At 65.6% G+C, this 54,073-nt stretch carries 59 protein-coding genes, 1 tRNA gene and 2 pseudogenes (2 of these 62 running past the window's edge); 27 read left to right on the top strand and 35 right to left on the bottom strand.

Annotated elements, in window-relative coordinates:
• The 4 genes from ftsH to QNJ30_20255 form a co-directional block, all read right to left on the bottom strand.
• Positions 1-147, bottom strand: the beginning of a protein-coding gene (gene ftsH, locus QNJ30_20270; GenBank protein ID MDJ0945809.1) for an ATP-dependent zinc metalloprotease FtsH. Its footprint begins 1,779 nt before the window's first position; 147 of the gene's 1,926 nt are visible here — the first part of the coding sequence; its start codon is at positions 145-147; its stop codon lies off the left edge, out of view.
• Positions 148-384: 237 nt separating this feature from the next.
• Positions 385-936, bottom strand: a complete 552-nt coding sequence (locus QNJ30_20265; protein MDJ0945808.1) for a carboxymuconolactone decarboxylase family protein — start codon at positions 934-936, stop codon at positions 385-387.
• A gap of 81 nt (positions 937-1,017) precedes the next feature.
• Complete coding sequence (locus QNJ30_20260) at positions 1,018-1,566, bottom strand: peroxiredoxin (protein MDJ0945807.1); 549 nt, start codon at positions 1,564-1,566, stop codon at positions 1,018-1,020.
• A 264-nt stretch (positions 1,567-1,830) separates the two neighbouring features.
• Entirely contained in the window at positions 1,831-2,046 is a 216-nt protein-coding gene (locus tag QNJ30_20255) for a DUF1127 domain-containing protein (GenBank protein MDJ0945806.1), read from the bottom strand.
• Between the two features lie 313 nt (positions 2,047-2,359).
• Here QNJ30_20255 and QNJ30_20250 point away from each other — a divergent pair, with 313 nt between their 5' ends.
• Complete coding sequence (locus QNJ30_20250) at positions 2,360-2,548, top strand: hypothetical protein (protein MDJ0945805.1); 189 nt, start codon at positions 2,360-2,362, stop codon at positions 2,546-2,548.
• A 656-nt stretch (positions 2,549-3,204) separates the two neighbouring features.
• Here the strand turns inward: QNJ30_20250 and QNJ30_20245 are convergent.
• From QNJ30_20245 to QNJ30_20225, 5 genes are all read right to left on the bottom strand, one after another.
• A complete protein-coding gene (locus QNJ30_20245; GenBank protein MDJ0945804.1) occupies positions 3,205-3,990 on the bottom strand; it encodes a DNA-formamidopyrimidine glycosylase family protein in 786 nt (261 codons plus the stop codon).
• Positions 3,991-4,150: 160 nt separating this feature from the next.
• Complete coding sequence (locus QNJ30_20240; GenBank protein ID MDJ0945803.1) at positions 4,151-5,614, bottom strand: UdgX family uracil-DNA binding protein; 1,464 nt, start codon at positions 5,612-5,614, stop codon at positions 4,151-4,153.
• Positions 5,611-6,846, bottom strand: coding sequence for a putative DNA modification/repair radical SAM protein (locus QNJ30_20235; protein ID MDJ0945802.1), 1,236 nt, complete (start codon positions 6,844-6,846; stop codon positions 5,611-5,613). The genes QNJ30_20240 and QNJ30_20235 overlap by 4 nt, the downstream gene beginning before the upstream one ends.
• 228 nt (positions 6,847-7,074) lie before the next feature.
• The gene (locus QNJ30_20230; GenBank protein MDJ0945801.1) at positions 7,075-7,398 is read right to left on the bottom strand and encodes a hypothetical protein; all 324 of its coding nucleotides are present in this window, start codon (positions 7,396-7,398) and stop codon (positions 7,075-7,077) included.
• Positions 7,399-7,473: 75 nt separating this feature from the next.
• A complete protein-coding gene (locus QNJ30_20225) occupies positions 7,474-7,749 on the bottom strand; it encodes a hypothetical protein (GenBank protein MDJ0945800.1) in 276 nt (91 codons plus the stop codon).
• Positions 7,750-8,229: 480 nt separating this feature from the next.
• Here QNJ30_20225 and QNJ30_20220 point away from each other — a divergent pair, with 480 nt between their 5' ends.
• Positions 8,230-9,615 carry an alpha/beta fold hydrolase gene (locus tag QNJ30_20220; GenBank protein MDJ0945799.1) on the top strand — a complete coding sequence of 462 codons (1,386 nt, stop codon included), beginning with the start codon at positions 8,230-8,232 and terminating at the stop codon, positions 9,613-9,615.
• Positions 9,616-9,825: 210 nt separating this feature from the next.
• Here QNJ30_20220 and QNJ30_20215 read toward each other — a convergent pair whose 3' ends face one another.
• The 3 genes from QNJ30_20215 to QNJ30_20205 all read right to left on the bottom strand — a co-directional run bounded on the left by QNJ30_20215 (position 9,826) and on the right by QNJ30_20205 (position 11,582).
• On the bottom strand, positions 9,826-10,248 hold the full coding sequence (locus QNJ30_20215; protein MDJ0945798.1) for a hypothetical protein: 423 nt from the start codon (positions 10,246-10,248) through the stop codon (positions 9,826-9,828).
• 93 nt (positions 10,249-10,341) lie between these two features.
• A complete protein-coding gene (locus tag QNJ30_20210) occupies positions 10,342-11,007 on the bottom strand; it encodes a ChrR family anti-sigma-E factor (GenBank protein MDJ0945797.1) in 666 nt (221 codons plus the stop codon).
• Positions 11,007-11,582 (bottom strand): sigma-70 family RNA polymerase sigma factor, encoded by a 576-nt coding sequence (locus QNJ30_20205; GenBank protein ID MDJ0945796.1) that lies wholly within the window; start codon positions 11,580-11,582, stop codon positions 11,007-11,009. Before QNJ30_20205 ends, QNJ30_20210 begins: the two co-directional genes overlap by 1 nt.
• A 537-nt stretch (positions 11,583-12,119) precedes the next feature.
• On the opposite strand from QNJ30_20205, the gene QNJ30_20200 reads away from it, so the two are divergent.
• Positions 12,120-12,428, top strand: a complete 309-nt coding sequence (locus QNJ30_20200) for a hypothetical protein (GenBank protein ID MDJ0945795.1) — start codon at positions 12,120-12,122, stop codon at positions 12,426-12,428.
• A gap of 213 nt (positions 12,429-12,641) precedes the next feature.
• Positions 12,642-13,217 (top strand): annotated as a pseudogene (locus QNJ30_20195) (LysE family translocator).
• A gap of 793 nt (positions 13,218-14,010) precedes the next feature.
• Here QNJ30_20195 and QNJ30_20190 read toward each other — a convergent pair.
• The gene (locus tag QNJ30_20190; protein MDJ0945794.1) at positions 14,011-14,451 is read right to left on the bottom strand and encodes a DsrE family protein; all 441 of its coding nucleotides are present in this window, start codon (positions 14,449-14,451) and stop codon (positions 14,011-14,013) included.
• Positions 14,452-14,601: 150 nt separating this feature from the next.
• A complete protein-coding gene (locus tag QNJ30_20185) occupies positions 14,602-15,693 on the bottom strand; it encodes a YeeE/YedE family protein (GenBank protein MDJ0945793.1) in 1,092 nt (363 codons plus the stop codon).
• A gap of 392 nt (positions 15,694-16,085) precedes the next feature.
• On the opposite strand from QNJ30_20185, the gene QNJ30_20180 reads away from it, so the two are divergent.
• Positions 16,086-16,448, top strand: a complete 363-nt coding sequence (locus QNJ30_20180; protein MDJ0945792.1) for a metalloregulator ArsR/SmtB family transcription factor — start codon at positions 16,086-16,088, stop codon at positions 16,446-16,448.
• 57 nt (positions 16,449-16,505) lie between these two features.
• On the opposite strand, the gene QNJ30_20175 is transcribed toward QNJ30_20180, so the two are convergent.
• From QNJ30_20175 to QNJ30_20165, 3 genes are all read right to left on the bottom strand, one after another.
• Entirely contained in the window at positions 16,506-17,165 is a 660-nt protein-coding gene (locus QNJ30_20175; GenBank protein MDJ0945791.1) for a cytochrome c, read from the bottom strand.
• Complete coding sequence (gene soxC / locus QNJ30_20170) at positions 17,149-18,444, bottom strand: sulfite dehydrogenase (GenBank protein MDJ0945790.1); 1,296 nt, start codon at positions 18,442-18,444, stop codon at positions 17,149-17,151. The genes QNJ30_20175 and soxC overlap by 17 nt, the downstream gene beginning before the upstream one ends.
• Before the next feature lie 164 nt (positions 18,445-18,608).
• On the bottom strand, positions 18,609-19,208 hold the full coding sequence (locus QNJ30_20165; GenBank protein ID MDJ0945789.1) for a thioredoxin family protein: 600 nt from the start codon (positions 19,206-19,208) through the stop codon (positions 18,609-18,611).
• 108 nt (positions 19,209-19,316) lie between these two features.
• On the opposite strand from QNJ30_20165, the gene QNJ30_20160 reads away from it, so the two are divergent.
• The 3 genes from QNJ30_20160 to QNJ30_20150 are packed head-to-tail and all read left to right on the top strand — an operon-like array spanning position 19,317 to position 22,162.
• On the top strand, positions 19,317-20,942 hold the full coding sequence (locus QNJ30_20160) for a fused MFS/spermidine synthase (protein MDJ0945788.1): 1,626 nt from the start codon (positions 19,317-19,319) through the stop codon (positions 20,940-20,942).
• Positions 20,943-20,964: 22 nt separating this feature from the next.
• Positions 20,965-21,690: a hypothetical protein gene (locus QNJ30_20155; GenBank protein ID MDJ0945787.1), complete on the top strand. Its 726-nt coding sequence runs from the start codon at positions 20,965-20,967 to the stop codon at positions 21,688-21,690.
• A 10-nt stretch (positions 21,691-21,700) separates the two neighbouring features.
• A complete protein-coding gene (locus QNJ30_20150) occupies positions 21,701-22,162 on the top strand; it encodes a DsrE family protein (GenBank protein MDJ0945786.1) in 462 nt (153 codons plus the stop codon).
• A 10-nt stretch (positions 22,163-22,172) separates the two neighbouring features.
• On the opposite strand, the gene QNJ30_20145 is transcribed toward QNJ30_20150, so the two are convergent.
• The 6 genes from QNJ30_20145 to soxX form a co-directional block, all read right to left on the bottom strand.
• Positions 22,173-22,913: a cytochrome c biogenesis protein CcdA gene (locus QNJ30_20145; GenBank protein MDJ0945785.1), complete on the bottom strand. Its 741-nt coding sequence runs from the start codon at positions 22,911-22,913 to the stop codon at positions 22,173-22,175.
• Positions 22,910-24,595: a thiosulfohydrolase SoxB gene (soxB, locus tag QNJ30_20140; GenBank protein ID MDJ0945784.1), complete on the bottom strand. Its 1,686-nt coding sequence runs from the start codon at positions 24,593-24,595 to the stop codon at positions 22,910-22,912. The genes QNJ30_20145 and soxB overlap by 4 nt, the downstream gene beginning before the upstream one ends.
• A gap of 132 nt (positions 24,596-24,727) precedes the next feature.
• A complete protein-coding gene (soxA, locus tag QNJ30_20135) occupies positions 24,728-25,531 on the bottom strand; it encodes a sulfur oxidation c-type cytochrome SoxA (GenBank protein MDJ0945783.1) in 804 nt (267 codons plus the stop codon).
• A 19-nt stretch (positions 25,532-25,550) separates the two neighbouring features.
• Positions 25,551-25,880: a thiosulfate oxidation carrier complex protein SoxZ gene (soxZ, locus tag QNJ30_20130; GenBank protein ID MDJ0945782.1), complete on the bottom strand. Its 330-nt coding sequence runs from the start codon at positions 25,878-25,880 to the stop codon at positions 25,551-25,553.
• 29 nt (positions 25,881-25,909) lie between these two features.
• Complete coding sequence (gene soxY / locus QNJ30_20125; protein MDJ0945781.1) at positions 25,910-26,419, bottom strand: thiosulfate oxidation carrier protein SoxY; 510 nt, start codon at positions 26,417-26,419, stop codon at positions 25,910-25,912.
• A 61-nt stretch (positions 26,420-26,480) separates the two neighbouring features.
• Positions 26,481-26,945 carry a sulfur oxidation c-type cytochrome SoxX gene (gene soxX / locus QNJ30_20120; protein ID MDJ0945780.1) on the bottom strand — a complete coding sequence of 155 codons (465 nt, stop codon included), beginning with the start codon at positions 26,943-26,945 and terminating at the stop codon, positions 26,481-26,483.
• Between the two features lie 180 nt (positions 26,946-27,125).
• Between soxX and QNJ30_20115 the strand changes: the two genes are divergently transcribed.
• The 6 genes from QNJ30_20115 (at position 27,126) to QNJ30_20090 (ending at position 30,555) form a co-directional block, all read left to right on the top strand.
• Positions 27,126-27,479: a hypothetical protein gene (locus QNJ30_20115; GenBank protein MDJ0945779.1), complete on the top strand. Its 354-nt coding sequence runs from the start codon at positions 27,126-27,128 to the stop codon at positions 27,477-27,479.
• Positions 27,480-27,529: 50 nt separating this feature from the next.
• Positions 27,530-28,030 (top strand): heme-binding protein, encoded by a 501-nt coding sequence (locus tag QNJ30_20110; GenBank protein MDJ0945778.1) that lies wholly within the window; start codon positions 27,530-27,532, stop codon positions 28,028-28,030.
• A 49-nt stretch (positions 28,031-28,079) separates the two neighbouring features.
• Positions 28,080-28,397, top strand: a complete 318-nt coding sequence (locus QNJ30_20105; GenBank protein MDJ0945777.1) for a hypothetical protein — start codon at positions 28,080-28,082, stop codon at positions 28,395-28,397.
• Between the two features lie 22 nt (positions 28,398-28,419).
• Entirely contained in the window at positions 28,420-29,688 is a 1,269-nt protein-coding gene (locus QNJ30_20100) for an NAD(P)/FAD-dependent oxidoreductase (GenBank protein MDJ0945776.1), read from the top strand.
• A gap of 115 nt (positions 29,689-29,803) precedes the next feature.
• On the top strand, positions 29,804-30,085 hold the full coding sequence (locus tag QNJ30_20095; protein MDJ0945775.1) for a hypothetical protein: 282 nt from the start codon (positions 29,804-29,806) through the stop codon (positions 30,083-30,085).
• Between the two features lie 302 nt (positions 30,086-30,387).
• Positions 30,388-30,555, top strand: a complete 168-nt coding sequence (locus QNJ30_20090) for a hypothetical protein (protein MDJ0945774.1) — start codon at positions 30,388-30,390, stop codon at positions 30,553-30,555.
• 117 nt (positions 30,556-30,672) lie between these two features.
• On the opposite strand, the gene QNJ30_20085 is transcribed toward QNJ30_20090, so the two are convergent.
• From QNJ30_20085 to QNJ30_20065, 5 genes and pseudogenes are all read right to left on the bottom strand, one after another.
• Positions 30,673-30,762, bottom strand: a tRNA-Ser gene (locus QNJ30_20085).
• A gap of 63 nt (positions 30,763-30,825) precedes the next feature.
• Positions 30,826-31,128 (bottom strand): tyrosine-type recombinase/integrase, encoded by a 303-nt coding sequence (locus tag QNJ30_20080; GenBank protein MDJ0945773.1) that lies wholly within the window; start codon positions 31,126-31,128, stop codon positions 30,826-30,828.
• Positions 31,129-31,216: 88 nt separating this feature from the next.
• Positions 31,217-31,723: pseudogene (gene wrbA, locus QNJ30_20075) on the bottom strand (NAD(P)H:quinone oxidoreductase).
• 273 nt (positions 31,724-31,996) lie between these two features.
• Complete coding sequence (locus QNJ30_20070) at positions 31,997-34,213, bottom strand: molybdopterin-dependent oxidoreductase (protein ID MDJ0945772.1); 2,217 nt, start codon at positions 34,211-34,213, stop codon at positions 31,997-31,999.
• Between the two features lie 2 nt (positions 34,214-34,215).
• Positions 34,216-34,668, bottom strand: a complete 453-nt coding sequence (locus tag QNJ30_20065; protein MDJ0945771.1) for a (2Fe-2S)-binding protein — start codon at positions 34,666-34,668, stop codon at positions 34,216-34,218.
• An 840-nt stretch (positions 34,669-35,508) separates the two neighbouring features.
• Between QNJ30_20065 and QNJ30_20060 the strand changes: the two genes are divergently transcribed.
• From QNJ30_20060 to QNJ30_20010, 11 genes are all read left to right on the top strand, one after another.
• On the top strand, positions 35,509-35,703 hold the full coding sequence (locus tag QNJ30_20060) for a hypothetical protein (GenBank protein MDJ0945770.1): 195 nt from the start codon (positions 35,509-35,511) through the stop codon (positions 35,701-35,703).
• 391 nt (positions 35,704-36,094) lie between these two features.
• Positions 36,095-36,661, top strand: coding sequence for a GNAT family N-acetyltransferase (locus QNJ30_20055; GenBank protein ID MDJ0945769.1), 567 nt, complete (start codon positions 36,095-36,097; stop codon positions 36,659-36,661).
• 66 nt (positions 36,662-36,727) lie between these two features.
• On the top strand, positions 36,728-37,282 hold the full coding sequence (locus QNJ30_20050; GenBank protein ID MDJ0945768.1) for an isocitrate lyase/phosphoenolpyruvate mutase family protein: 555 nt from the start codon (positions 36,728-36,730) through the stop codon (positions 37,280-37,282).
• A gap of 239 nt (positions 37,283-37,521) precedes the next feature.
• Positions 37,522-38,472, top strand: a complete 951-nt coding sequence (locus QNJ30_20045) for a tripartite tricarboxylate transporter substrate binding protein (GenBank protein ID MDJ0945767.1) — start codon at positions 37,522-37,524, stop codon at positions 38,470-38,472.
• Between the two features lie 89 nt (positions 38,473-38,561).
• The gene (locus QNJ30_20040; protein MDJ0945766.1) at positions 38,562-39,092 is read left to right on the top strand and encodes a tripartite tricarboxylate transporter TctB family protein; all 531 of its coding nucleotides are present in this window, start codon (positions 38,562-38,564) and stop codon (positions 39,090-39,092) included.
• A gap of 9 nt (positions 39,093-39,101) precedes the next feature.
• Complete coding sequence (locus QNJ30_20035) at positions 39,102-40,610, top strand: tripartite tricarboxylate transporter permease (GenBank protein ID MDJ0945765.1); 1,509 nt, start codon at positions 39,102-39,104, stop codon at positions 40,608-40,610.
• A 23-nt stretch (positions 40,611-40,633) separates the two neighbouring features.
• Complete coding sequence (locus QNJ30_20030) at positions 40,634-41,377, top strand: SDR family oxidoreductase (protein ID MDJ0945764.1); 744 nt, start codon at positions 40,634-40,636, stop codon at positions 41,375-41,377.
• 24 nt (positions 41,378-41,401) lie between these two features.
• Entirely contained in the window at positions 41,402-42,766 is a 1,365-nt protein-coding gene (locus QNJ30_20025; GenBank protein MDJ0945763.1) for an MmgE/PrpD family protein, read from the top strand.
• 12 nt (positions 42,767-42,778) lie between these two features.
• Positions 42,779-43,972, top strand: coding sequence for a CoA transferase (locus QNJ30_20020; protein ID MDJ0945762.1), 1,194 nt, complete (start codon positions 42,779-42,781; stop codon positions 43,970-43,972).
• 18 nt (positions 43,973-43,990) lie between these two features.
• The gene (locus QNJ30_20015) at positions 43,991-44,794 is read left to right on the top strand and encodes an enoyl-CoA hydratase (GenBank protein MDJ0945761.1); all 804 of its coding nucleotides are present in this window, start codon (positions 43,991-43,993) and stop codon (positions 44,792-44,794) included.
• A gap of 6 nt (positions 44,795-44,800) precedes the next feature.
• Positions 44,801-45,535 carry a sulfite exporter TauE/SafE family protein gene (locus QNJ30_20010; protein MDJ0945760.1) on the top strand — a complete coding sequence of 245 codons (735 nt, stop codon included), beginning with the start codon at positions 44,801-44,803 and terminating at the stop codon, positions 45,533-45,535.
• 376 nt (positions 45,536-45,911) lie between these two features.
• Here the strand turns inward: QNJ30_20010 and QNJ30_20005 are convergent, their stop codons facing one another.
• The 3 genes from QNJ30_20005 to QNJ30_19995 form a co-directional block, all read right to left on the bottom strand.
• A complete protein-coding gene (locus QNJ30_20005) occupies positions 45,912-47,057 on the bottom strand; it encodes a Gfo/Idh/MocA family oxidoreductase (protein ID MDJ0945759.1) in 1,146 nt (381 codons plus the stop codon).
• A 125-nt stretch (positions 47,058-47,182) separates the two neighbouring features.
• Positions 47,183-47,710 (bottom strand): N-acetyltransferase, encoded by a 528-nt coding sequence (locus tag QNJ30_20000; GenBank protein MDJ0945758.1) that lies wholly within the window; start codon positions 47,708-47,710, stop codon positions 47,183-47,185.
• Positions 47,711-47,872: 162 nt separating this feature from the next.
• Positions 47,873-49,000 carry a Gfo/Idh/MocA family oxidoreductase gene (locus QNJ30_19995; GenBank protein ID MDJ0945757.1) on the bottom strand — a complete coding sequence of 376 codons (1,128 nt, stop codon included), beginning with the start codon at positions 48,998-49,000 and terminating at the stop codon, positions 47,873-47,875.
• A gap of 178 nt (positions 49,001-49,178) precedes the next feature.
• Here QNJ30_19995 and iolC point away from each other — a divergent pair, with 178 nt between their 5' ends.
• Together iolC and QNJ30_19985 are read left to right on the top strand one after the other, a co-directional pair.
• On the top strand, positions 49,179-50,186 hold the full coding sequence (gene iolC, locus QNJ30_19990; GenBank protein MDJ0945756.1) for a 5-dehydro-2-deoxygluconokinase: 1,008 nt from the start codon (positions 49,179-49,181) through the stop codon (positions 50,184-50,186).
• Positions 50,187-50,216: 30 nt separating this feature from the next.
• The gene (locus QNJ30_19985; GenBank protein MDJ0945755.1) at positions 50,217-51,053 is read left to right on the top strand and encodes a class II fructose-bisphosphate aldolase; all 837 of its coding nucleotides are present in this window, start codon (positions 50,217-50,219) and stop codon (positions 51,051-51,053) included.
• Here QNJ30_19985 and QNJ30_19980 read toward each other — a convergent pair.
• From QNJ30_19980 to QNJ30_19965, 4 genes are all read right to left on the bottom strand, one after another.
• A complete protein-coding gene (locus QNJ30_19980) occupies positions 51,050-51,790 on the bottom strand; it encodes an SDR family NAD(P)-dependent oxidoreductase (GenBank protein ID MDJ0945754.1) in 741 nt (246 codons plus the stop codon). The two genes, QNJ30_19985 and QNJ30_19980, sit on opposite strands and share 4 nt — an antisense overlap.
• Positions 51,791-51,838: 48 nt before the next feature.
• Positions 51,839-52,726, bottom strand: coding sequence for a MurR/RpiR family transcriptional regulator (locus QNJ30_19975; protein ID MDJ0945753.1), 888 nt, complete (start codon positions 52,724-52,726; stop codon positions 51,839-51,841).
• Positions 52,727-52,835: 109 nt separating this feature from the next.
• Positions 52,836-53,828 carry a sugar-binding protein gene (locus QNJ30_19970; protein MDJ0945752.1) on the bottom strand — a complete coding sequence of 331 codons (993 nt, stop codon included), beginning with the start codon at positions 53,826-53,828 and terminating at the stop codon, positions 52,836-52,838.
• A 50-nt stretch (positions 53,829-53,878) separates the two neighbouring features.
• Positions 53,879-54,073 carry the 3' end of an ABC transporter permease gene (locus tag QNJ30_19965; protein ID MDJ0945751.1) on the bottom strand. It continues 828 nt past the right edge of the window, so only the last 195 of its 1,023 coding nucleotides appear in the window; the start codon falls outside the window, past its right edge; the stop codon is at positions 53,879-53,881.

Raw genomic sequence — 54,073 nt, 5'->3', positions numbered from 1 at the left:
GACTTGGCCGGCCTCGACCTGCGCCAGGAAGTCGGAGTAGCTGACCTCGGTCAAGGTTTCCGCCGGCCCACCACGAAAGGCAAAAAGCGCCAAGGCCAGCAGGAGGCCAAGGATAATCCAGGTCTGAAACTTGTTGTCAGCTTTCATGGTTCCTTCGTCCTAGATCGAGCGGTGGTGGTACGGTCTGACCTTTGGTCAGTTTTTTGATACATTCCAATATACGCGTTAGCCCACGGAATAGACTTGTCTTCGAGACGCTTTATTCGAGCTTCCGTGACGACGTCAGGGCTTGCGCCAGGGATTCTACGCTGCCAATGCGCTGCCGCGGCCCCTCGAGCCGGACAGCCGACCCTGGCCGCGCTGTTCCATGGGCCAAGGTCTCGGCTAAGCGGCATCCGCCCGAGCCACAGGCGCCTGCGCCTCGGACTCCAGGACGACCGCGACGGCATGCGTAACCGAGGCCAAGCGGACCGCCGTCTGGATTGCCTCCTTGCCGACGCCAGCCTTGCGGAGCTCCTTTTCGTGCGCCTCGATACAGAGGCCGCAACCGTTGATCGCCGAGACGGCCAGGGACCACAGCTCGAAGTCCGACCTCTCGACGCCGGGGTTGGCGATCACGTTCATGCGCAAGCGCGCCGGCATGGTGTTGTACTCTCCGGACGTCGCGAGATGAACGAAGCGGTAATAAACGTTATTCATCGACATGATGGCGGCGGCGGCCCGGGACGCCGCGATCGCGTCGGCCGACAGATGTTGAGCGGCTTCCGACTCGATCGCCGCGAGGGTTTCGACGTTGCGCGACGCGATCGCCGAAGCGAGGAGGGTGCCCCAGAGTTGCTGCTCGGTAAGGACCTCCTCGCGCAGCAGGCTGGACAGGTTCAGCTTCAGATCCTTCGCATAGTCCGGCAGTCGGGCTCTCAGTGCTTCAATCGACATGTTCGTTGACCTTCATCTCTTGGTGATGGAAGACCGGCGCGAGGCGCAGGCCGACCGGGCCCACGCCTCCGACGCCTGAGGTCAGGCAGCCTGCAGGGTCTCACCGCCAACGGGGCGATTGCAGGGGCAGAGCTCGTCGGTCTGAAGCCCGTCGAGGATCCGCAAGGTGTCCGTGGGATTGCGACCCACATTCAAGTTGTTCACGGCGACGTGCTGAATCGTGTTGTGCGGATCCACCAAGAAGGTGGCGCGAAGGGCGACGCCCTCCTCGGATCGCACTCCAAGCGCATCGACCAGCGATCCCGTCGTATCTGCGAAGGACCAGTGGTTGAGACGGGCCAAGTCCGGATGGGCGCGGCGCCACGCCAGCTTGCAGAACTCGTTGTCGGTGCTGCCGCCCATCACGACACAGTCGCGCTCCTCGAACTCTTCCGTCAGCCGCGCGAACTCGGTGATTTCAGTGGGACAAACGAAAGTGAAGTCCTTCGGATAGAAGTAAATGACCTTCCACTTCCCTTCGAAGCTGTCCCTGGTAATGGTCTCGAAAGCGCTTCCGTCTCCCGGCTCCATCGCGCCCGGCTTCACGCCAACGACGGAAAACTCGGGCAGGCTGTCACCCACAGTGAGCATGCTAGATCTCCTTTGGTCCTGAAGGTTTGAGATTTTAATCTTTATTTATCAGTCTGTTAACTTATATATTATATTGATTTCAATGTGCGATTTGGGGCGGATGCCCTTGGGAATCAAGCTTTTGCTGAAGATTTTTTCCGGGTACCGAGGCTGCGCCGCTCTGGATGTCGCCAAGCGGCGCAGCAGGCTTCGGATCAGGCTCTTCGTGACGCTATCGGTGACAGGCACGAAGAGCCTGGTCAGCACGCTTTTCTGCGCGCGATGCTAGGCATGGGTCGTTTGCCTTCGCTGCACGTCGCCAGCGCAGTGCTGAGACACGGCCCAGATGTCGGCGCGGCTCACACCGATGTCGTAGAGGGTCTCATCGCTGAGGGCCATGAGTTCGTCGTAGGTCTTGCGGGCCCGCCGGTGGGCGGCCCAAGCCCTGAAAATCGTTCCTATACCGGAACGTCGAACCCGGCCCGCCACAAGTTCGCTCATCTGTCATAGCTCCTTGGCTTGCCTCGGTTGTTGCACTGCAATACGCCACGGGAGGCGCTTCGGACCATGTCCTGGATGCATGTTTGCGCCAGCCGGCAGGCATAGAAGGACGGATGGCAGACCGGACGGCGTGCCTCTCACTCGGCGGCCTGGAGATTGGTACACGCGCACAGCGCCTTCACTCATTTGCAGACTCGGCGAAGGTGGTGCGACGCGAGCCGCCGTCGGGCGCAGCGATGCGACCGTGACTTGCGATCGAAGCAATCGGGATTGGCGTCGCCTGCGTATGAAGTCATCAACAGAGGAGGTAATCATGGTCGAACGCGCAAACTTGATATCCTGGGCGGCGCGACTTCAGGTCCTTGCCGACAAGATCCTTTCGAAGAGGAACGTGACGCAGACAGACGTCGACTACGCGGCCGTTCTGCAGCGGCTCGCAGCCGAGGCTCTTGTTTCTTCGGGTCGGCAGCGTCCCACCGACGAAGTCTGGGCTCGGGTGTAGCGGGACCATCACGCGGGGCCTGCTGGCGCGGGACTTCGAGGCGGCGCGTCGCGCGAATTAGCAGGTGTGCCGGCTCTTGAGCACGCCCGCGGCGGCGGACGGGTCGGCGTGCCGAGTAAGGATCCGAAGACGGCCATCCCATGTGGAACGCGATGTCGGACCGCCGCGAAGACAAACAAGTCTCGATGTTTGAAATTACGGAACCCTCCGAGGAGTCCGAACTCCGAGCGGCTTGGCGGTCGCTCGTTGACGTTGCGCTTCCGGCCGCGGCATTGCGGCATGGATGGCCGATCACTGAAAATCACTGCTTCGCCCGCGTCCTATTGGACAACGCCGTCGGTCGTCCTTGGCGCGAGGTCGTCCCGCCTCCTGCGTGGCGGAACACGCCGTTAGAGACCCTGCACGAGGCGGTGGACCTGGGCCTCGCCCTGCTTACCGGCCAGGAGGACATCGACAGGCTCAACGCGGCGTCGCTTCGTCTGCGCGGCAAGCTGAGACCGAGTCGAGGTCAAGGCGGATGCCGACGAAAGCGGCAGGGAGCCCTCGAGCCTGGACGTGATGCTGACGAGAGCTGACCGGGCCGGCACGCTGGCCTTCGTCCAGCGGCGGAACCGCCCGATCGCACGGCCGGCAAGTCACGAACGTCATCATGATCGTCAGGTCTGCACAGGCTGACAGGCCTCGCAGACGTAGGCACGGCGCGCGTCGAGCTCGAAACGCCGTATCGGTCCCTTGCATTTCGGACAGGTCTGTTTGCCGAAGATGTTCACGCGCTCGCGGAACCGGCCACGCCCGGATGGCGGGTTGGCAACCGTTACAATCGAGTTTCGCCTGACGCCGATCTCGAGCAGCTCGACCGCGTCCCTCCAGATCCGCTCGAAGGCGATGCGATCGATTGCCCGCCCGGGCGTCTCGGGGTGAATGGCCTGCCGCCAGAGGATCTCGGTGCGGTAGATGTTGCCGATGCCGGCCATGACCGACTGATCCAGGATCAGGCGGCCAATCGATGCGCGGCTTCTGGAGATCCGACGGAAGGCACGTTCCGGATCGGCATCCGGCCGCAAGACGTCGGGTCCGAGGCGTTGCAGGCGTGATGCCACAGCCTGTTCGTCCAGAACCTCGCATATGTTCGGTCCGTTGACATCGACCACATGGGTCGTCCCTACGAGCCGCACCCGGACGGCGCCGCGCGGCTCGGTCAAGGGAAGCTTGCGTTTCCGGATCCGACCGAAAAGGCCAAGGTGGAGGTGGAGCGCTTCCTGCCCCTCAAAGCGATAGATCAGATGCTTGCCGTAGGCCTCGACGATGAGACAGCGCCGTCCGTCGAGGCGTGCGGCCCCTTCCGTGAAGCGGCCCTGAGGCGAAGAGACGGCGAGAACCTGGCCGCCGAGCAGACGGCATTGCTCCCGCGCGGCGCGGTGGATGGTGTGACCCTCAGGCACGGCACGTCACCTTTACCGACGAACCCGACGGCGAGACGGTTTCAAGTTTCAACGATCTGCAGAAGGATACGCGGCATCAAGGTGCCTCCGAAGATGCGCGGGTTCGCTTGAGGTCTTTTCTCTGGGGCCTGCTTGGAGATGGAGCCAAGGCGTGCACCGATCAAGCGCTCGCCACAGACCCCGCGAATGGCCTTCGGAGATAGGCGGCTGCGGCCAAGAGATCGCGTCGGAAGCTTTCCGTTGCCACAGCTTTCGATTCGCGGTCGGGCAGTCGAAGCAGGTAAGACGGATGGATGGTGAGGAGGACCGGCGTGCCGTCGTCGGCCCGCTCGATCCGGCCGCGGCGCTTGAGGATTTCCTGACCGCGCCCGGTCAGTGCCTCGGCCGCCGTCGCGCCCAAGGCGACGATGAGACGGGGCCGGACGAGTTTCCGCTCCAGGTCCAGCCACCATCTGCAATGAGAGATCTCGCCCGCGCTCGGCCGCTGATGTATCCGCTTCTTGCCGCGCGGCGTGAACTTGAAGTGCTTCACCGCATTCGTGACGAACACGCTCTCGCGTTCGATGCCGGCGGCCTGGCAGGCTTCGTCGAAGAGCCGTCCGGCTGGACCGACGAAGGGCCGGCCAGCAAGATCTTCGTAGTCCCCCGGCTGTTCGCCGACGAACATCAGATCCGCATCGGCCGGTCCCTCCCCCATGACGACCTGTGTGGCCTGGCGGTAGAGTGGACAGCGGGTGCAGGACTGTGCCGAGTGCCGCAAGGCGTCCCAGCTGTCCGCCGGCTCGATTGCGGGATCGCCGGGCGAGGGCCGCGCCTTGATCCTGACGGCGCGCCGTGGCGGCAGTGTCGGCGCGGCCGTCCGCATCGCCACCGCACGCGCTTCTGCCAGCGCGATCAGTTCGGGAATCAGCCGGGCTTCGGGCAGATTGCCCCAGTATTTCTTCGGCATCTCGCTTTGCATCGCCTTCACCTTCAGCCGCGACGGGTTGAAGATGTTCCGAAAATAGGTCGACCAGAGTTCTTCGGCCGCGTCCTCGGGCAGCGGCGGCCTCTGTCGACCTGAATCAAACCTCAGTTCGCCATCCTCGAAGACTGCGGTCCGGTCGGGCGTGACGATGCACCAGTCCATGTCGGCAAAGCGCCGCGCGAAGAAGGGCGCTGTCGGCTCGACCGTGTGATGCGAGGGCTCGAACCAGGCCGCAAAGCTGCGGCGCAGGGCATCCGCCGCGCCGATTTCCCGGAACCGGACGAAGGCCTTCATTTTGTGCTGGCAGCGGCGGACCGACCTTTCCATCACGCGAAGCTGCGACAGGCCCGGATGGCCCCGGTCGGCCATGACGACCGAGCGGTCCTTCACCTCCCAAAGCAGGGCGTAGAGACGGGCGAAGCGTTCCGGGTCGCTGTGCCAGACGACGCTGTCGGCGAGATCAATGAAGGATTTCGAAACCTTGAACCTGGCTCTGCCGGAAGGAGCGAGGGTCTCCTGGGCAAAAAGATCAGGCGCCGCTTCGCCGTAGCTCCAAAGAATGTTCTCGGGCCGGATGCCCTGCGCCAGGCAGGCGCGCGCGGCCTTGCGCCAGGCTTCGGCCGTACCGATTGCCGGCAGTCGAATGGAAAGCGTCACAACAGGCCCAGTTGCTCCGGCGGTGGCGCGAAGCGCGCGCGCAAGTTCTCGCTGTCGATCAGCGCGCCGGGCGTCCAGTCCGACGTCGCTATGAAAGGCTTCGCTTTCTTCAGGCTTGCGCCCATGTTCCTCAAATCCCGGTAGCTCACCCTGCGATGTCGGCGGGTCGAGAGAATCCGATTCACGGTTTTCACCCCAAAGCCGGGGATGCGCAGAAGCATCTCCCGCTCCGCGACGTTCACGTCGATCGGAAATCGGCCGCGGTGAGCGAGCGCCCAAGCGAGCTTCGGGTCGATGTCGAGATCGAGGTTGCCGTCCACCGTGGCGGCGGTGATTTCGCTGAGGTCGAAGCCGTAGAACCGCAGCAGCCAGTCGGCCTGATAAAGCCGGTGCTCCCTCAGCAGCGGCGGCCTGATGAGCGGCAGCTTCTCCGACGCGTCCGGAATGGGAGAAAAGGCGGAGTAGTAGACTCGCCTGAGCCTGTAGCTCGCATAGAGCCGGGTGGAGGTGCCCAGAATGGTCGCATCGCTGGACCCATCCGCACCGATGATCACCTGGGTAGACTGGCCTGCAGGCGCGAAGCGCTTCCCGCGTCGACCCCTGTGGGAGCGGTCCTTGGCCATTTCCCTGCGCAGCCGCACGTCGGCCATCGTCGCCCGGATCGTCTCGGGGTTCTTCTCGGGCGCGTAGGAGTTGACGCTCCGGTCGGTCGGCAGCTCGACGTTGATCGAGAGGCGATCGGCATGGAGGCCCGCCTCCTCGATCAGCTCCGGGCCGGCGTCGGGGATCGTCTTGAGGTGAATGTATCCGCGAAAGCCCTCGTCTTCCCGCAGGCGTTTGGCGATGCGAACCATATCGGACATGGTCGCATCGGGGGACCTTATGATGCCGGAGGACAGAAACAGCCCCTCGATGTAGTTGCGCCGATAGAACTCGATGGTCAGCCGCACGACTTCGTCTATGGAGAAGCGCGCCCGCGGCACGTTGGACGAAACGCGGTTCACGCAGTAGGCGCAGTCGTAGATGCAGAAGTTCGTCATCAGGATCTTGAGCAGAGAGATGCAGCGTCCGTCCGGCGCGTAGGCATGACAGATGCCCGAGCCTTCGTTCGACCCAAGCCCCTTGCCGTCGCGACTGTCGCGCTTGGCGCCACCTGACGACGCGCAGGAGGCATCGTACTTTGCCGCGTCGCTGAGAATCGCGAGCTTCTGCTTCAAATCGAGCCGCGCCATTTGTTCACTATATGTTCCAAACGGCGCCTAGGCAATGCCCCGCGACCTGCGGTCACGAGGGTGAGAACCGGTCCGGGGCACGTCCCAGCCGGGATCGGATGGTCCGCTTTGCTACGAGCGAGTGCCGGCGTGAAGCTGATCATCGATTACGTCGCCGCTGCCACGCGCGCGCATGGCTGACGACCTAGCGAATGATGGAGATGGGGCGACCGCCACCTCGTCCCGACGTCAGCCAAGGAGCGTGAAGAGCAGGATCCACCCAGCAGCGAAGACGCCCAGCCAATGAAGCACATTGCGGCTGTCCGGAGCGAGCCTCACCCGGGCCTCGGGCGACGCAAGCAAGAGCCACAGGGCATAGAGCGATCCCACGCCCAGCACGCCGGTGCAGGCAAAGATGACATTCAGGATTATCTCCGAGACCGTCAGGCTGCCATAAACGAGCGCGACGAGGGGCACGAACGACAATGCGGTCCAGATCAGGATGGTCACGATGGCGCCGCCCTGCAAGAACGCGGTCAGCAGCACCGTGCGCAGATTTGATGATGCCTTCATGCCAAGACGGACCTGCTGCTCAGCGAGGGACAGGACTGGCCAAGCCCAGCCGCACAATGGCGCGCTTGGCGGCCGTTAGACGTCGTCTTGTCGAGGCCCGCCGTGAAAGCGGGCAAAGACCTTGCGATACTCCGCAAGGGTCACGCGACCATCCTTGTCGAGGTCGAAGTCCTCAAAGGATGCACCGTAGTTGCCGAGACCACCTCCGGCGTATTCATCGGGGGTCATGGCTCCGTCCGCGTCGACGTCGGCCTTCGTGAAGATGTGCTCGGCGATGGCAAGAGGCGTTGCTGGCTTGTCGGCCGAGGCGACCCCGCTCGCTGCCGCTGTGCCCGCCACCAGCGCGACCAAGAAGGCTCCGAGACGATTCATGTTGCTTCTCCATTTGTCCTCGCGACAGCGGTCGTCGCGGTTGTGTCGGCGTCTGTCCTGCGCAGCGGAGGGCCGTCATGGGTCGGGGGATCACCAAGGCTTCTGCGGCTGCAGAATTGAGATGCCAGGTCCGCGAACTTGCGTGCTTTCCGGTTAGACCTTCCGTAGAACGCATTTGTTCTGTCTCTTACGGCCCTCTCTACGTGGCTGAGCGGATATTGGTTTTGCCCTCAACCACAACACCGACTAGATGCGCCACAGTCCGGTGGCTCTCCACGAAGAGGCGACGTCGGCGGTCATCCGGTCAGACCTGAGGGCCGTAGGCCTTGGCAATCGGTGCCATAACCACAGCAGGGGGTTGAGATCCCACGTGTCAGAAAGCTCATCGGGGTTCTAGCGGCTTCGCTCATCGCTCTCTGCGTCTGGCAACTGGAAGCCGCTCGCTCTGGCCTTTCCATTATGCCGCTTCGCGTTGGCGATACGCCGGCAACTGTTTACCGAAATCAGAATGCCCCCGGACCCGCCGTTGTCATTGCCCATGGCTTCGCCGGCTCGCGGCAGCTCATGGAGGCCTTCGCCCTGACCTTCGCGCGCGCCGGCTACACGGCCGTCAGTTTCGACTTCCAGGGTCACGGCAGGAATCCGGTTCCCATGTCCGGGGACGTGACGCGAATCGAAGGCACGACGCAGCGGCTCGTCGCAGAGACGGCCTCGGTGATCGACGCCACTCTGGCGCTCGAGGGCGTGACGGGCCCCGTAGCGCTCGTCGGCCACTCGATGGCATCCGACATCGTCATACGTCAGGCAATCGCGGACCAGCGCGTCGCCGCCGTCGTCGCGGTGTCGATGTATTCGGAGGCTGTGACGGCCGATACGCCCGACCGGCTTCTCATCGTCACCGGCGCCTGGGAAAGGCGCCTTCGCGCGGTCGCGCTCGATACGCTTCGCCTCGTAAGTCCGGACGCGGAGGAAGGCGAGACCGCGGAAAGCCCGACGACCGGCACGCTGCGTCGCGCAGCCGTCGCGCCCAGTGTCGAGCACGTGGGCGTGCTCTATAGCCCAACCTCCCTTCGGGAAGCCCGGAGATGGATCGATGACGCTCTCGGCCGCGAAAGCGCCGGCCCCGTCGCCGCGACGGGCGCCTGGATCGCGCTGCTCCTGGTCGGCATCGTCCTTCTCGCCTGGCCGCTCTCCGGCTTGCTGCCTCAAGGTCCCGACCGACCGGAGACGCCAAGCCGCGCGGCGTTTCTGATGGCAGTCCTGCTGCCTGCGGTCCTCACACCGATCGTTCTCTCTCCGCTCGAAATGCGAGTTCTACCCGTTCTTGTTGCGGATTACCTGGCGCTGCATCTGATGCTTTACGGTGTGATCGCGCTTGCCGTCCTCCATCGTCGCGGCATCGGTTTCGGGCGTCCCGCCCTCCTTCCGAGTGTCGCGCTTTTGGTCTTCGGTCTCGGCGTATTCGGCCTGGCGCTCGACCGCTACGCGGCGAGCTTCGTGCCGCATGCGGGGCGGATCCCAATCATTCTCGCGATGACGCTTGGCGCGGTGCCTTTCATGTTGGCGGACGGCCTGCTGACAGAGGCGGGGCGCGCGCGCCTCTGGCGCCGGATCTTTGCCCGGCTCGCCTTCCTCGCCTCTCTCGGCCTTGCCGTGGCGTTGGATTTCGAAAGGTTGTTTTTCCTTTTGCTCATCCTGCCCGTCATTGTTCTGTTTTTCCTCGTCTTCGGGCTGATGGGCGCCTTCGTAGGCCAGAGAACCGGCAACCCGATGGCCACCGGACTTGCGCTCGGTCTGATTCTGGCTTGGGCGCTCGGCGTGAGCTTTCCGCTCATCACAGCCTGAACGGCCGAGATCTTGATGGCGCCCAGATAGAACCCGCCGAGCCGGCTGCCCCGCAGAGCGCGTCTTCAATCAAGCGTGAATCGGCACAGGGCTCGCCGCGAGATCGCTCGCTGGCGATGAAGACGTCGCCGCGCTACGCATGCCTGAATGCGCTTCGGTTTTGCGCCCCGCATGAGAGGCTGACTGCCGAATCGCAGTCCAAAGAACTCGCTAGTTCCGATATGGATAACACCGCGACCGATCAAGGCTGAGCCCGTAGTGTGTGCCGAGCGCTTCGATCGCGGAGTCATGCGCCGGGTAGGGGTCGGCATTTTCCACGCCGACGACAATGATCCTGAATGCAGGATCATCACGACCGCATGGCGGAAGCATCGCCGTTGCCAAACCACCGCCCTGCGAATCCCTCAGCGTCAGAAAGAGCGGCATCTCGCGCTGAACGTGTGCCTCCAATCCGATATTCTGCTCTATGAATGTCGCCGAGTCAGGTTCGTAACGGGCGACTGCCTTCTCCCTTTCGCGCCGGAAATGCTTCGCGACCGCGTGACCCATCAGCGTCGACTCCTGCTCGGCCTCGGCCTCGGTTTCGAAGCGGAACCAGGTCTTCTTGTCCGGAGCGTCGCAGACAAACTTCATGACGGTGGCCGATCCGAAACTGTCATTGATGCCGCCCTCGCAGCGCCGTCACAACTTCGCAGCCCATCAATGCCACGTGGTTCCTAAGGGGCTTCAGGGGCGGAGAATGGGGCTCAGCAGCCGGGTGATCGGGCTGGTGAAGCGGACGCTGCCTTCGGTCACGGTCAGGCAGATGCAGTCCTCGACCGGGTCGGCCACAGGCCGGTGCTGTGTCGTGGGATCCGCGATGGCGACGTCGCCGCGCGTGTAATGGCCGGATGCGTCGCTGAACCCGCCCGTCAGCACCAGAGTGTATTCCATTCCCCCGTGCCCATGCCGGGGAACCGCCGTCCCCGGCTCTATGCGCATCAGCCGGACCCGAAGGTCAGGGCCGTCCCCGAACACGCTGGCTTCGGCGATGCCGCCCCTTTTTCGCCAATCGAGGCCCTCGAGGGGGCCGGCGATGTAGTCGCGCAGCGGCTGCGGCAGCCTGATGTCGACGTGGCGCCTCGTCGCGACGGCAAGTTGGCCCGAGACATCGAAGGCTGTTGCCGCAGGCGCGTCAAGCTTCTCGAGAACGCGCGCCAGGCTATCGCTCCTGAGGGCGGAAGGCCGCTGACCTTCCAGTTCATCGCCTCCGAGGCTCTCGTAAGCTGCGTGGACGCGCCGGCAATCCGGGCATAGCGCCATGTGCGTCGCGACGAGCAACCCCAAAGGCTCACTCGCGCTCCCTGCCGCGTAGCGCAGCAGCATCTCTTCGGATGGGTGATGGTGCGGCATTACCTCAGTTCTTCCAGGTTGCGGCGGAGTTTCCTCATCGCGAGGCGTATCCGCGATTTCACGGTGCCCAATGGCAGACCCAATTCCTTGGCGATGGCGTCTTGCGTCTTCTCCTCGAAGAAATGGAGCCTCAAGATCGTCGCCTGTTCAGCCGGCACCTGCGCGATCGCTTGCCGGATCAAAGCTCTCCATTCACCGGCGGAGGCAGCTTCGTCCGGGATGACCTCCGGATCAGGCACCAAGGCCGGATCGTTCGGATCCAATTCGGGGCGTCGTTCCCGACGGATCGCGTCGATGCGCTTGTTCCGCGCAATCGTGAAGATCCAGGTGGTGGCCCGCGCCTTCTTGGGATCGTACTGCCATGCTTTCCGCCAGACCGTCAGCATCACCTCCTGCACCAGGTCTTCCGACTGACTGTCGCCCGCCCCCAGACGCGTCAAGTAGCTCTTCACCCGCGGCGCGAAATATTCGAACAAACGCACGAATGCCGCCCGGTCCTTCCGTTCCGCCACCGCGACGAGCAGGTCGCCCATTTCGTCAGGGGTCGTTTCCGGCGCTGTGATGACTTCGACCATTGTTTCGGCATGTCATGGCAGCCCAGCAACGCCAACAAGTAGCCTCGGATGCTGCGTTAGGCACCTGCGCGGTACTGGGCCCGCGTTAATTCGACCACAATACGCGATCGAATTGGGCCCGGATCACACGTCACTCCCGGCCTCGCGCAGAGGCGGCGCGGCAACTCGACGGGTGCAGCGGACACACCGTCCCCGGCTTTTCATGACAGTGAATCACTGGCTTGTGCGGGGGCGACCTTGGATCAGAGCGGCGGCCGACGTCATCCGCACTCCGCGACCGCCGCTTCTCGTGCCGGGGCCGACATCGAGCGGATATCGGCCTTCCGGCCCCGGCGACTGTCGTTTCGCGCAGCGAAGACGGCCCCCGCTGCGTCCTGAGAGCCGCGGTTCAACACCCAAGCGAACAACCGCAGGGCTCAAGGATAAAATTCCTATATTCTGACCCGAGCCCCAGCCGCGAGGCTCGGCTCTGGGCTGCCGTGATCCTGACCGTCAGATTTCACGTAGGCAATGGAAATCGCGAAAGGATATGAAGAGATGCTGCGCCAGTTTTTTAGATTAGTGATGGATCCCAAGCAGAACCCGCTGAGCGGACTGCCGAAAATGGTCCGCTTTCAGTACATGCTCATCCTCTCTTACATGTGGTCCACCGTGTTCACGATCTGGGTCGGGTCGGCGATGGCCTTTGGATCGAGTGTGATCGGTCACACAGTCCTCCTCGTGGGCGTTTTCTTCACCGCCGACATCTTTCGGCGAGCCCGGGCGCAGGCCGCCAGCCACCGCGACGCCATGCGGAACCCGCGCGATAACACGGTTCTCTACGACGACATCTGGGGTGCGCCCTGACGGCACGGCGCCCCGTCCAACCGGGCGGCCGCTTTGGCATAGAAATGCGTCCGGTCACGGCTCACGGCCCAGGTGGTCCAAACGGCAGTCCTTTGACTTCGGCTCGACCTGACCGTCTGCGCCGTCAGCGTGAACTTCGGACGTCGTGCACCGCAAGCGCCTCGGCAGAGGAGGACCGCCTTGGAGGTTGAGTACCTCCTCGCCTTTGCACTGGTGTTCGCCGCCGACTCAATTTTGCCGGGGCCGGCGACCGCCGCGGTGATGGCGAAAGGCGCTGCAACCGGGCTGCGCCGAACGCTGCCGTTTTTCGTGGGACTTGTGTTTGGCGACCTCCTTCTCTTCGCCCTGGCCGTCGCCGGCCTTGCAGCCTTGGCGGCGACCCTGGGACCGATGTTTGCCGTCATCAAGTGGCTCGGTGTCGCCTAACCGCTCTACCTTGCGTACAGACTGTGGGTGTCCGAGCCTTTCGAGATTCCTCCGAGCGCACCTGAAGGGGAGCGGTGGAGACTGGTGGGGCTTGGTACGCTTCTTCCGCTCGGCAATCCGAAGGCCATCGGCTTCTACGTTGCACTGTTGCCGGCCGTCCTCGACGTGGCGGCTTTGTCTTGGAGCGCGGCTTTGCAACTGAGCGGGGTGATCATCGCAGTCTGGGGACTGGTCTTGATCGGCTATGCGGCGGCCGCGGAGCGTGCCAAAAAGCTCGTATCTGCACGGTCTGCACAGAAATGGATCAACCGGGCTGCCGCCGGTGCGGTGGCGGGCGCGGCCGGGGCCATCGCTTCGCGATAAGACCGCCCCTTACTCGTCGACTTCAGACGCTGGGGCCGATTAAGCTATTGAAATATGGCGGAGGGCGTGGGATTCGAACCCACGGTACGTGCAAGCGTACAACGGTTTTCGAGTTTGCTAATTGGTATGATGCTCTGTACTGACAAGTGCTGGAGTGTATTGATTCCAAGGGATACGGGCTTCTATTGATTCGTCGAGTCTTTTCCGAATCTGTGTGGTGACGCAGAGTTCGTTTGCAATTTGGTTTGCGGTTCTTGTTTGCTAGACGACTCAGTGATAGGAGCGTTAGTCGGCCGCCCGGCAGAGCCCGCAATTCTAATCCCTAGTAACTCCAGGTAGGAGCCAGCCCATTAGGCTCATAACCTGAAGGTCGCAGGTTCAAATCCTGCCCCCGTAACCAACTTTACCTGCTGAACGGTCGTGTCGCGTCTATCTAGTGGTGCGGCCCTGTTTGGGCCACGGTGAGAATGCCAGCACGGCGCATCCCAGCCACACCGAATGGCTAGCATCGACCCTAAAGAGCCGTTCGCGATCAAGGTTGCGAATGTCGGCTATGAAGGGTCAACAGGTCGTTTGGCAGGCAGGCCGTGACGGGGAAAGATAGGCAACAGCAGACGACTATCGCATTTTGAGACAGGCCTCTTAGCTGCCGTAACTTCCCAACAACCAACTGGGAAAAGCGGGCAGAATTGACAAGGATCCATTTGAGTTGCCGGTCTCGAAATGGCCTAAACCAGCGACGAGGAGGTTCGCGACTCGGAGCTAACGGCGGTACCAATATGACCGGTGTTTTTCACGGCCGAAGGTAAACATAACCTTCCGACTGCAGCTCGGCGAGGCGAACGACGCCACCTTGGTCGACGCGGACGAAGCCGGGCAGCAAATCTTTGGTTTCAACGCCCTGCGCGCGCATCGTATTGCCGCAGGCGTTGAAAGAGACCCCTTCCTTCAGCAGAGATTGCATTCGCTCCAGGACGGTTGATTCGGCCTGAATGTCGTGGAAGGCCTTGAGCGCCGGGCCGTGCACGACGAGGACGATGTCCACGTTCGCGGGGCCTCCCACACCCTTGAGATGGTTGCGAATGTTGTTGAGGACGAAGCCAACCTTGCCTTCTTCCGATAGATGATAAGCGACCTTCATCTTTTCTTGCGTGCCGGCGACGGCAACCAGGCCGGCGCTGAGTGCAACAGCAAGCACCAGGCCAACCGCCGGAATTAGAGTTCTGATCTTCATGACGGGCCTCCCGTTGGTTTTCCGCTGGAACAAGCTTAGAACCCTCCAAATGTCGCGAGCAAACACCGTTCCCTTGCGTCCCCATTATTGAGGGCGCGATGACTTTCGGCTCCAAGGCTCCCGCTGCTTTTTTGGGGTATGCCGACGCCGTTAGCGAGCGGATAAGGCCGAGATCCGGCGCCAGAGCCGCCCAGTCTCTAGGAAGCGGAGGCCGAGATAGGCGCCCAAGAAGATCGCGGCCAGCGCCAGAGGGCCGGACAGCGCGAGGGTCGACATGGCGGTGATCCCCTGGCCGACGGTACAGCCCAGCGCAGTGACCCCGCCGAAGCCCATCAATGTGGCTCCACAGAGGTGGCGCAGTAGCTCCCGCCTGCCGTCGAAGCCTTCCAGCCGGAGCGTCCCCTTGGCCCGATTGGCGAGAAAGGCGCCGACGATCACGCCGGCCACCGAGCCGATGCCGAAATCGATGGTCGAGCCGGTGAAGGTCATGAGGTAGAGCAACGCGTCGCCGATCGGCGTGACGAAGGTAAGCGAGCGCAATGGCGCCGGGTCGAAGTCGTCAGCGCCGAGAACGCCGGTGGCGAACCAGCCGGCGGCGACCAGCAGGCCCATCAGGGCGCCGCCGATGACCGCCGGCCGGGATTGCCGGAAGCCCGGATCGGCAAAGCAGTAGAGCAGGAGGCCGGCAGCGACCACGCCGACAACCGGCCAGCGCAGGCCGCCCGTGGAGAGCCCCGTGGCCGCGACGAGCAGGTCGACCAGGCCCTGGCTGTCAGCAGCCAGCTCGAGGTTGGTGGCCTCAATCACACCGACCCGGAAGACCCCGAGAATCCCGCCCAGCGTCATGTAGGCGGCAACACCCAGGACCACGGCCACCACTAGGTAGCGCAGATCGCCGCCGCCCAGCCGGATCAGGGCGCCATAGCCGCAGGTCCCAACCAGCGCCATACCAAAGCCGAAGCAGAGGCCGCCAAGGACAGCGCCGAGCCAGGGCAGGTCGCTGGTCAGATAGATCGAGTCCCGGAGGTCGATCCAGCCCGCCGAATCCATCGCCTGGCTGGCCATGGCGGCAACCACGATCGCCAGCAGCCAGCTGCGCAGGCGCCGCCGGTCGGCCGCCAGAAAGGCATCGGCGATCGCCCCCAGGGTGCAGAACTCGGCCAAGCGCGCGGTCGCCCCGAAGGCGGCCCCGATCGCGAAACCGAGGCCGGCCATCAGCAGGGGGATGGGGAGCTCCGGCATTACCGGTTCCGCCATCGGACCTTGAAGCCACAACGAGCGGGGCTTGGCCACACAGGCCCCCGGAGTTCGGTTCGGGACACGATTTGCTTCCTTGACGGCTGCCAACCACTTACATCGAAGCAGACCTCAGGCGCCGCGTCGAGGGCTTGGCCAATCGCCTCTCCGCTCCGCTGGAAGTTGCGGGCGCCGGTGACCGAGTCTAGGGTCAGACGCGCCGTCCAGCGGTTCGGCGGTTCGTCTGGGAAGCCCGACGATGGCTGACGCGCCCTCCCGATCCGGGCTATAATTCTGCCGCAATGAAATGAAATGCAGTCTGAATTCCCGGTGGCCGGCGAGAATTGGCCGGCAGGTGACGGCCCAGGGGTGAAGGTGCTTTAAGGCGAAAGGCGATCATGGCTGATCTCAAGGAGAAGGATATGGAAGCGCTGGCGGACAACGCCGAGCGGGCCGCTGATTTCCTCAAGGCCCTGGCCAATCGGAACCGTTTGACAATCCTCTGCCTGCTCTCGCAAGGTGAGCGCAGCGTCAGCGATCTGGAGGCCAGCCTCGGAATCCGCCAGCCGACCCTTTCTCAACAGCTTGCGGTGCTGCGCGAGGAAAACCTGGTCACTACCCGACGCGAAGGTAAGGCGATCTACTATAGCCTAGCGAGCCGCGACGTGGAGGAGGTGATCGGCGTGCTCTACCGGATCTACTGCGCAGGCAACAAACCCCGCAGCCGCGCCAAGCAGCTTGTGGCGGCCGCCGCGGACTGAACCCGGAATTTTCCCCGAAACCTCAGGTCCGATCCGAGTCGACCGAGGCGCTTGAGCCTATTCGATCGCCTGCTGCTCGTCCTCAGGCGTCACGTCGAGCGTGCGCGCTCGGCCGATGACCTCAACCGCGGCCTTGCAGTCCTTCATGCAAGGCTCCTCGCCACTGGGCAGGTCGGAACCGTTGCGCAGGAAGAAGCCGTCCTCGTTGGGCAGTCGCACCTCGGTGAAGTTCTCCCGGTTGAGCACGAAGTCGTCCTCGACGACCTCGTTGAGGTAGAGCAGGAAGGCGGTCACCGCGTAGGTCTCGTCGGCGCTCAGCGAGCGGGCCTCGCCGAAGGGCATGGCGCGCTGGACGTAGTCCCAGATCGTGCTGGCATAGGGCCAGTAGCTGCCGATGGTCTTCTCGGGCCGGTCCTCTTGAAGGCTTTCGAAGCCGCCCATCAGGACCGGGTAGCGGCCGGCCCCTTCGCCGAACTCGCCATGGCAGGCGGCGCAGCGCTCCAGGTAGATCGCCTCGCCCTGCTCGACCGAGCCCGAGCCAGGCGGCAGCCCGGTGCCGTCGGGGCGGACGTCGACGTCCCAGCCGGCGATCTCTTCCGGCGTGGCCACGCGGCCGAGCCCGAAGCCGCCGGGCTCGGCCCAGGCGACCGAAGCGGCGAGCGCCACGCCGAGTCCGAGGGCGGCGAAGCCGCCAAGCCGTCTAGCCCAAGCGCACATTTTCGACCTCGCCGCTTTCGTTCACCAGCCACGTCTGGATCGCGTGGTTGTGGTAGATGGAGTTCACGCCGCGGACCTTCTGCAGGGCGGCGATCTCGGGCTGCACGTAGCCGGTCTCGTCGATGCAGCGGCTCTGCAGCAGGGCTGGCTTGCCGTCCCAGACCCAGTCCAGTGTGAAGCGGGTCAGGCACTTCGGCAGCACCGGGCCGTGCAGCCTGGCCGTCCGCCAGTTCTTGCCGCCGTCCAGGGAGACGTCGACCCGCTTGATCCGGCCGTTGCCCGACCAGGCCAGGCCCTTGATGACGTGGGCCCCGGTGTCGGTCATCGGCATCTCGGGGCAAGGCGAGGTGATCACCGACTTGGCCTCCATGGTCCAGGTGAACTTGTAGGCCCGTCCGTCCGGCAGCAGATCGGTGTACTTCGAGGTCTCCTCGCGGTGGTACCATGCGGCGTCGCCGACCTCGATCCGGCGCAGCCACTTGACCCACATGTTGCCTTCCCAGCCGGGGACGACCAAGCGCAGGGGATAGCCCTGTTCAGGGCGCAGGCGCTCGCCGTTCATGGAATAGGCGACCAGGCAATCGTCCAGCGCTTTCTCGATCGGGATCGAGCGCGACATCCCTGCCGAATCCGCGCCCTCGGCCAGGATCCAGGTGCCGCTGGTCCTAAGGCCGGCTTCCTGCAGCAGCAGCTTCAGCGGGACCCCGGTGTACTGCACGCAGTGGACCATGCCGTGGGTGTACTGCACCCCATTGAGCTGCGCGCCGCGCCACTCCATGCCGCCGTTCGCGGCGCACTCCAGGAAGTGGAAGCGGTTCTCCTGGGGGAAGCGTTTGATGTCCGCCATCGTGAAGATCAGCGGCTTCTCGACCAGGCCGTGGATCATCAATCGGTGGTCCGCCGGGTCGATCTCGGCGACGCCGCCGTGATGCCGCTCGAAGCAGAGGCCGTTGGGGGTGACGAAGCCGTCCAACTCGTGCAAGGGCGTGAAGTTGACCGAGGATTCCGGGGTCGCGGTGAGCCAGGGGACGTTGCGCCGGATCACGTGCGCCTCGTGCTCCGAAGGCACGCCATAGGGCTGGGCGTCGACACCGCTGCCCAGGTAGCGCGACCAGTCGGCGACGTTAGGCGGCAGATTCTCGGGGTTGCTGGCGGCCGCGGCCGCGCCGACCAAGGCGCCGGCCGAGGCGAGACCGCCACCGGCGGCGCCGGCCAGCAGGAAACGTCGCCGCTCGGGCGAGGCCGGAAGCCTGGACGCTTTCGGCTTTCGGTCAGTCATGCAACAGGCTCCTTGGGACTCTCCATCGGGGGTCTGTCATCGGCCGCCCGCAAGCGCCGGACAGCCCAACTCATTCATTCCAGATATTTTATCATAATCGAATATGTTTGGACAGGGGAGATGGCGCCCGAGGGCCCCTCGGGCCCGGCGTCTTGCCGTGCCCTTCAGCCGCCGGATGCCCGCTGCAGATAGGCGTTGAAGCTGGTCGTCTCGTAGGCCCTTTCCTGGACGAAGCGGTACATCGCGAGGAAGTGCAGCGGCCGGAAGTACCCGGGCATGCGCGCGACCTCGGCCGTCTGGCCTGGGCGGCCGGCAACCGCCTCCGGGTCATTCGGGAAGAACATCGTGGTCGGGGTAAAACGGATGCCCCACTTGCGAGCTAACGCACGTTCCTCCAGCGCCTCGCCATCGAAGTCGACGACCTCGCGCGCGCCGACCAGGTTGAGCTGAAGGATGTCGAAGTTGCCGCTGACGAAGCTGCGGATCTCCGGGTCGGCGAAGTTGACCAGGTGGGTTTCCTTGCAGTAGGGGCAGCCCTTCAGCTCCCACATCACCGCAAATCGCTTGCCGGCGTCCGCCGCGGTCTCGAGGTCCTCGGCCAAGTCGAGGAAGGATTGCACGAAGAAGGGCTGCTCGTAGAGCCCGTCGTCGTTGAGGCGCGGCTCCTCGGTCTCGCCTAGGGCCCGCTGCCAGGGCCGCAGCAGGGCGGCGCCAGCCGCCGTACCCAAGGTCGTCTGCACCAGCCGTCGCCGCGTCAGCATCATGGCACCCCTCCGCATCGAAATCTGGCCTGCAAGCTGTCCTTTCGGGCGAACACATTCTATAGTGTGAATATGTAATTGCACGCGGTTTCTGGGCCGCATGGGGCAGAGATGGCAGGCGAAGTGAAGCTGGAGGGCGGCGAAGAGCCGATCGAGGCCGGGGCGCCCATGGCCCTGCAAGGGCCTCGGGCGGAGGTCGGCGCCGGCGGCCGGCGGCTGCTCTACGCCGGCGTGCTCTTCGTCAGCTCGGCGGGCGGCCTGATCCTGGAGATCGTTGCCGGGCGCATGATCGCGCCCTACGTCGGCATGTCGCTCTACACCTGGACCGCGGTCATCGCCGTGGTGCTGGCCGGCTTCTCGATCGGGCATTGGGTCGGCGGCCGCCTGGCGACCCGCGACGACCGCGAGGCGCGCTGGCAGCTCGCCTGGCTGCTGGGCCTGGCGGCGGTCACGACGGCCGCCTGCCTGCCGCTGATCCGGCTGGTCTCGCCCCTGGTGCTCTCCGCGGGGCTGCACCCCATCACCGCGATCGTCCTGCTGACCTCGGCACTCTTCCTGCTGCCCAGCCTCTTTGTCGGCACGTTGTCGCCGATCCTGACCAAGCTGGCGGTTGACGCACTGCCGCGGGCGCCGGGGCAGGCCATCGGCCAGATGTTCGCCGTCGGTGCCATCGGCAGCATCGCCGGGACCCTGGCGGCGGGCTACGTGCTGATCTCCTGGATCGGCTCGGTCGGCTCGGTGCTCGCCGTCGCGGCCGCCTATCTGACTATGGCGCTGGGCTTCGGCTGCGCCGCGCGCCCGGCCGGGCGCCGGGCCTGGGGTGCGGCCGCGGCCCTGGGTCTGGCACTGGCCGCCGCGCTCGGGGGCGGCGCTCGAACCCAAGCCTTCACCAGCCCCTGCCTGGTCGAGAGCGACTACTACTGCATCCGGGTCGTCGACCTGACCGCCGAGATCGGCCGCCCGGCGGCGGCCATGGTCCTCGATCACCTCGGCCACGGCATCAACGACCGCGAGGATCCGCTGCGGCTGCACTCCTCCTACCTGGCGCTGACCGACCGGCTCCTGACCCTGCGGCTCGGACCGCCCGAGGACTTCACGGCCTTTTTCATCGGCGGCGGCGCCAACTCCCTGCCGCGGGCCTGGTCGGCGCGCTATCCCGAGGCCAGGCTTCTGGTTTCCGAGATCGACCCGGCAGTGACCGCGGTTGCCCGCAGCGCTCTGTGGGACCGCGTGCGCGGCAACGTCGAGGTCACCCACCGGGACGCGCGCAGGGCGCTCGCCGCGATGCCGGAGGCAACGGCCTTCGACGTCATCGTCGGCGACGCCTTTCACGACATCTCGGTGCCGCAGCACCTGACCACCCTGGAGTTTGCCCGGTTGCTCGAATCCCGCCTGAAGCCGGACGGCTTCTACGCCCTCAACGTGGTCGACGGCGCACGGCGCCCGCTCTTCCTGCTGGCCAGCGTCCGGACCTTGGCCGAGGTCTTCGAGCAGGTCGAGGTTTGGGTTGACGAGGACCAGCTCGGCGGCGGCCGGGTCACCTACTTGGTCGTCGCCGGCCGGCTCGGCAGCGGCCGGGATCGCTTGGCCGCTGTGGGCCCGGAGGGACCGCGCTGGCGGCGCTGGCCCGCGGAAGACCTCCAGCGCCGAATCGCGGCGGCGGGGGTGCCGCTTCTGACCGACGACTTCGCCCCGGTCGACCGCCTGATGCTGCCGGTCCTGGCCGAGGATCCCTGAGCCCCTTTCCGGGAGGTGCCCGATGTCCGCTCGACGCTTGATCTTTCTCGGCCTCCTGATGGTCGCGATCGCCGCTCCGGCCGGAGCGGGCGAACTGGCGCGCTTCAACGCCGCGGTCGCCAAGGCCTACACGCACTACCGCGGCGCGGTCTTCTACCTGCGGACCGGCAACCCGGCGGTGGCCAACATCGAGCTGCAGCAGGCCGCCGCCCTCTGGACCGCCGAGGTCCTGCCGTTCCGCGAGGCGCCGCCGGACGCATTCGGGGAGGACGACGCCTGGCCGGGCCTGCTGGACGACGTCGCGGCACGCCTGGAAAAGGCGGCCTCGGCGACCGGCGAAGGATTGGCGGAGCCGGCCGCGGAGGCGCTGGCGCCGATCCGCCCGGCGCTGGCGGCGCTGCGGGCGCGCAATCAGGTGCGGGTCTTCTCGGATTGCATCGACGAGGCCAACGCCGCCATGGACGCGCTCTGGGTCTTCCGGAAGGCGCCGCCGGATTTCGGCGTGCCGGACCAGGTCAACGACCTCAGGGCGAAGACCGCGGTCACCGCCTATCTCTACCGCCGCTGCGCCGAGCAGGCGCCGGCGGATATCGCGGCGGCGCCAGAGTTCAAGCGGATCATGGGCGGCACCCTGGAGTCCCTGGGACGCATGTGGGCCGTGATCGACGCCGGGGACGGGGAGGCGGTGATCTCGATCCTGCGCGAGATCCGCTCCTTCGACCGCATGCTCTGGCTGCAGTTCGGATGAGGAGGGAGATATGACCAGAAGGTTGCTTGCCGGCCTGCTGCTCGGCCTTGGCCTGGCCGCGGCGCCGCCGCTCGCCGCCGGTCAGCTTGAGACCGAGATCGCCGATCCGCCGCCGGACTTCGACGCGCCGCGGAAAATCCTGCTGCAGATCTCGACCGACGACACGCGCAAGATCAACGACACGCTCTACAACGCGGTCAACATGCAGAAGTTCTACGGCATGGACAACGTCGAGGTCGCCATCGTGGTCTTCGGACCGGGCATGACCGCACTCTACAAGGAGACCTCGCCGGTGCGCGAGCGGGTCGAGAGCCTGCTCAAGTACAACGTTCAGTTCATCGGCTGCGGCAACACCCTGGAGGCGACCAAGCACAACCCCGAGGAGCTGATCGAGGGAGTCGACTACGTCCAGGCCGGGGTCGCCGAGATCGTCGAGCGCCAGCTCTCCGGCTGGACCTACGTGCATCCCTGAGCCGCGGGCGTCAGCCGATGCGGCCGAGGGCGGGAAAGGTCTCCAGCAGCCAGTAGGCGATGTCGGACATCGAGCCGGTGACAAAGAGCAGCCCGGTCGCGACCAGCAGGCCGCCCATGGCCTTCTCGACCTTGCCCAAATGGCGGCGGAAGCGCTTGAGGAAGGCCATGAAGGGCTGCACGGCGACCGCCGCGAGGAGGAAAGGGACGCCCAGGCCAAGCGCGTAGGCGCCGAGGAGCGAGGCGCCGTAGGTCATGGAATCCTCGCTGCCGGCGACCATCAGGATCGCGGCCAGGATCGGCCCGACGCAAGGGGTCCAGCCGAAGGCGAAGGCCAGGCCGATCACGTAGGCGCCGAGCAATCCCGCCGGCCGCGACTCGATGTGGAAGCGGGCCTCGCGGAACAGCGCCATGATCCGGAAGGCGCCCAGGAAGTGTAATCCGAGCACGATGATCACCACGCCGGCAACCGGCGCGAGGACGTGGATGTAGCGCGCGATCAGACCGCTGAGTGCCGAGGCCGTCGCGCCCATGGCGATAAAGACCGTGGAGAAGCCGAGCACGAAGGCGAGCGCCGAGGGCAGGACGCGGCGCAGGATCGTCCAACTCGAAGACTCGGAATCGCTTTCCTGCAGAGTCACCCCGCCGAGGAAGGCCAGGTAGGGAATCACCAGCGGCAGGACGCAGGGGCTTAGGAAGCTGAGGATCCCCGCCCCGACCGCGGCGAGGGTGGAGACCTCCATCCCGGTCATGAGACGACGCGGATGCTCCGGTTTTCCGGCACCACGACGCTCTTTTTCTTCTCGATGTAGCGCGCGACGAGGTCGTAGATCGGCGGGCCCTCGGTGCCCTCGTTGACCGAGGCCCAGCCGGCGACGACGTAGCTCCGCGCCGGATCGATCGGGATGCCGTCCTTAGCAAGGGTCATGTCGCTGATCCGGCTGCCGATCGGCTTCTGGACGTCGATGGTGTAGGCGAGGCCTCCGACCCGCACCATGTCGCCGCCCTGCTGGTAGTAGGGATCGGGGTTGAAGAGGTTGTCGGCCACGTCCTCGAGGATGTCCTTGAGCATCTGGCCGGACATCTCGCTGCGGTAGGCGTTGGGATAGGTGATGGCCGTCATATTGTAGACGTCCTCGACCGTGATCTCCTGGCCGGGCAGCAGCGAGGCGCCCCAGCGGAAGCCGGGCGAGAGCGCGATCTCGGCGTCGCGCTCCTCCAGCAGGGCCTGGCAGATCAGGTCGTCGAAGGTGCCGTTGAAGTTGCCGCGGCGGTAGAGCAGGCTTTCGGTCCGGCCCAGGACGCGGCGCAGCTCCGTCTCGTGGGGCTTGCGGATCTCCTCGATCACCGCGGTCATCTCGGGGTCCGGCTCGATGGCGTCGCTGAGGACCGGGATAAGGCGATAGCGGTGGTCGGCCACCTGGCCGCCCTCGACCTTGAGGTCAAGGCGCGACAGGAACTTGCCGTGGCTGCCCGAGGCGACCAGCAGGGTCTTGCCGACGGTCTCCACCCGAGGCAGTGCGTCGTGGGTGTGGCCGGTCAGAACTACGTCTATGCCCTCGACCCGGCCGGCCAGCTTGCGGTCAACGTCAAAGCCGTTGTGGCTGAGAAGGACCACCAATTCGGCGCCCTCGGCGCGGGCGTTCTCGACGTGGCCCTGGACTTCCTTCTCGCGGATGCCGAAGGACCAGGTCGGGATCTTGTAGCGTGGGTTGGCCACCGGCGTGTAGGGGAAGGCTTGGCCGATCACCGCGACCTTGATGCCGCCGCGCTCGAAGAACTGAGTCGGAGAGAAGACCGGCTCCTCCCAGTCCGTGTCGACGACGTTGCCCGCCAGGAAGGGGAAGGCCAGCTCCTCGATCAGCTCCTGGACCCGATCGCTGCCGTAGGTGAACTCCCAGTGCGCGGTCATGGCTTCGACGCCCAGGGCGTTCATGGCCTTGACCATGTCGGCGCCGTCCGTGACCAGCGAGGTGTAGGAGCCCTGCCAGGTGTCGCCGCCGTCGAGCAGCAGGGTCTTGTCCGGCCGCGCTGCCCGGATCGCTTTGACCAGGCTGGCCATGCGATCGAGGCCGCCGACTCGGCCGTAGCTGCGGGCCAGGGCTTCGAAGTCCTGGTCGGTCAGCATGTAGGCCTCGGCAGACTTGGCAGCGATGCCGTGGGCTTCTAGGAAGCTCTGGCCGGTGACGTGCGGCGGCAAGCCCTTGACCTCGCCGACCCCCAGGTTGACCGAGGGCTCGCGAAAGTAGATCGGCCGGAGCTGGGCGTGAAGGTCGGTGAAATGCAGAAGCGTGACTTGGCCCAGGGAGTCGAAGGACAGCAGATCCTCCTGGGTAATCGCCTGCTGGGCGGCAACCCGGGCCAGGCGGCCCTTGGCCCCCGTCAACGCCGCGGTGGTCGCGGCCAGGATCAGGAAGTCACGTCGGCTGAACATGGTGGCTCGGCATCCTATGGCTCTGGCCCGCGGCGCGGCGCCGAGGCGGGACGGAGAGCGGAGCTAAGAAAACGGCCGCCGTCCTCGAAGAGGCGGTCCCAAGTCGGGGACGGCGACCGGACAGCAGACCGTTCAGTTGCGGACCGCCGGAGTTTCAACAGGGAGGCCGTTGGCCCGGTGTGAAATGTAGAGCTCCAGGTTCACGTATTCGTCCGATCCCGCCTTGAAGGGCGTCGCCCGAACCTGCTTGTTGCAGCCGCGCAGCCGCCTATGCAGCGAACCGGCCTTCTGCCACTTCAGGCGATAGGTCGGGAAGCCGTTCGGCTGCCCCTGACTCAGCAGGTTGGCGCGGAGCATGGTCCCGGCGTTGTCGACGTGGCAGTGCGCGCAGGCCAGGTCGAGCTGGCCGCGGCGTTCCTCGTAGAAGGCCTTGCCCTTTTCATAGAAGGGGGCGGCCGGGCCGTCGATGGCCACTTCCATCGGCATGCCGCGCGACTGCGACTTGACCAGCATGGTCATGCCCAGCAGCGCATCTGACTCGTACTTCCAGGGCTCGGCCTTCATGTTCTCGGTGCGGCACTGGTTGATGCGCTGCTCGACGTTCATGAGCTTGCCCCAGGGCTCGTAGAAGATCGGGTAGCGAGCCCCGACACCTTTCAGGCTCTCGACGTCGTCGTGGCAGTCGGCGCAGGACTTGCCGGCCTCGCCCTCGGCCGTCTCCCAGAGCTCGGCGGCGGCGTCGACCAGAAGAAAGGCCGGGTTCTCGAAGTCGTCCTCCTGGATCGCCCGGGTCTCCGGCTGCGCGTAGGTATAGCCCGAACGCTTTTCGCCCACCTTGTAGGGGCCCCATTCGGCCGCGTCGTCGGTCATGGCGACCCCGGCGAAGGCCAGGCTCACCGCCCCGCCGCAAAGCAGGGCCAGTCCCAGTCTGCGCATCCTCCTCCCCCTTTCGCGGTCAGTTGACCGTCAGCTTGCTTTTCTTCGAATAGGTCGAGCCGTCATCGTCGACCCAGGTAAACTCGAACTCGCCGCTCTCCTCGACCTTCACGAAGAAGGACATGTAAGGGTTGGCCGAGATGGCCGGATGGAAGTCGGCCTTGAAGACTTCCTGTCCGTTGTAGGTGCAGGTGAAGCTGTTGATGATCTTCCGGGGGATGATCTCCCCGGTCTTGCGGTCCTTGCGCTGGCCGGACTCCATGGGGTGAGAGATCAGGGTCTTGATCTCGATCACCTCGCCCTTGGAGGCCTTCTTGGGTGCGCGGACCCGGGGCTTGGGTGTCGCCATGTTTGCTGTGCTCCCGTCGCTTGCCGCGGTCAGCCGCCGCAGCCGCCGATGGTCACCTTGACCTCGGCCTTGGTCATGTAGGCCTTGCCGTCGGACGTCTCGGCGATGGCGATGACGTTCTGGGTCTTGGCGAGGCGCATCCGCGTCGAGGCCTGGGCGCGCCCGCTGAGGGGCGTGAAGTGGAAGCTCGCCACCCCGGGGCGCGGGTTCCCGTCGGCGACGATGTGGACTGCGGTGACATGGTCCGCCTCGGTCATCGGGCTCTCGACCGCGATCTCGAGCGGCACGGTGTTGCCGTTCTCGGCGATCTGCGGCAGGTCCATCGAGATGATCTTGGCGCCGTCGGCGAGCTCCTTGCCGCCGACCAGGCGTTTAATCTCCTCCTCGGTGGTCTTGGCCTCTTCGGCGCTCCAGGCAAGGCCGGCGGTCAGCGCGTTCAAGCCGGCTGCGGCCGCCGAGGCCGCGCCGACGGTGATGATGAACCGGCGCCGGGTCCAGCCCGTCGCGCGCGTTTGGTTCGGTCCTGTCTGGCTTGTCATTCCGTTCTCCTGCCGTTTGGCTGGCATCCGAGCGCCCGTTCCGCGTCGCGGCCGCAGGCGCCTAGTCTTCCTTCAGGGTCACGAGATAGGCGACGACGTCCTCGACCTGCTCGGCGGTCAGGATCGGCTTGCCAGCGAAGTCCTTCATCACCCGGTTCAAGCCTTTGACCCTGTAGAAGGCGGGCATCATGGTCTCCGGGTTGACGACCTTGGGATCGACGACACGCAGCCTGAGCTCGCCCGGGGTCAGACGACTGCCAACGCCGGCCAGGTCGGGGCCGGTCTCGCCGTGAAACTGCTGCTCGGGGATCGGCAGGCTGTGGCAGGCCAGGCAGTTGCCGAGCTTGCGGTCGATGGCGACCTTGCGGCCCTGCTTCGGATCGCCGGACTTTCCGGTCAACGACGCTTCGATCATCGAATCGTCGACGACCTTATAAGCCACCAGCTCGTCAGCCAGGCTTGCCGTCATGCAGAACCCCAGGGACACGAAGAGTGCCGCAAGGGACGCGATGGTCCTGGTGGTCAAGTCTTCCTCCTGCTTCGCCTCTGCGAGGAGCCGTGCCGAAAAACACTGGGCATCCCGCCTATAATTTTCTTGCGACAATCGTATTCGTTTTAGACAATATATCAAGTTTGAATGTGAGTGGTGATGTTCAAGGGGCGAAGCGAGAAAACATCGGGACCGCGGCGCTGGGAGACGGGCTTGATGCTGCCCGCGGTTCTCGCGCTGTTCCTGATCTTTCCGGGGGTGCCGAGAGCGGCGGAGCTCCTGATGTTCGAGGAGCCGGGCTGCCCCTGGTGCGCGGCTTGGCGGGCCGAGATCGGCATCGTCTACGACAAGACGGCCGAGGGCCGCCGGGCGCCGCTGCGCCGGGTCGACATGACCGCGCCCAGGCCGAGGGACTTGGAGGCGGTCGATGCGGTGGTCTTCAGCCCGACCTTCGTCCTCTTCGCGGAGGGCGCGGAGGTCGGCCGCATCGTCGGCTATCCCGGCGAAGATTTCTTCTGGCCGATGCTGAGCGACCTGCTGGCGCGGCTCGGCCGCAGCCCGGAGGGCTGACGCAGGCAAATGAGAACTCACGAAGACCCGAGAACGGGAGAGGGGCAGAGATGCTGAAAAGGCTTGCTACAATCGGCGTGATCCTTGGCGTGCTCGCGGGACCGGCCACCGCGGACGAAGAGCCCTTGGTGACCTTCCAGGTGCTGGCGCCGCAGCTCGCGGTCGAGCTCGCGCAGTCCGTGATGAAGGCCTGCAACGAGAAGGGTTTCCAGGTCGCGGTCGCGGTCGTCGACCGCTTCGGCGTGCCGCAGGCCCTGGTCCGCGACCGCTTCGCCGGACCGCACACGCCGGACACCGCGACCCGCAAGGCCTGGACCGCCGTGAGCTTTCGCAGCGACACCCAGGAACTGGTGCCCGCCACCAAGGGCGGCATGCCGCAGTCCGGCGCCCGGGACATCACCAACGCCCTGATGCTGGGCGGCGGCGTGGTGGTTTCTGTCGGAGGCCAGATGGTCGGCGCGGTCGGCGTCTCCGGCGCCCCCGGCGGCGAAGAGGACCACGACTGCGCCCTGGCCGGGATCGCGGCGATCGAGGACCGCCTGCCGCTGTAACCGCACCAGAGAGAGACTTTCCGCAATTCGAAACCGGGAGGGTCCAGCGATGAACTTGCCGCAGCGCCTGCTCGCTGCGTCGTCCTTCGCCTTGCTGCTGGCCTTGCCGCAAGGCGCCTTGGGCGACGAGCTCTTGGAGTACGGCGAATACCTCTCCTCGCAATGCTCGACTTGCCATCGGCTCGACGCCTTCGAGGGCGGCATTCCGCCCCTCGGGCACCTGCCGAAGGACTACTTCATCATCGCGATGCGGGAGTACAAGTCGGGCCGTCGGGACAACCCGGCCATGGTGAGCGTCGCCAACGCGCTCACCGACGAAGAGATCACCGCGCTGGCGACCTACTACGCCGCTCAGCGCCAGCAATGAAATAGCCTCGGGAGGGAAGATCATGAAACTGACACGACGGAGCTTCGGAAAGGGCCTGGGCGCCCTGGCCACGGCGGTCGCCGCACCCTCGCTGCTGCGCGCCCAGAGCAAGGGCCGGCTGGTCGTGATCGGCGGCGGCGCCGCCGGCGCCACATTGGCCAAGTACGCAGCGCGCGACAGCAAGGGCGCGCTCGATGTCACCCTGGTCCAAGAGAATCCGCTCTATACGACCTGCTTCTACAGCAACCTCTATCTCGGCGGGATGCGCAGCTTCGACAGCATCACCCATGGCTACGCGAAGCTCTCGCAAAACTACGGCATCAAGCTGGTCTTCGACCGCGCCGTCGACGTCGACACCACCGCCAAGACGGTTGCCCTGCAGGACGGCGGCAAGCTCGCCTACGACGCCCTGGCGGTCGCCCCCGGAATCGATATCGTCTACGATTCGATCGAGGGCTACAGCGAGGCTGCCTCGCTGGTCATGCCCCACAGCTGGAAGGCCGGGCAGCAGACCCAGATCCTGCGCAAGCAACTCGAGGCCATGGCGGACGGCGGCCTTTTCGTCATGGCGGCTCCGCCCAATCCCTACCGCTGCCCGCCTGGCCCCTACGAGCGGGTCAGCCTTGTCGCCCACTACTTCAAGCAGGCCAAGCCGAAGTCGAAGATCCTGATCCTGGACGCCAAGAACAAGCACTCCAAGCAGGCGCTCTTCCAGGAGGCCTGGGAGAACTACTACGAGGGCATGATCGAGTGGGTGCCCGAGGAATTCGGCGGCAAGGTCGAGACCGTCGACGCCGCGACCATGACGCTGATCGCCGGCGGCGAAAAGCACAAGGCCGGTGTCGCCAACGTCATCCCGGCGCAGCAGGCCGGCGCGATTGCCCGGCTCGCTGGCCTGACCGACGACAGCGGCTGGTGCCCGGTGGTGCCCGAGTCCATGGCCTCGCGTACGGTGCCGGGGGTCTACGTCGTGGGCGATGCCTGCATCCCCGGCGACATGCCCAAGTCAGCCTTCTCGGCCAACAGCCAGGCCAAAGTCGCGGCCATGGCTATTCGCCACGAGCTGACCGGATCAAAGAAGTTCCCGCCGAGGTTCCGCAACACCTGCTGGAGCACGGTGGCGGCCGAGGACGCGGTCAAGGTTGGGGCCAACTACGAGGCGACCGAGGAGAAGATCGCCAAGATCGACGGCTTCATCAGCGAGGTCGGTGAAGACGCAGAAATTCGCCAGCAGACCAAGCTGGAGGCCGACGGCTGGTACGCCGGCATCACCAACGACATCTTCGGATGATTGGGACGGCGGACCGATTACGTCGGAATTCTGGGCGCCGATGGGACGTCGATGCGTGCCGCCAACGTAAGGATTGAACCGCCACCGCCACATCAGTTGGAAGAGAACGATCTCTGTGGGGCGGCACTCGATCGGCACGGCCTTCACGCTCAACGAGTGGTTCGGCCAGCGCAAGGCGGTTCTGCTCGGCCTGTCGCGGAAGATCTGCCGGGACGGCGGCTTCCACTTCCAGCAAGGCAAGACCGGGGCCCGGGTCGTGTTGCCCGTCGACCATGTCCCCCAACTGGTCGAGCGCCTCGAGGCCGAGTATGCCCGCCAGGCGGAGCGCGGCCTGGCCGGGACCGCGATCCTGATCGACGAGTCGACCGGCCGGCCCTACAAGGGGGGACACCTTTAACAGCATCTTCGGCGAGATCCGCGCGGCCGCGCCCAAGACCATGAAGACGGTCTCGGTGCCCTTCGATCCGGACAAGCGCGAGCCCTTCACGGCGCTGTGGTTCTCGCGCCTCCGCCACACCGCTGTGCTCCGGCTCGCCGAGGCCGGCTGCAGCACGCTCGAGATCGCCACCGTGACGGGTCACAGCCCGGCGACGGTCGACATGATCATGAAGCACTACTGGCTGCCCAGCCGCGGCCAGGCGGCCGCCGCTTTCAAGAAGCGCCTTGAGGCACGAAGGCAGCAAGGATCATCTTTGATGGATGAAGTGGATCCTGATCGTCTTGCTCGCCGGTATGCAAACCCCAGATCAGCTGGTCGCGGAGTCCGACACCGAGGCCGCCTGCAACCATGCGCGCGACGTGATTCGGGTCAAATTCCCCGACGCCAAGGGCGTGATCGAGTGCTTCCCCAAAGGCGAGGCCGGGTAGCCTTTTAGAACGTTTTGCGAACGGAAGTCGGAATTCCGACTTGCAAAAAGTCGGAATTCTCCCTTTGTTCGGCCCCGATTCGGGACCGTTTCTCTATAGCTAAGTTATTGATATTTCTGGCGGAGGGGGTGGGATTCGAACCCACGGTACGCGCAAGCGTACAACGGTTTTCGAGACCGCCCCGTTCGACCACTCCGGCACCCCTCCGCGTAGAGATTTCAATCACTTGACGTCTCGCCGACCCGCCCGTTAGTACCCGAATGGGACCGGTCAGTTCCCGAGAGCCGCTTCGATCGCCTCTGCGGCCTCCGCTTCCTTGCTGCGGAACAGGTGGGTATCGGTCTTCAACGTTAAGCTGGCGCTGCTGTGGCCAATCCGGCGGGAGACCTGATACACGTCCAGGCCGCCGTCCACAAGCAGGGAAACATTGGTATGCCGCAGGGCGTGAAAAGACACCAGAGGCAGCTTTCTGGACCGAACCAGGTTCGCCCAATCGCGGCTGAGCTTGTCAGGCCGGATCGGGGCCCCCTCGATGTTCGAGAAAACCAGGGCCGCCTCCGGCAGCTTGCCCATGCCGAGCTTGATCCGCTGCTCCAGGACCTCCGCCCGGTGCTGGCGCAGGACGTGGCTTGCGATGGGCGCCAGGGAGAGTGAGCGCTGTCCCGCCTGCGATCGTTGCGGCGCCGTAGGGGGACCCGCCACGCACCGCGCTGATATCGGACAACTCGGGACTCGCATAGGGAAGGCCGAGGATGACCATGCCTTGGTGAGCCAGCGTATGCCAAAACGAAGTGATCGTTGTTTCATTGCCGCCACCGGTGCCGGTCGAGGTGAATACCGAACCGACCTTGCCGATGAGCTTCCCCGCCGCCCAAAGTCCGCCGGCTTGGTCGAGAAAGTTGCGCATTTGCGATGACATGTTTCCGAACCGCGTCGGCGTTCCGAAGATAATGCCGTCATAGTCAGCCAACTTGCCAGGACTGGCGATCGGCGCCGCTTGGTCGAGCTTGAAGTCGCTTTTGCGGGCGACCTCTTCGGGGACGAGCTCAGGCACGCGTTTGACGACGACGTTCACGCCGTCGATTTCGGACGCGCCCTCTGCAACAGCGCTTGCCATCCGTTCAACGTGACCGTAGGACGAGTAGTAGAGAACGAGAATCTTGGTCATGGCTGTCTCCGCAGTACGGGGCCTAGAGATCGGCCTGCAAGGAAGCGGTTCGGGGGCACCACGTCATCACCCTCGGCGGCGGTTCGTCCGCAAGGCGGACAGAGCGGACATTCGATCCAAGGCAGGTGGGCGCAATGAGGGAGGATATCCACTTCAGATCCATCTGCGTCTCCATGCGGCCAGCCCGCAAGCGCGACATGCGGTACGTCAACTTGACGCATCGCCTGCAATCGGTTGACCCGGCCCGCCGGGTCGGCAGCATTCTGACCGTGGTCAGACGGGTGCTTCCAGCGCCTCCAGCACCCGGTCCGGCGTGAAGGGCATGTGCCGCAGACGCCGCCCGGTCAGCGCGAAGAAGCCATTGGCGATGGCCGGGGCCACCATCGGTGTCGAGAGCTCGCCAATGCCTGTCGGCGGCGCGTCAACCTCCAGAAGCTCAACGGACATCTCTGGCACTGCGTTGGCCCGAAGGATCTCGTAGTCGTAGAAATTCGACTGTTCGATCTCGCCGGACGAGATAGTGACGCGTTCCTTCAACGCGCTGCTGAGCCCGTAGACGATGCCGCCCTCCAACTGGTTGAGCGCATTGTTGGGGGCTACGATCAGGCCCGCGTCGAAGGCACCCCATGCGTTTGTCACCGAGATCAGCCCACTGTCCGCGTCGACTCCTACCTCGACGACCAGCGCACCCTGGCTTGGCCCGTAGTGGCCAAGCGCCAGCCCAAGCGCCGTGCCGTCCCGCTTGCGGGCCCAGTCCGACATCTCCAGAACGCGCGACAGGACCTTCTGGCCGCGGATGTTGTCGGCCAGAAGTGTCCGGCGCAACTCAACCGGGTCCTGGCCCGCTTCATGCGCGACCTCGTCCAGAAAGGCTTCGGCTGCGAAGGTCGTGTAGGAGGCACCGATCCCGCGCCACGGGCTCAGCCTGGCGCCCCGTTGAGTCACGACATGTTCGGCAAGAAGATCGGGAAGGTCATAGAAGGGATTGTCCGACCCCTTCATGGTGATGATGTCCTTCGGTTTCACCTGCTCCCAACGAACCGGATTGAAGAAGGCGATGACCGACGGCGCGGCGACCCGATGGCGCCAGCCGCTGACCCGACCATCCCCGGTGACTCCAGCGCTCAAATGCTGCGCGGCCGCTGGGCGAAGTGCGCCGGTTTTCACATCGTCCTCGCGGGTCCAAACCACCTTGACCGGGCGGCCCGTCGCCTTTGAGGCCAGCAGCGCGTCGCGCACGTATTCCTGCATCAGCGCGGTGCGGCGCCCAAACCCGCCGCCCATAGTCATCATATTGAGGCGCACGCGATCCGGTGTCGTGTCCAGGACCTTGGTCACCGTCAGAGTGGTCAGCGTCTGGCTTTGGGTCCCGGCCCAGACCTCAGCGCCCTTGCCGTCGGGGTCGACGGAGGCAACGGCGGCCATGGGTTCGATCTGGGCGTGATAGGCATAGTCCGAGAGATAGACCCGTTCTACCTGGCGATCCGAGCCGGCAATGGCGGCCGGCGCATCGCCCTTCTCCGACCAGACCGCAGCGGTTTGTGCCAGATCCTGCGCGGCGGCAGCATAGGCTGCGAGGTCGGCCTCGCTGTCGAAGGCTCGGGCGGGCGAGGTCTCGGACCAGGTCACGTCAAGAAGATCTCGCGCGGCGAGCGCATGCTCGTAGGTATCCGCCACGACGGCCACACCATCGGGCAGGATCACCACATCTACCACACCTGTAGACCTGCGCGCCGCCTCGTCTCCAAGGCTCAAAGGACTTTCGCCCTCGACCGGGGCGCGCAAGACAGCCGCGAACAGCATATCCGGCACGGTCACATCGATCGCGTAGGTTTGCGCTCCCGTGGACTTCGCAAAGCTATCGCGGCGCGGGGCGTCCGAGCCGATATAGCGAAAGTCTGCGGGCGATTTCAGATCGGCTTCCGTCACCTCGGGGATCTGGACCGATGCATCCCAGAGATCGACCAAATCGCCGTAGCTGATCGTGCGGTTCGATGCCGGATGACGGACCAGGCTCGGCTCGGTCTCAAGCTCCGAGGGATCGACCGACCAATGCCGTGCAGCCGTCTCAATCAGCATACGTCGTGCCTGGGCGCCGGCCAAACGCAGCGGCGTGAAGTAAGCGCGCACGCCCGTGCTTCCGGCAGTGTAGAGGACGTTACCGAACAGCGGGTTTCCGTAGGTGCGGTCGTCCCGGTCGAGCTGTTCAACCACAACGTCGTCCCAGGCGGCGTCAAGTTCCTCAGCCAGGATCATCGGCAGAGACGTCGAGCTCCCCTGTCCCATTTCCGTCAGCGGAAAGATGATGGTGATCTTGCCGTCGCGCGCGATGCGGAGCCACGCGTTCGGGGAGATCTCGCTAAGCCGATCGTCGGCGCGGGCCACGTGCTCGAGCCCGCCGGCTCCGATGGCGAAGACCAGCGCGCCGCTAAATCCGAGGAAGCTGCGGCGGGTCATAGTACCAGCCTGGATGTTGTCGATCGTGCCCATGATCAAGCCTCCTTCGCGGCGCGTTGGACGGCCAAGGTGATCCGGGCATACGTTCCGCAGCGGCAGAGGTTGGCGCTCATATGCTCACGGATTTCCTCGCGGCTCGGATCCGGGTTTTGAGCCAGCAAGTCGGCGGCGCGCATGATCTGTCCGGACTGGCAGTATCCGCATTGCGGCACCTGTTCGGCCACCCATGCCCTTTGCAGCGGATGATCCCCGGTGGACGAGAGCCCTTCGATGGTCGTCACCTCAGCGCCCTCTAGGTCGCTCGTGTAGGTTTGACAGGCATAGGTCGCCACGCCGTCGACATGCACCGTGCAAGCTCCGCACGAGCCGACGCCGCAACCGAATTTGGTTCCGGTCAAGCCGAGTTCATCCCGCAGAAAGAACAGGAGCCGGGTGTCGTCCTGGCCATCCGCCTGGACCTTCTTTCCGTTCACAGTGAGTTCGACCATGTCTTGCCTCTCATGCTGCTGGCGCCCAAGCGGTTGCCGGACACGTCTGCCCACATCGATAGATAGGAAGGGTTGGCTATCATTCGCAAATCCGCCGAAGACCTTCGAGCTCTGGCCATGGTGCACCCGGATGATCATCCGGCAGGCCCGGCGCTCGCAAACCTGGTGAAAACGCTCAACATGCCGGACAGATCGCTGGCGACGCTTGGGGCCTACCAGTTTTCCGCAGCCGCCTCTTTCAGGATCAGTGCATCCAGAATCAGATCAGCGACCGCAGGCTCGAAGCGGATGTACTCCTGCTCGGGCTCCTTCAGTCGCTTGGCCTGATCGACTCTGCGCCCACCGTATTCCTGACGCTAACGTTGGCTATTCCGCTCCGATACTCCTATGCAACGACCGATCGCGCCGACAGTCTGTCTTTGAGCCAAGATCAATCCGGCTTCTCGAAGATGATTGATGATCTGCTCGACCGACAGCCGCTTCCTCGACATTTGCTGCACCCCTTCTCAAAAGGCCCGCAGCGTCGACATCTCGAATTTGACGTCTGAAGCCGGTTAAAGCGGCAGGACCACCGCCTACTTGTTTCGCCGTCGACGCCGGACGTCACGGCATAGCAGGCGAGATGGCGTGTGGGGCATGATTGGTCTAATCCGAAGCACTGCCGGTTCTGATAGGAGCTGTCTATCAGACTCTCCCGGACCCTGCCGATAGGACAATCCGATGACAAGCCGCCGGAAGGCCGATTGGGCGCCGGGGCTGGCCGGGGCCATGTCCTAACCTTTGACGTTGGTCGGGACTGCGCGGACGAATACCGGAGCGGACAACTATGGGAGCAGATCGATGACCGAGGTAACCAAACTGAGCCTTGGCCGCAAGGCGCCCGCTTCCACCGGATCACCGGATCCGGCACTGCAGGCCGAGCGCGACTATTACGACTGCTTGGCACGTTTCGGCCATGCCTCAGCCGAAGCGCACGTGGCCGAGATGCTCTGGCGCCGGCTGCGCAGCCGGGCGGCCCAGTCCGGCTCTCGCTAGGTCCGACGCTCGCTCGCCTGTCGACTTCAGAGGCCAACCCGGATCGAGACGGACGGGCGGCCCTAAGGCTGGTCGCTCCAAAGCATCTAGACCCGGCAACCGTAGTGCCGTTGCAGAATTGGGTGCACGTCGTCCTCGTGACCGCAATAGACAGCCATGCTGCGAACGCGTGCATCTGAAGCAATTGCGCAGTCAACCACTTCCCGAGGTTCGCAGTTTCATTCATTATGCACATAAGCCGGTATATCGGCCTCCGTTAGGACGGTCCCCCGCCCAAGGGATGGTGCCACGCGCTGGTTTCGCTGGTGTGCTATCCTGCAGGGGAACTGAGGATCGTGGCCGTAGCCTCTCTCACTCTCGACGGGCGGCGGGACGGCCCTGGAAGCCGACAATGCGCATTGAAGCTTACACGCCGCGGTGGCAGGCCAAGATAGATGGACTGGCAGAACGGATCTTTGGTGCTGGATACTTCAGGAGTGCTTCAGAGATACCTCAGGCCACTGACTCTTGCTTCCTGGTTTGCATCTCGCCAGACGAAGAAGTCATTGGGTTTGTCTACGGAAGAGTACTGCCGCAGGGTGGCCTCCAGGGGTTTCTGGAGCAAAGGATCAAGGATATCCCGGAAGATCTGAAAGCCGCCGATGCGCAGGGCGTGTTGGGTGTCGTCCAATCGGTGGCTGTTGCCGCCGAGTACCGCGCAAAGGGCATTGGAACAAAGCTACTTCGCGCCGTTCACGATGGCATTGTGGGCCTGGGGGCCGACAAGCTGATCGTCACCTTCAAGAGGGGACCTGTTGAAGCGAGCGTCGACGCTATCATGGACAGGCTTGGCTTTGAACAATGGGCCAAGCTCCCGACCTACTTCAAGGAGAGCTGCGACCAAGGAGTCTTTAGTTGCATACATCGCCACAACGGTTGTACCTGCGAGGCGATCCTTTATCGCAAAGCGGTCTATTGAAGGCGCTACGGGAGCCCCAAGCGGGGCCGGAGAAGCCGACACTCTCAATTCGCCATGTGACTCTTGATGGCAAGTCGCTGGTGGGAATTGCAAGGCTTGATGAGTTTGATGGGTTGTCTGAACGACGACACAAACTGCCGGAACCGCGAAGATGTCGATCCGCATGGCGGCGATCATTCCGCCCGCGACCGATGTGCCCACGCTGTGCCGGGTGATCTGTGCCGCGCCCGTTGCAATCAAGAGAGGAAGGATGCCGGCGAAACCTGGCGCGCCGGCATCAAGGATACGATCGAACGGGCCCGCTCGCACAAGGCTGCCGGCACGGACACGATTTTCCTTGTCGGACTGAAATCGCGCGAGGACCTCGAAGCAGTCGCCGCTGAGACGAGCCAGCCCATGATTATCGGCGGCGCCGGTCCTGACCTCAATGATGCGACCTATTGCGCTGGACAGAGGGTTAGGATCCGTCTGCAGGGCCACCAGCTTTTCGCAGCGGCTGTCCAGGCCGTATACGCCACTTTGAAGGCGCTCGGGGAGGGCACGCCGCCCAAAGCGCTCACGGACCTCGCGACCGCAAAGCTGACGGCCGCGGTGTCGCGCCGGGACCGCCACGAGGACTGAATCAAGCGTTATCTCTGCTGATCGCGGCCCTGGATGTCGAGCAACTGGCGGCGGAGTGAAACTGCCGACTTCGCCTCGACTTGGGAGTTCCCTAGACGAAGCGGCAGGGCGCGCAAATCCAAGCGTCGCTCTTGTTGCCACTGGTGGTCGACCCCTATAGCCTTTCTAAAAAAGCCTCCAAGGCCAGCGCGCACCGTGGTTCGCGTCGGACAAAGAGACAACCAACGGGGAGCAAGGCAATGAACGGTCTTAGACAAATCCTAGTCGCTGCCGCGGTCGCCATCGCACCTATGGCTGCTGTTGCCGACGAGTTTCCATCGAAACCGATCGAAGTGGTGATCCATTCGAAGTACGGCGGCGGGACCGACACGACCGCGCGCATGATGATGATCCGCTCGCGCCGGAATCTGGATACCGACATGTTCGTGGTCTCCAAGCGCGGCGGCTCCGGCGCCAAGGCGCAGGGCTACGTGCTTTCGAAGCCCGCCGACGGCTACACGATCATGGCCCTGACCCAGACCCATCTCTACACGATGGCGCAGGGCAAGTCGGAGATGAAAATCGACGACATCATCGGCATCGCCCGGGCAATGGACGATCCGACCTTCATTGCGGTGGGTAAGGACAGTCCCCACAAAACCCTCGACGACCTGATCGCGGCTGGGAAGAAGAAGGCCTCGAACTGGGGGGTTGCCAACATCGGCGGCACCGAGCACATCGGCTTGGCCCAGCTGGCCAAGGTTGCTGACTTCAAATACAAGCCAGTCGCCATGGGCTCGGGCATGCAGATGGTTCAGGGCCTGGTGTCCGGCGAGCTCGATGCCACCCTGCCGAACGTCTCTGAAGCGCAGTCGATGATCGAGGACGGCTCTATCCGCCCCCTGGCCGTGATGGCAAAGGAGCGCCTGGCCGACTATCCGGACGTGCCGACCACCTGGGAGCTCGGCCACGAGGTCAGCACCTCGACCACCCGGGGCTATGCGGTGAGGAAAGGCACGCCACCCGAGGTCATCAAGAAGCTCTCGGATGCCTTGGTGAAGGCCATGAAGCATGAGACCTTCGCCAACTACCTCAAGAGCGCCGGCCTCGATGCCGAGTCCTCGGTCGCCGGGACCGACGTCTGGGACGCCCAGCTGAAGGCGGAATACGCAAAGGCCGCCGAGGCCCTCAAGGAACTGTCGAGCAACTGAAGGCCTAAGCTCGTCACCGGGCCCCGCCGGCCGGTTGCCAGTGAGGCCCGGGGTCGGACTGTGCGCCAGGTCACGCAAAGGAGGCCGTCATGTCCCGCGACGACGAAGGCTCGAGCCCGGAGCTTCCGGGACCGTCGGGCTTGGTCGACCGTATCGACGCTATCCTTGCGCTGGTGCTGATCCTGATTTGCGGCGCGCTCTACTACGTGACGACGGGTTTCGAGCAGCCAGCCCTCTTCCTGGGCGACAACGTGCTGCCGGCCGAGTTCCCGCAAATGCTGTTGGTGATCATCGGCGCCCTGGCCTTGACCCTGCCCTTCGAGCATCTGCTAGAGCGAAAGCGGCACCCACTGATCCGGAAGGCGCGAGGGGCGCCGATCGGGTTCACCACCTGGGCGACGATCGGCTTGCTGGTGGTGATCCTGGCCTTGGCCGAGAGCCTTGGAACCATCCTCACCATCCTGGTCTCCAGCCTCGTGCTTCCGGCCCTCTGGGGCGAGCGCCGCTGGTGGCTGCTGCTGCTCTATGCGATCGCCTTCACCGCAGCTGTCACCTACATCTTCGCCGTAGTCTTGCGGGTCTACTTCGAGCCCGGCCTCTTCGGCATCACCGTCCGATAGGTCGCAGCCATGGACGCCTTCCTCGCCGGCCTTTCGATGCTCCTGGAACTGTCGACGATCGGGGCGATCGTCTTCGGGGTGCTGATCGGCGTGTTGGTCGGGGCCTTGCCGGGCCTGAGCTCGCCCATGGCCATCGCGCTGCTGATCCCTTTCACGATCTCGATGCAGCCGGCGGCGGCGATCGCGATGCTGGCGGCCCTCTACTGTGCTGGCACCTTTGGCGGCTCGATCACAGCCATCCTGATCAACGCACCCGGCGCGCCGCCCGCGGCCGCGACGGCGCTGGACGGTTATCCCATGGCCAAGCGCGGCGAAGCGGGCCGCGCCCTGGGCATCGCGGCCTTTTCTAGCGTGACCGGCGGCTTGATCGGCTTGATCATTCTGCTGCTGGCGGCACCCGCCTTGGCCCGCTTCGCCGTGAACTTCACCTCAGCCGAGTACTTCGCCCTGGCCCTCTTCGCCTTGTCGATGCTGGCTTCGGTTAGCGGCAAGTCCTCGATCCGCAACTTGATCGCCGGCGCTGTCGGGGTCCTGATCAGCACGATCGGCCTGCACCTCACGACCGGCGTCGAACGCTTCACATTCGGGTTCAGCGAGCTTCAGGAGGGCCTGCATTTCGTGCCGGTGCTGATCGGCCTCTTCGCGATCGGCGAGATGCTGAACCAGGCCCGGGTAGGCGACGTCGTCTACGAGCGCATCCGCGCCAACGTGATCCGGCTGCCGTCCATGGAGGACCTACGGCGGATCAAGTACACCATCCTGCGCTCCAGCGGCATCGGTACCTTTGTGGGCATCCTTCCGGCGGAGGGCGCCACAGTCGCGGCGATCATGGGCTACAACGAGGCCCGCCGCTGGTCGTCGCGCAAAGAAGAATTCGGCAACGGCGTGCCCGAAGGCATCGCCGGACCGGAATCCGCCAACAATGCGGCGACCGGCGGCGCGATGGTTCCCACCCTCGCCCTCGGCATTCCGGGCTCGACCTCGACAGCTCTGATCCTGGGCGCGATGATCATGCACGGCCTGAAGCCCGGCCCCTTCCTGCTGCAGAATCAGCCAGATTTCCTCTACGCCATTTTTGGCGCGATGATCCTCGCCAATCTGACCTTTCTGGCGGTGGGCCTGGCCGGGGCCAAGCTGTTCAGTCAGGTGACCCTGATCCCACGGACGATCCTCTGGCCCTCGGTCTTCATCCTCGCGATGATCGGATCCTATGCGGCCGCCTCATCCTTCTTCGACGTCTGGGTCATGCTGATTTCGGGGATTCTGGGCTACTTCATGCTGCGCTTCGGCTTCAGCCCGGCGCCGCTGATCATGGGATTGATCCTCGGCACGATCATCGAGGAGAACTTCTCCAAGGCCATGATCATTCACGACAACAGCATTCTGTCGATGCTCGAGCGCCCACTGGTCTTGCTGTTCTTCGTCTTCACCTTCGTATCGCTCGTCAGCCCGGTCTACTCGGCGCTGCGGGCCCGCCGGCGGGAGAAGAAATTGCTGGCAGTGATCGAAGGCGAGTAGCGGCACGGCGCCGGGAGGAAGGAATGAAGGAACTCGAGGGGCGCGTCGCGATCGTGACCGGCTCCGCCATGAACATCGGGCGCCAGATCTGCCTAAAGCTCGCCCGGCTCGGCGCCGCCGTCGTGACCCACGCCAAGGAGAACCGGGCAGGCGCCGACGAGACCGCGGCCCTGGTGGCGGCGGAGGGCGGACGCGCCGCGGCCCACATCGGTGATCTCAGCGAACCGGCGGGCGCCCGTGCCCTGATCGAGGCTGCGGTCCAGGAGTTCGGCGGCCTGCACATCCTGGTGAACAACGCTGCGATGCGGCGCAACACCTCGCTGGGTGACACTTCTTACGAGGACTGGCGGGCGGTGCTCGCCGTCAACCTGGACGCGCCCTTTCTCTGCACCCAGGCGGCCGTCCCCCACATGGCGTCGGCCGGCTGGGGGCGGATCGTTATGATCGGCGGCCTCTCGGCGCATCGCGGGGTGAAGGACCGTGTCCACGTCGCTACGACCAAGGCCGGATTGACTGGAATGACCCGGGCTCTGGCCGCCGAGTTCGCGGACGCCGGAATCACCGCCAACTGCGTCGTGCCCGGCAGCATCGACACGGTACGCGGCGCTGCCGCTGGCGCGGCCTTGCACGGCGGGCATCCGAACCTGCTCGGCCGGCCGGGCGCACCCGACGAGGTGGCGCACATCGTGGCTGCGCTCTGCCACCCGGAGGCCGGCTACACCACCGGACAAACCATTCATGTCAACGGCGGGGCCTACCTTGCCTGAAGCGTGTCAGATGCCTTCGCGGCCATGACGACCATCGCCGAGCACCTTGCGGACTGGTCGGCAAAGCTGGAGGCCGACGCAGTACCGCCCGTGCTGCGCGCGACGCTGCGGCGACTGCTGCTGGACTCCGGAGGTCTGATGGTCGCGGCACGCGACCGCGACTACGTCACCGCCTGTCGGGAAACGACCGAAGCTCCAGGCGCCTGCACCGTGATCGGTCAAGAGGGCGGGTTCCTGGCCACGGACGCGGCCTTGATCTCCGGTGTCGCAATTCACGGCGAGGACTACGACGACACCTTCGAGGGCACGCCCCTCCACGTCAGTGCGGTGATCCTGCCCGCAGCCCTAACGGCGGCGGAAAAAGCCGGGGCCTCCGGCGCCGACCTCCTTCGCGGCCTGGCGACCGGCGGCGAGCTGGCCTGCCGCATGGCAGTGGTGGCTCCAACCGCGATCCACCGGGCCGGCTTCCACCCAACCGCGGTCATCGGCACGCTTTCTGCGACCTTCAGCGCTTCTACGATCTTCAAGCTCGAACCGAGGCAGACCGTCTCGGCGCTCGGCATCGCCGGAAGCTTGGCGTCGGGGATCATCGAGTATCTGGCCGAGGGCACGTCGACCAAGCGCCTGCATCCGGGCTGGGCGGCCCAATCGGGACTCCGCGCCGCTGAGTTGGCAGCCCAGGGCTTTTCCGGGCCGCGCACGGTCTTCGAGGGCGAGCACGGCTTCTTTCGAGCTTTTGCCGCGCCGGAGATTCGACGTGACGACAGCCGACTGACGGACGGTCTGGGGGAGACCTGGCTGCTGGAGAGCCTCGCCTTCAAGCCCTACGCTTGCGGCACCATGGTGCAGCCCTTCATCGATGCCGCGATCGCGCTGCGTGAGGGCGGCGTCAAGCCGGAGCAGATCGCCGAGATCACGGCGCCGACCGCGGAGGGCATCGTGCATCGCCTGTGGGAGCCGCTGGCGGAAAAGGCCCGACCGTCGACGGCCTTTTCGGCCAAGTTCAGCGTGCCCTTCGGAATCGCGCTCGGCCTGTCCGAAGGCCTCGCCGGTTTGGCCCAGTTCACGCCCGAGTCAATCGCCGACCCGCAGCTGCTTGTGCTGGCGAGTAAGGTTCGCTACGCGATCGACCCCGCGGACCCCTATCCCGAGAACTACGTCGGCGAGGTCCGGGCGCTCTTGACGAACGGCGAGACGGTTTCGGCGCGCCAGCCACACCTACGCGGCGGGCGGCGAGAGCCCCTGTCCGATGACGAGATCCACGCCAAGTTCCGCGCCAACGTCGACTTCGGCGGCTGGCCGGGATCGCTGGCCCGCGCCTATGAGAGCTTCTGCGATGAAGCTTTCGACTTGCCTTCCCTGGCCGCGCTCGAACAATTCCGGAATTGAGTGGAGGAGACCATGCCGCACCTCCCTGCCTCTGACGCCCTGTCCCGCTTCCGGGTCCTGGACCTGACGCGCGTGCGCTCCGGCCCGACTGCGGTGCGCCAGCTTTCCGACTGGGGCGCCGACGTGATCAAGATCGAGCAACCAGCCATTCTGGAGGCGGAGGGTGCCCTGGGGGCCGGGCGCAACACGGCCGACTTCCAGAACCTGCAGCGCAACAAGCGCAGCCTGACGCTCAACCTCAAGGAGCCTGAGGGCCGGGCGCTGTTCCTGCGCCTGGTCGAAACCGCAGACGTCGTGGTCGAGAACTTCCGACCCGACGTGAAGGAACGTCTCGGCATCGGCTACCCGAACTTGAAGGCGGTCAATCCGAGGATCATCCTGGCCAGCATCTCGGGCTTCGGCCAGGATGGCCCCTACGTGAAGCGCCCCGGCTTCGACCAGATCGCCCAGGGCATGGGCGGGCTGATGTCGATCACCGGCGAGCCGGGTCGCGGGCCGATGCGCGTCGGAATCCCGATCGCAGACCTGACCGCGGGCCTCTTCTGCGCGCTCGGCATCCTGACCGCGCTCTTGGAGCGAGAAGCCTCCGGCGAGGGCCAGTGGTTGCACACCTCGCTGATCCAGGCGCAGATCTTCATGCTCGACTTCCAGGCCGCCCGCTGGCTCATGGAGGGCGAGGTCGCCGGCCAGGTCGGCAACGAGCATCCGACCAGCGTGCCAACCAACCGCTACGAGACGGCCGACGGCGCGATCAACATCGCGGTCGCCGGCGACGTGATCTGGCAAAGGCTTTGCCAAGCCCTCGGCCGCCAGGACTGGGCCGAGGATCCGGCCTTCGCAACCAACGACGACCGCCGGCAGCGGCGCGACGCGCTGAACGCGTCGATCCAGGAGATCGTCAAGACCAGGACCAGCGCCAAGTGGGTCGAGCTCCTACAGAAGCAGGGCGTGCCCTGCGGGCCGATCTACCGCATCGATGAGATGTTCGATGACCCACAGGTCCAACACCTGGATGTGACTGAACCTGTCGAGACGGAACCCTTCGGCCCGACCCGAATGCTGGCCCAGCCGGTTCGCATGGAGCGCACGCCGTCCCGCCTCGCGGCACCACCGCCGGACCGCGGCGCCAACACTGACGAGTTACTGCAGGAGCTGGGCCTGGCGGAAGACGAGATCCTGGACCTGCGCCAGCGCTCGATTGTTTGAAGGATCGAGAAGGACACCATGAACCTGGACCGAGCAAGCGACAAGATGATCGCCCGCAAGGACGGCGCGGTCGGCCATTTGATCTTCAACAATCCGGAGCGGCACAACGCCGTGTCGTTGGAGATGTGGGACGCGGCCGACGCGATCCTCGCGGCCTTCGAGGCGGATAAGGAGGTCCGCGTGGTCGTGCTCTCCGGCGCCGGCGGCAAGGCCTTCGTCTCGGGTGCCGACATCTCCAGGTTCGAGAAGGAGCGCGGCTCGAAGGCGGCCAGCGACCTCTACAACGCGCGGATCAAGGAGGTCTATCACCGGGTCGAGACCTTTCCCAAGCCGACCATCGCAATGATCAACGGCCACTGCATCGGCGGCGGGTTGAACCTGGCGGTGTGCAGCGACCTGCGACTCTGCTCGACGGCCTCCAAGTTCGCCATGCCGGCGGCGAAGCTGGCGCTGGGCTACCCCTATCACGCGATCCGGCGGCTGATGAACGCGGTCGGCCCGGCCGCCGCGAAGCAGCTGATGTTCACCGCCAGGAGCATCGACGCCGAGACGGCGCTCCGGCTCGGCCTGGTTCAGGAGGTCCTCCCCGCGGAGGAGCTCGAAGGCCGTGTCACCGAGCTGGCCGGCCTGATCGCGGCCAACGCGCCGCTGACCATCGCGGCCATGAAGTACATCGCCACCCAGGTCCTGGAATCGGATCCGGCGAAACGCGATCTCGAGCGCTGCGACGCAATGGTCTCCGCCTGCTTCGCCTCGGAAGACTATGTCGAGGGCCGCAGGGCCTTCATGGAAAAGCGCAAGCCCGATTTCAAAGGCCGCTGAGCCCGCATGATCGAGCTGCCGATCCTGCTCTACATGGCCGCGGCCGCGTTCGTCACGGCCACCCTTCACAGCGTCGGCGGCTTCGCGGGCGCCCTGCTGATGGCGATCGCGATCGCGCCGGCCATCGGTGTCAAACTGACCGTGCCAATCGTGGCGGTGGCGATGATCGTCTCCCACGGTTCGCGCGCCTGGCTGTTCAGAAACTCCGTGGACTGGCGGGCCTTCGCGACGATCTTCATCGTCGCCGTCCCCTTCATCATCGGCGGCGTGGTCTTCTATATCGAGCTCTCGGAGGCCGCCGTCGGCCTGTTCCTGGGCAGCTTGCTACTGACCACCGTGCCGCTGCGCCGGGTGCTGGAAGGACGCAGCATCCAGGTGCCGCGTGCGGGATTGGCCGTCGCCGCTGTGCCCTATGGCTTTCTCTCGGGCGCGAGCTTCGGCGTGGGCATGATGCTGGGGCCCTTCCTGCTCGGCGCCGGTGTCGTGGGCGAGACCCTGATCGCCACGGTGGCGGTGATGGGTTTTCTCCTGAACTTGATCAAGACGGTGGCCTTCGGCCTGTCGCCACTCCTGACGCCCAGCTACATGCTGGTTGGCGCCGGCCTCGGCCTCTGCACCATTCCGGGCCACCGCCTGGGCCGCCACCTTCTGCGCCGCACACCGATCCGCGTCCACACGCTTTTCCTCGAAGCCTTTATGCTCCTAGGTGGCATATACTTCCTAAGCAAGGGCTTTTCATGAAAGACAAGATCAAGAGATACTCCTCATCGACTAATTGCCTGGGCAGTTTTTCCTCAGAGGCCTCGGATAGCTCACCCTTTGCATCGCATCGATAGCCCGGAAATTGAGAGCGGATTCGGTACAATCTTGGCGCTGCGGCAAATCCGGCGAGCGACCTGCTCCACGTCCGGACCGCCATCCACAAGCATGGAAACGCCGGTGTGCCGCGGGGCGTGCGAGGACATCCGGGGGCAGCTTCCTGGACCGGACTGGAGTCGCCCGGTGGCGGCCGAGCGTGTCGGGCCGGCTCGCCCCCGCCGGAGACCCGCCCTGCGAAGCTGCGATCCACAGGGCGTTGCCGGCCAGATGAATCGCGAAGCGAGCCCATCCGATCGGATCATGCCGAGAGCTTGACCCAGCGGCCGGCCTTGCGGGCGGACTCCGCCGCGGCATGGACCACCCGCAGGGTCTCGACCCCGGCATCGGCCAAGGGCAGTCCGGCGAGCCAGGGGCTGGTCCCATCCTTGCGGGCCGCCGCGATCGCGTCGTGCAGGTCCCGGTAGAGGTTGCCGAAGGCGCCGACCAGGCCCTCGGGATGGCCCACCGTGATCCGGGACGCGCGCTGCGCCTCCGGCGCCAGGCCCTCGCCGCCGCGCTCCAGGATCCGGGTCGGCGCGCCCAAGGGCGTCCAGCGGAGCTGGTTCGGCGCCTCCTGGTCCCAGCGCAGGCCGCCCGTCTCCCCGAAGACCCGGATGTTGAGGCCGTGGACCTGGCCGATGGCGACGGCGCTGGTCCAGAGCCGGCCGACCGCGCCACCATCGAAGCGCAGCAGCAGCATGGCGTCGTCCTCCAGCTCGCGGCCCGCCACGCAGGAGACGAAGTCCGCCGAGACCGAGGCGACCGACTGGCCGGTGACATAGGAGGCCAGGTGCAGCGCGTGGATGCCGGCGTCCGCCAGCACCGAGCTGACGCCGGCCTGCTTCGGATCGTAGCGCCAGCGGACCCGCGGGTTGTCCGCGTCGGCCGCGTCACCGTGCGAAGCGTGGGCGAACTCGGCGACCACCAGCCGGACCCGGCCCAGCGCGCCACTGCGCACCATTGCCCGCGCCTGGCGTACCATGGCATAGCCGGAATAGCCGAAGTTGACCGCCAGGATGCGGTTCTCGGCCGCGGCCAGCGCCGCCAGCGCCTCGGCCTCCTGAGGCGTCGTGGTCAGGGGCTTCTCGCAGAGCACGTGGAACCCCCGCTCCAGGAAGGCGCGGGAGATCTCGAAATGGGTCGCGTTGGGCGTCGCGACGGTCACCAGGTCGACGGGGTCGGGTCGCGCCGCCTCGCGCTCCAGCATCTCCTGCCAGGTGCCGTAGGCCCGGTCTTCGGAGATCCCCAGGTCGCGCGCAAAGGCCTTTCCGCGCTCAGGGTCGATGTCCAGCGCCCCGGCCGCGAAGCGGTAGAGGCCGTCCAGGCGCACGGCAAGGCGGTGCGCGTCGCCGATCTGACTCTCCGCGCCACCGCCGATCAGGCCCCAGCTCAGTGCTCGCTCCATATCCCCTCACGAAGAAATGCGTTCGATCCGCAACGCGGCTCCAAACAGGTCAAGCCCGGGAAGCCCGGCAAGGAGGACCAGGCTCACGCCCCTTAAGCGAAGGAGGGCCGGACCGCACGAATGAGTCACGGCGCCCAAAGGGCAGGTCGGCGCCATGGGTGCGGCACCGAGAGCTTTCCGTGGCGCGGCGGCGCATCGCCGCGCAGGTTGAGCGATTGCCATGCACCCTGCCATTCCTCTGGCAAGGGATATGGTGGTGCGACGCCGTGATCTGGCTCAAAGCCGAAACGCCCATAGTAGGCAGGGTCGCCGAGGACGTAGACTTGGGTCGTGCCGGCGTTTTCCAACCGCCGCAAGCCTGCGCGCAGGAGGGCGCTGCCGATGCCTTGCCGTTGCCAGGCGGGGGCGATGGCGAGCGGTCCAAGGAGCGCGACCTTGTCGGTGCTTCCGGCGATGCCGCATGCCGTGAATATGACATGCCCCACCAGTGCCTTGTCGGCAATCCCGACGAGCGAGAGAACAACCGGTCCATCTCTCAGCAGTTCCCTCACGAGCGGCAGCAAGTCCTCGTCGGGGAAGGCGTCCGGATAAAGCCCCTCGATGGAGGTCACGTCGTCGGGCAGGCAGTCGCGTATTTCGAGTTTGTCGATCATGTCCTTGTCATCGAATAGGTCGACGTGGCCGCAGGATGCGAATAGGCGTAGCCATCCCAAGCGCCGGATTACAGACCTTCAGTACGAGCGCCGACAGCCTTTGCCGCCCGGCGTTCCCTGCGTCGATGACGGCCGCGCAATCAGCGGGATCCTCCTTTGGCATTAGATGTCGGAGATAGCGACCCAAGCACCGCTGTCCCGGGAGCGCAGGACCGCGTCCGCGACCCGGTCGACCTCGTAGCCGTCTCGGAAGGTCGGCCAGACCGCCTGGCCGGTGGCGATGGCCCGGACGAAATCCCGGGCCTCGATGACGATCTGGTCGTTGTAGCCCAGGCCGTGGCCCGCGCCGAGGCAGAAGTCGACGAAGTCCGGATGTTCGGGACCGATCAGGATCCGCTTGAAGCCCTCGCGTGCCGGCGCTTTCCCGGCCTCGAAGTAGTGCAGCTCCCCCATGCGCTCCTGGTCGAAGGCGATCGCCCCCTTGGTGCCGGTGATCTCGTAGGCGTAGGCCATCTTGCGGCCGGCGGCGACCCGGCTGAAGGTGACGGAGCCCAGGGCGCCGTTGGCGAAGCGGGCGAGGAAATGCCCCTGGTCGGGGTTCTCGACCGCGCGCGTGCCGCCGGCCGGGTCCGGGCGGCGGGCATGCACGATCCCCGTGTCGGCGACCAGGGCCTCTATCGGCCCGGCCAAGCGCAGGACGGCGTTGATGACGTGGCTTCCGACGTCGGACAGGGCGCCGCCGACAGAGCCCTGGTCCCGGGTGATGCGCCAGTTCCCCGGCTCGGCCGGGTCATGCAGATAGTCCTCGTTGTGAGTGGCCCGTACGTGGAGGATTTCGCCGATTTCCCCGGCGTCGATCATCTGCTTCGCCAGCTGGCTGGCCGGGTGCTTGATGTAATTGTAGCCGACCAGGTTGGCGAGCCCGGCGGCTTCGGCGGCCTCGGCCATCTGCAGGGATTGGGCCGCATTCATGCCCAGGGGCTTTTCGCAGAACACCGGCTTGCCCGCCGCCAGCGCCGCCAGGACCATCTCCAGGTGGGTCGCGGGCGGGGTGGAGACGTTGACTGCGTCGACCTCCGGATCCTCGACCAGGGCGCGCCAGTCGCCGGTCGAACGGCGGAACCCGAGCGCCCGCGCCTTGGCGGCCGCGCCCTCGGCATCGGTCGTGGCGAGCATCTCGCAGAGCGGCGCGGCCGGCAGGTCGAAGACCGTGGCCGCCGACTTGTAGGCGATGGCGTGGGCCTTGCCCATGTAGCCGGCGCCGATCACGCCCATTCGAATGGTCTTCATCGCGCCGGACTCCGGAGCGGTTCCGCTTGGCCGGCGCTGGCAAGATTTGCGCCGGGACGTATCATGATGGGACCCAAGGGATCTATCGGCAACGGTGTTCGGGAGGTGGCCCGATGGGCCAAGTCAGTCCGGCCATAGTCGTGCCCCGCGCCGCAACCACACGATCGAGTGGCCGGGCATGAGCGACGGCGACGTCCTTTCGGCCCTCGATCGGGATCGGCCGCTGGGCGCCCTGGTCCTGGGCCGCGCGGGCATGGACCTCTATCCGGTCGAGGGCGCCGGCAAGATTGCCGACGCCGAGGGCTTCACCAGCGACGTCGGCGGCTCGGCCGGCAACATCGCGGTGGCGCTGGCGCGGCAGGGTGCGGCCGTCGGCCTGATCGGCGCCGTCTCCGACGACCCGGTCGGCCGCTTCGTTCTGCGCCGTCTTGCGGCCTTCGGCGTCGACACGGCGAGCGTCCGCCGGGTCGAAGGCGACCCGCGGACCAGCCTGGCGCTGGCCGAGGTGCGGTCCGAGGACTGCGAGGTGACCATCTACCGCAACAACGCGGCCGACCTGCAGCTGACGGCCGACGCAGACCTGCTGGCGCGGGTCGGCACCGCCGCTCTGCTGATCGTCACGGGCACGGCGCTGGTGTCCGATCCCTCCCGGGGCGCTGTCCTGGCGCTGCTCGAGGCGGCACGCGCGGCCGGCACCGCAACGGTCTTCGACCTGGACTACCGCGCCTATTCCTGGCGCTCGTCGTCGGAAACGGCCGAGGTCTACGGGGCCGCGGCCGACTTGAGCGACCTGGTCGTCGGCAACGCGGAGGAATTCGCGGTCTTCAACGGCGACGGCGCGGCCGCGGCCCGGCGCCTGACCGAAGACGGCCGGCGGATCGTCGTGCTGAAGGCCGGCGCGGCGGGCGCCGCGGCCCTCGGTCCCGGCTGGCGCATCGATTGCGGCGTCTTCCCGGTCGAAGCCAGAAAGCCCTATGGCGCCGGCGACGCCTTCCTCGGCAACCTGGCCCATGCCCTGCTGCAGGGCCGCGACCTGGCGGAGGCCCTGCGGCGCGGGGCCGGGGCCGCGGCGATCGTGGTTGCCAGGCGCGGCTGTGCCTCGGCCATGCCGGACCGGGCCGAGCTGGAGAGCTTCCTGGCAGCGCGGCAGATGACCCGCGAACCGACCAAGGTCGCAAGCGATTGAAGCGCCGGGCGACATGAAAGGGAGGCGGCCGTGCTGGTCAACCTGAAGGAGATCCTGGCGCCGGCGCTCGAGGGCGGCTATGGCGTCGGCTGCTTCAACGTCTTCGGCTGGGAGGACGCCAAGGCCGTCGTGCAGGCCGGCGAAGCGCTGGAGGCGCCGGTGATCCTCTCCGCCAACCTCGACCTGCGCGGCTTCATGCCGCTCGAAGTGATCGCTTGCATGTTCCGCCAACTGGCCGAGGTCGCGACGGTCCCGGTCTGCGCCCACCTGGATCACACCTACGAGGTCGACGAGGTGCTTCGGGCGGTGGACGCCGGATTCACCTCGGTCATGTTCGACGGGTCCCAGCTGGCGCTGGAGGACAACCTCCGCAAGACCCGGCAGGTCGCGGCCTATGCCCGGGCGGCCGGCGCTGCGGCCGAGGCCGAGATCGGCTCGGTGCCCTATGCCGAGGGCCGCGATCACATCAAAGCGGCGCTGACGGAAGTGGCGGAAGCGGTGGTCCTGGCCGAGCAGACCGGCGTCGATGCGCTCGCCGTCTCGGTCGGCAACGTGCACCGGCTCGAGGCCCCGGGGGCGGAGATCGACTTCGGCCGCCTGGCGGAGATCGAGGCCCGGGTCGCGCAGCCGCTGGTGATCCACGGCACCTCGGGCATCCGCGAGGCGGACCTCGGGCGGCTCGCCGCCACGCGGGTCTGCAAGTTCAACGTCGGCACCACCCTGCGCCAAGCCTTCGGGCGGGGCCTCAGGGAGGCGCTGGCGGCCGACCCGGCGCGCTTCGACCGGCTGGAGATCATGTCGGATGTCATGCCGCGGGTGACCGAGGAGGCGATCCGGGTGATCCGCCTGCTGGGCTGGCCCAGCTAATCCATATGCAGGCCGGCGTTGATGTCGACGACCTCCCCGGTTATGAATCCGGCGGCCGGCGACGCCAGGAACAGAACCAAGGCCGCAGCCTCCTCCGGCTCGCAGAAGCGGCCGACTGGGATCTGGGTCAGCAGCCGCGCGCGCTGTTCCTCGTTCAGCTGGTCGGTCACCATGGCCGTCTTGACGTAGGCCGGGGCGATGCCGTTGACCGTGACGCCGAAGGCCGCGGTCTCGCGCGCAACCGAGAAGGTGAGGGCGGCCAGGCCGCCCTTGGAGGCAACGTAGGCGGTGCCGCCGGTGATACCGCCGGTCTTCATGCCGACCGAGCAGACGTTGACGATGCGGCCCCACTTGCGGGCCTTCATGTCCGGCAGGCAGCCCTGGATCATGTAGAAGCAGCCGTCCAGGTTGACGCTCATGATCCGGCGCCACTCCTCCGGCGTGGTCTGCAGCACCTTGTTGTTGGACAGGATGCCCGCGTTGTTGACCAGGATGTCGACGCCGCCAAGGACGCCGAGCGCCTCCTCGCAGCAGGCCCGGGCCGCGGCCGGATCGCCGAGGTCGGCCGCGATGCCGTGGGCGCCTTCGACCCGTCCGACTGCCGCGGACAGGCGGTCTGCCGAGACGTCGACCAGCACCAGCTTGCAGCCCGCATCGCTGAAGGCCTCGGCAATGGCCAGGCCCATGCCGCCCGCCGCGCCGGTCACGACGGCCCGTTTGCCTTGAAGATCGATCATGCTGCCTCGATGCCTCTCTCTTGAGTGCCTGGCCTATACCAAGGAGCGTTATTCCAGAAACTCGGTCGCGACCGGGATCCGCGGCGCCTCTTCGCCTTTCTCCAGGCGCGCCGCCAAGGCGATCATCAGCGCCTGCGACAGGCACATGGGCGCGGCCAGGGAACGCGAGAAGGTGTATTCGTCCTCGGGCACGGTGAAAAGCACCTGCGCCGACTTGGCGAGCGGCGAGAGCGTCGAGTCGGTGATCGCGATCACCGGCGTCCCTTGCGCCTGCCCGGTCTCGCAGACGGAGACCACTTCCTTGGCGTAGAAGCGGAAGGAGATCGCCAGCAGAACGTCCTGCGGGCGCAGCACCTGCGACATGTGCGTCGCCAGGCCGCCGCTGGCGTCCAGCAGGTTGACCCGGCGGCGCAGCATGGTCAGCACGTAGCGCAGGAACAGCGCGATCGGCTCCGAGCGCAGCTGTCCGGCCAGGTAGATCGTGTCGGCCTGCGCCAGCAGCTCCACGGCAGCGGAAAGATCCGCCTCGTTGACGTCGTCCAGGAGTGTTCTGAGCGAGGCGATGTCGCGGGCGACGAGATCCGTCAGGAAGCCGCGCGCGCCGGGCTGGGAATGCAGCTCCAACTCTTCTCGCAGCGCCTCGACCCGGGCCTCGAAGCCAGGCGCGGCGGTCGCCAGGCGGGCGTGGAAGATGGCCTGCAGCTCCTTGAAACCGGAATAGCCGAAGGATTGCGCGAAGCGGACCAGGCTGGAGGCGTGGACGCCGCAGCGCTCCGCCACGACGCTGACGGACTGGATGGCGACTTCGTTGGGGTTCTGGATCAGATAGCGCGCAATCTGCTGGTAGCCGCGGCTGAGGCCGTCGAAACGCGCCTGAACGGCGCGGGTCAGGCCTTCGTGGGTCGCCGGCGGCTGATGCGTCACCTGCAGAGGCACTGAGATCCTTCTCCTTTCCTGCCTGGGCCGTCGAGATAAGAAGGGCGGCGTCCCGACGACCGCCGCCCCTCCCTCGATCCCGGGAGTCGTCGCTCCCGGTTCGGGCTGCCTATTGCGCCAGGCAGCTGTCGGCGTTGTCGGCCGTGCAGACGTCGAGGCCGGTATAGATCGGATCTTCGACCGACTTCCCGGCCACGAGGTCCTTCATGATGAACATGGCCTTGTAGCCCATCTCGAAGGGCCGCTGGCCGACCTGCCCGTTGGACAAGCCGTCCTTCAGCTGCTCCATCTGCATCGGCAGGGTGTCCGCCACGATGATCGAGAGCGAGCCGTCTTCCAGGCGCTTCTTGTGAGGCGCCACCGCCTGGCGATAGGCGTTGTCGTACCACTGGGTGAAGGCGCCGGTGGAGATGAAGGCCGTCAGGTTCGGCTCCTTGGTCAGGATGTCGGTCATCCCCTGCACCGCCTTGTTGCCGTCGTCGTCGGTGATCAGCGGACAGCCGGCGACTTCGGTCCAGCCGTTCTCGCCCTTCAGCGCGTTGCCCGGCGGCGTGGTGCCGCTGGCGCCGGACAGCGTGTCCCGGATGCCCTGCAGCCGCTCGTTGTGATTGGCCGCCGCAGCACCGCCGGTCTGCAGGCAGACGCTGCCACCGTTGGGCTGCAGCTTCTGGGCGATCTTGGCCAGGTTGACGCCGATGTCGTAGTTCTTGGTGCCGACATAGGTGGCGCGGACCTCGGCGTCCTCGGGCAGCACGTCGGAATCCCAGGTCATGACCGGAATGCCGGCCGCGACCGCCGCCTTCAGGGCTTTGCCCATGGCCGGGGCGTTGGACGGCGCGACCGCGATGCCGTCGACCTTCTGGCTGATCAGATCCTGGACGATCTGAATCTGCTCCAGCTCGGTGTGCTCGCCCGGGCCGATGTAGACGCATTCGACGTCGGCGAGCTCGTCCTGGGCCTTGTAGCAGCCGTCGCGGGCCAGATCGAAGAAGGGATTGTTCATGGCCTTGGGCACCAGCGCGAGCTTGAGCTTGTCGGCCGAGACCGCGGCGCCGGGAAAGGCGAATGCGGCAAGGCAAGTGGCGAGTAGCAGTTTCTTCATTTTGATCCTCCCCTTGTCAGGTGGCTTGCAAATGCTTGGCGAAAGTGTCGTCACGAGCCGTTTCGGTTTTGGAAGCGTCCCAGCAGGACCGCCAGAATGATGAACAGGCCGACGAAGAAGTTCTGCCAAAGCGCGTCGATTCCGGCCAGCAGCAGGGAGTTGCGGATCAGCTCCATCAAGGCGGCTCCGATCGGCGCGCCGATGGCATAGCCGATGCCGCCCATGAGATTGGCGCCGCCGATGAC

This window comes from Kiloniellales bacterium, assembly GCA_030066685.1.
Taxonomy (GTDB): domain Bacteria; phylum Pseudomonadota; class Alphaproteobacteria; order Kiloniellales; family JAKSBE01; genus JAKSBE01.
Note: the sequence above shows the minus strand (reverse complement) of the source record. Positions and strands in the feature narration are given on the sequence as shown.

What these genes read in the sequence shown, in the direction of transcription:
- QNJ30_20110 (MDJ0945778.1), top strand. Translation starts at nt 27,530, where the DNA reads ATGCTGAAAAGGCTTGCTACAATCGGCGTGATCCTTGGCGTGCTCGCG.
- soxZ (MDJ0945782.1), bottom strand. Translation starts at nt 25,880, where the DNA reads ATGGCGACACCCAAGCCCCGGGTCCGCGCACCCAAGAAGGCCTCCAAG.
- QNJ30_20250 (MDJ0945805.1), top strand. Translation starts at nt 2,360, where the DNA reads ATGGTCGAACGCGCAAACTTGATATCCTGGGCGGCGCGACTTCAGGTC.
- QNJ30_20265 (MDJ0945808.1), bottom strand. Translation starts at nt 936, where the DNA reads ATGTCGATTGAAGCACTGAGAGCCCGACTGCCGGACTATGCGAAGGAT.
- QNJ30_20160 (MDJ0945788.1), top strand. Translation starts at nt 19,317, where the DNA reads ATGGCAGGCGAAGTGAAGCTGGAGGGCGGCGAAGAGCCGATCGAGGCC.
- soxB (MDJ0945784.1), bottom strand. Translation starts at nt 24,595, where the DNA reads ATGTTCAGCCGACGTGACTTCCTGATCCTGGCCGCGACCACCGCGGCG.
- QNJ30_20070 (MDJ0945772.1), bottom strand. Translation starts at nt 34,213, where the DNA reads ATGGGCACGATCGACAACATCCAGGCTGGTACTATGACCCGCCGCAGC.
- QNJ30_20050 (MDJ0945768.1), top strand. Translation starts at nt 36,728, where the DNA reads ATGGCAAGTCGCTGGTGGGAATTGCAAGGCTTGATGAGTTTGATGGGT.
- soxA (MDJ0945783.1), bottom strand. Translation starts at nt 25,531, where the DNA reads ATGCGCAGACTGGGACTGGCCCTGCTTTGCGGCGGGGCGGTGAGCCTG.
- QNJ30_20040 (MDJ0945766.1), top strand. Translation starts at nt 38,562, where the DNA reads ATGTCCCGCGACGACGAAGGCTCGAGCCCGGAGCTTCCGGGACCGTCG.
- QNJ30_20115 (MDJ0945779.1), top strand. Translation starts at nt 27,126, where the DNA reads ATGCTGCCCGCGGTTCTCGCGCTGTTCCTGATCTTTCCGGGGGTGCCG.
- QNJ30_20175 (MDJ0945791.1), bottom strand. Translation starts at nt 17,165, where the DNA reads ATGTGCGCTTGGGCTAGACGGCTTGGCGGCTTCGCCGCCCTCGGACTC.
- QNJ30_20260 (MDJ0945807.1), bottom strand. Translation starts at nt 1,566, where the DNA reads ATGCTCACTGTGGGTGACAGCCTGCCCGAGTTTTCCGTCGTTGGCGTG.
- QNJ30_20145 (MDJ0945785.1), bottom strand. Translation starts at nt 22,913, where the DNA reads ATGACCGGGATGGAGGTCTCCACCCTCGCCGCGGTCGGGGCGGGGATC.
- QNJ30_20055 (MDJ0945769.1), top strand. Translation starts at nt 36,095, where the DNA reads ATGCGCATTGAAGCTTACACGCCGCGGTGGCAGGCCAAGATAGATGGA.
- QNJ30_20005 (MDJ0945759.1), bottom strand. Translation starts at nt 47,057, where the DNA reads ATGGAGCGAGCACTGAGCTGGGGCCTGATCGGCGGTGGCGCGGAGAGT.
- QNJ30_20025 (MDJ0945763.1), top strand. Translation starts at nt 41,402, where the DNA reads ATGACGACCATCGCCGAGCACCTTGCGGACTGGTCGGCAAAGCTGGAG.
- QNJ30_20210 (MDJ0945797.1), bottom strand. Translation starts at nt 11,007, where the DNA reads ATGCCGCACCATCACCCATCCGAAGAGATGCTGCTGCGCTACGCGGCA.
- QNJ30_19970 (MDJ0945752.1), bottom strand. Translation starts at nt 53,828, where the DNA reads ATGAAGAAACTGCTACTCGCCACTTGCCTTGCCGCATTCGCCTTTCCC.
- QNJ30_20105 (MDJ0945777.1), top strand. Translation starts at nt 28,080, where the DNA reads ATGAACTTGCCGCAGCGCCTGCTCGCTGCGTCGTCCTTCGCCTTGCTG.
- QNJ30_20080 (MDJ0945773.1), bottom strand. Translation starts at nt 31,128, where the DNA reads ATGGGCAAGCTGCCGGAGGCGGCCCTGGTTTTCTCGAACATCGAGGGG.
- soxY (MDJ0945781.1), bottom strand. Translation starts at nt 26,419, where the DNA reads ATGACAAGCCAGACAGGACCGAACCAAACGCGCGCGACGGGCTGGACC.
- QNJ30_20165 (MDJ0945789.1), bottom strand. Translation starts at nt 19,208, where the DNA reads ATGATGCTGACGCGGCGACGGCTGGTGCAGACGACCTTGGGTACGGCG.
- QNJ30_20010 (MDJ0945760.1), top strand. Translation starts at nt 44,801, where the DNA reads ATGATCGAGCTGCCGATCCTGCTCTACATGGCCGCGGCCGCGTTCGTC.
- soxC (MDJ0945790.1), bottom strand. Translation starts at nt 18,444, where the DNA reads ATGACTGACCGAAAGCCGAAAGCGTCCAGGCTTCCGGCCTCGCCCGAG.
- iolC (MDJ0945756.1), top strand. Translation starts at nt 49,179, where the DNA reads ATGAGCGACGGCGACGTCCTTTCGGCCCTCGATCGGGATCGGCCGCTG.
- QNJ30_20030 (MDJ0945764.1), top strand. Translation starts at nt 40,634, where the DNA reads ATGAAGGAACTCGAGGGGCGCGTCGCGATCGTGACCGGCTCCGCCATG.
- QNJ30_20020 (MDJ0945762.1), top strand. Translation starts at nt 42,779, where the DNA reads ATGCCGCACCTCCCTGCCTCTGACGCCCTGTCCCGCTTCCGGGTCCTG.
- QNJ30_20255 (MDJ0945806.1), bottom strand. Translation starts at nt 2,046, where the DNA reads ATGAGCGAACTTGTGGCGGGCCGGGTTCGACGTTCCGGTATAGGAACG.
- QNJ30_20190 (MDJ0945794.1), bottom strand. Translation starts at nt 14,451, where the DNA reads ATGAAGATCAGAACTCTAATTCCGGCGGTTGGCCTGGTGCTTGCTGTT.
- QNJ30_20015 (MDJ0945761.1), top strand. Translation starts at nt 43,991, where the DNA reads ATGAACCTGGACCGAGCAAGCGACAAGATGATCGCCCGCAAGGACGGC.
- QNJ30_20060 (MDJ0945770.1), top strand. Translation starts at nt 35,509, where the DNA reads ATGACCGAGGTAACCAAACTGAGCCTTGGCCGCAAGGCGCCCGCTTCC.
- QNJ30_20155 (MDJ0945787.1), top strand. Translation starts at nt 20,965, where the DNA reads ATGTCCGCTCGACGCTTGATCTTTCTCGGCCTCCTGATGGTCGCGATC.
- QNJ30_20180 (MDJ0945792.1), top strand. Translation starts at nt 16,086, where the DNA reads ATGGCTGATCTCAAGGAGAAGGATATGGAAGCGCTGGCGGACAACGCC.
- QNJ30_20235 (MDJ0945802.1), bottom strand. Translation starts at nt 6,846, where the DNA reads ATGGCGCGGCTCGATTTGAAGCAGAAGCTCGCGATTCTCAGCGACGCG.
- QNJ30_20090 (MDJ0945774.1), top strand. Translation starts at nt 30,388, where the DNA reads ATGAAGTGGATCCTGATCGTCTTGCTCGCCGGTATGCAAACCCCAGAT.
- QNJ30_19980 (MDJ0945754.1), bottom strand. Translation starts at nt 51,790, where the DNA reads ATGATCGATCTTCAAGGCAAACGGGCCGTCGTGACCGGCGCGGCGGGC.
- QNJ30_20220 (MDJ0945799.1), top strand. Translation starts at nt 8,230, where the DNA reads ATGCCGCTTCGCGTTGGCGATACGCCGGCAACTGTTTACCGAAATCAG.
- QNJ30_20200 (MDJ0945795.1), top strand. Translation starts at nt 12,120, where the DNA reads ATGCTGCGCCAGTTTTTTAGATTAGTGATGGATCCCAAGCAGAACCCG.
- QNJ30_20065 (MDJ0945771.1), bottom strand. Translation starts at nt 34,668, where the DNA reads ATGGTCGAACTCACTGTGAACGGAAAGAAGGTCCAGGCGGATGGCCAG.
- QNJ30_20000 (MDJ0945758.1), bottom strand. Translation starts at nt 47,710, where the DNA reads ATGATCGACAAACTCGAAATACGCGACTGCCTGCCCGACGACGTGACC.
- QNJ30_20185 (MDJ0945793.1), bottom strand. Translation starts at nt 15,693, where the DNA reads ATGCCGGAGCTCCCCATCCCCCTGCTGATGGCCGGCCTCGGTTTCGCG.
- QNJ30_20205 (MDJ0945796.1), bottom strand. Translation starts at nt 11,582, where the DNA reads ATGGTCGAAGTCATCACAGCGCCGGAAACGACCCCTGACGAAATGGGC.
- QNJ30_20150 (MDJ0945786.1), top strand. Translation starts at nt 21,701, where the DNA reads ATGACCAGAAGGTTGCTTGCCGGCCTGCTGCTCGGCCTTGGCCTGGCC.
- QNJ30_20215 (MDJ0945798.1), bottom strand. Translation starts at nt 10,248, where the DNA reads ATGAAGTTTGTCTGCGACGCTCCGGACAAGAAGACCTGGTTCCGCTTC.
- QNJ30_20100 (MDJ0945776.1), top strand. Translation starts at nt 28,420, where the DNA reads ATGAAACTGACACGACGGAGCTTCGGAAAGGGCCTGGGCGCCCTGGCC.
- QNJ30_20035 (MDJ0945765.1), top strand. Translation starts at nt 39,102, where the DNA reads ATGGACGCCTTCCTCGCCGGCCTTTCGATGCTCCTGGAACTGTCGACG.
- QNJ30_20230 (MDJ0945801.1), bottom strand. Translation starts at nt 7,398, where the DNA reads ATGAAGGCATCATCAAATCTGCGCACGGTGCTGCTGACCGCGTTCTTG.
- QNJ30_20045 (MDJ0945767.1), top strand. Translation starts at nt 37,522, where the DNA reads ATGAACGGTCTTAGACAAATCCTAGTCGCTGCCGCGGTCGCCATCGCA.
- QNJ30_19995 (MDJ0945757.1), bottom strand. Translation starts at nt 49,000, where the DNA reads ATGAAGACCATTCGAATGGGCGTGATCGGCGCCGGCTACATGGGCAAG.